The sequence below is a fragment of the Vibrio sp. 10N.222.55.B11 genome (genome assembly GCF_041473705.1).
GTDB lineage: Bacteria > Pseudomonadota > Gammaproteobacteria > Enterobacterales > Vibrionaceae > Vibrio > Vibrio crassostreae_C.
On the sequence record NZ_JBFRST010000007.1, the window covers coordinates 1 to 57,671 of the forward strand.

55 protein-coding genes, 1 pseudogene and 1 riboswitch (1 of these 57 running past the window's edge) are annotated in these 57,671 nt (G+C 44.9%); of the genes and pseudogenes, 28 read left to right on the forward strand and 28 right to left on the reverse strand.

Features of this window, described 5'->3' with window-relative positions; translation table 11 throughout:
* Positions 1–600 precede the first annotated feature (600 nt).
* Positions 601–1,125: a DUF3087 family protein gene (locus tag AB4503_RS03825; RefSeq protein WP_065584102.1), complete on the reverse strand. Its 525-nt coding sequence runs from the start codon at positions 1,123–1,125 to the stop codon at positions 601–603.
* A 256-nt stretch (positions 1,126–1,381) separates the two neighbouring features.
* Here AB4503_RS03825 and trmY point away from each other — a divergent pair, with 256 nt between their 5' ends.
* Positions 1,382–1,981: a tRNA (pseudouridine(54)-N(1))-methyltransferase TrmY gene (gene trmY / locus AB4503_RS03830; protein WP_017061702.1), complete on the forward strand. Its 600-nt coding sequence runs from the start codon at positions 1,382–1,384 to the stop codon at positions 1,979–1,981.
* Positions 1,982–2,083: 102 nt separating this feature from the next.
* On the opposite strand, the gene AB4503_RS03835 is transcribed toward trmY, so the two are convergent.
* A complete protein-coding gene (locus AB4503_RS03835; protein ID WP_017070391.1) occupies positions 2,084–3,184 on the reverse strand; it encodes a permease in 1,101 nt (366 codons plus the stop codon).
* A gap of 233 nt (positions 3,185–3,417) precedes the next feature.
* Here AB4503_RS03835 and AB4503_RS03840 point away from each other — a divergent pair, with 233 nt between their 5' ends.
* Together AB4503_RS03840 and sigZ are read left to right on the forward strand one after the other, a co-directional pair.
* Positions 3,418–3,714 (forward strand): helix-turn-helix transcriptional regulator, encoded by a 297-nt coding sequence (locus AB4503_RS03840; RefSeq protein WP_004733042.1) that lies wholly within the window; start codon positions 3,418–3,420, stop codon positions 3,712–3,714.
* On the forward strand, positions 3,698–4,282 hold the full coding sequence (gene sigZ, locus AB4503_RS03845) for an RNA polymerase sigma factor SigZ (RefSeq protein ID WP_372113710.1): 585 nt from the start codon (positions 3,698–3,700) through the stop codon (positions 4,280–4,282). The genes AB4503_RS03840 and sigZ overlap by 17 nt, the downstream gene beginning before the upstream one ends.
* A 120-nt stretch (positions 4,283–4,402) precedes the next feature.
* Here sigZ and AB4503_RS03850 read toward each other — a convergent pair whose 3' ends face one another.
* A complete protein-coding gene (locus AB4503_RS03850) occupies positions 4,403–5,017 on the reverse strand; it encodes a YitT family protein (RefSeq protein ID WP_017065874.1) in 615 nt (204 codons plus the stop codon).
* A gap of 460 nt (positions 5,018–5,477) precedes the next feature.
* Entirely contained in the window at positions 5,478–5,627 is a 150-nt protein-coding gene (locus AB4503_RS03855; RefSeq protein ID WP_017061698.1) for a hypothetical protein, read from the reverse strand.
* 29 nt (positions 5,628–5,656) lie between these two features.
* Here AB4503_RS03855 and AB4503_RS03860 point away from each other — a divergent pair, with 29 nt between their 5' ends.
* The 3 genes from AB4503_RS03860 (at position 5,657) to AB4503_RS03870 (ending at position 8,256) form a co-directional block, all read left to right on the forward strand.
* The gene (locus AB4503_RS03860) at positions 5,657–6,868 is read left to right on the forward strand and encodes an MFS transporter (protein WP_017061697.1); all 1,212 of its coding nucleotides are present in this window, start codon (positions 5,657–5,659) and stop codon (positions 6,866–6,868) included.
* Positions 6,869–7,089: 221 nt separating this feature from the next.
* Positions 7,090–7,815: a sulfite exporter TauE/SafE family protein gene (locus tag AB4503_RS03865; protein ID WP_170962367.1), complete on the forward strand. Its 726-nt coding sequence runs from the start codon at positions 7,090–7,092 to the stop codon at positions 7,813–7,815.
* Between the two features lie 78 nt (positions 7,816–7,893).
* Positions 7,894–8,256, forward strand: a complete 363-nt coding sequence (locus AB4503_RS03870) for an MmcQ/YjbR family DNA-binding protein (protein ID WP_017061695.1) — start codon at positions 7,894–7,896, stop codon at positions 8,254–8,256.
* 53 nt (positions 8,257–8,309) lie between these two features.
* Here the strand turns inward: AB4503_RS03870 and AB4503_RS03875 are convergent, their stop codons facing one another.
* On the reverse strand, positions 8,310–9,056 hold the full coding sequence (locus AB4503_RS03875; protein ID WP_017064917.1) for a phosphatase PAP2 family protein: 747 nt from the start codon (positions 9,054–9,056) through the stop codon (positions 8,310–8,312).
* A gap of 386 nt (positions 9,057–9,442) precedes the next feature.
* A riboswitch (FMN riboswitch) is annotated at positions 9,443–9,593 on the forward strand.
* Positions 9,594–9,781: 188 nt separating this feature from the next.
* On the opposite strand from AB4503_RS03875, the gene ribB reads away from it, so the two are divergent.
* Positions 9,782–10,438, forward strand: coding sequence for a 3,4-dihydroxy-2-butanone-4-phosphate synthase (ribB, locus tag AB4503_RS03880; RefSeq protein WP_136981188.1), 657 nt, complete (start codon positions 9,782–9,784; stop codon positions 10,436–10,438).
* A gap of 338 nt (positions 10,439–10,776) precedes the next feature.
* Positions 10,777–11,625 carry a hypothetical protein gene (locus AB4503_RS03885; protein WP_102332193.1) on the forward strand — a complete coding sequence of 283 codons (849 nt, stop codon included), beginning with the start codon at positions 10,777–10,779 and terminating at the stop codon, positions 11,623–11,625.
* 106 nt (positions 11,626–11,731) lie between these two features.
* On the opposite strand, the gene AB4503_RS03890 is transcribed toward AB4503_RS03885, so the two are convergent.
* Positions 11,732–12,652, reverse strand: coding sequence for a LysR family transcriptional regulator (locus tag AB4503_RS03890; protein ID WP_372113712.1), 921 nt, complete (start codon positions 12,650–12,652; stop codon positions 11,732–11,734).
* Positions 12,653–12,806: 154 nt separating this feature from the next.
* Here AB4503_RS03890 and AB4503_RS03895 point away from each other — a divergent pair, with 154 nt between their 5' ends.
* Positions 12,807–13,445 carry an NAD(P)-dependent oxidoreductase gene (locus AB4503_RS03895; RefSeq protein ID WP_102449298.1) on the forward strand — a complete coding sequence of 213 codons (639 nt, stop codon included), beginning with the start codon at positions 12,807–12,809 and terminating at the stop codon, positions 13,443–13,445.
* Between the two features lie 77 nt (positions 13,446–13,522).
* Here the strand turns inward: AB4503_RS03895 and AB4503_RS03900 are convergent, their stop codons facing one another.
* Together AB4503_RS03900 and AB4503_RS03905 are read right to left on the reverse strand one after the other, a co-directional pair.
* Positions 13,523–14,176 (reverse strand): cupin domain-containing protein, encoded by a 654-nt coding sequence (locus AB4503_RS03900; RefSeq protein ID WP_372113713.1) that lies wholly within the window; start codon positions 14,174–14,176, stop codon positions 13,523–13,525.
* A gap of 135 nt (positions 14,177–14,311) precedes the next feature.
* Positions 14,312–15,079, reverse strand: a complete 768-nt coding sequence (locus AB4503_RS03905) for an SDR family NAD(P)-dependent oxidoreductase (protein ID WP_372113715.1) — start codon at positions 15,077–15,079, stop codon at positions 14,312–14,314.
* Positions 15,080–15,184: 105 nt separating this feature from the next.
* Between AB4503_RS03905 and AB4503_RS03910 the strand changes: the two genes are divergently transcribed.
* A complete protein-coding gene (locus AB4503_RS03910; RefSeq protein WP_004741127.1) occupies positions 15,185–15,523 on the forward strand; it encodes a helix-turn-helix domain-containing protein in 339 nt (112 codons plus the stop codon).
* Positions 15,524–15,565: 42 nt separating this feature from the next.
* Here the strand turns inward: AB4503_RS03910 and AB4503_RS03915 are convergent, their stop codons facing one another.
* A complete protein-coding gene (locus tag AB4503_RS03915; protein WP_372105181.1) occupies positions 15,566–16,471 on the reverse strand; it encodes a LysR substrate-binding domain-containing protein in 906 nt (301 codons plus the stop codon).
* A 210-nt stretch (positions 16,472–16,681) separates the two neighbouring features.
* On the opposite strand from AB4503_RS03915, the gene AB4503_RS03920 reads away from it, so the two are divergent.
* Complete coding sequence (locus tag AB4503_RS03920; RefSeq protein ID WP_004733012.1) at positions 16,682–17,401, forward strand: SDR family oxidoreductase; 720 nt, start codon at positions 16,682–16,684, stop codon at positions 17,399–17,401.
* Positions 17,402–17,508: 107 nt separating this feature from the next.
* On the opposite strand, the gene AB4503_RS03925 is transcribed toward AB4503_RS03920, so the two are convergent.
* Entirely contained in the window at positions 17,509–19,311 is a 1,803-nt protein-coding gene (locus AB4503_RS03925; protein WP_372113717.1) for a choice-of-anchor I family protein, read from the reverse strand.
* Between the two features lie 202 nt (positions 19,312–19,513).
* Entirely contained in the window at positions 19,514–20,161 is a 648-nt protein-coding gene (gene ompW, locus AB4503_RS03930) for an outer membrane protein OmpW (RefSeq protein ID WP_017064924.1), read from the reverse strand.
* Positions 20,162–20,562: 401 nt separating this feature from the next.
* On the opposite strand from ompW, the gene glgC reads away from it, so the two are divergent.
* Positions 20,563–21,783 (forward strand): glucose-1-phosphate adenylyltransferase, encoded by a 1,221-nt coding sequence (glgC, locus tag AB4503_RS03935; RefSeq protein WP_017066893.1) that lies wholly within the window; start codon positions 20,563–20,565, stop codon positions 21,781–21,783.
* 121 nt (positions 21,784–21,904) lie between these two features.
* Here glgC and AB4503_RS03940 read toward each other — a convergent pair whose 3' ends face one another.
* Positions 21,905–23,335 carry a YfcC family protein gene (locus AB4503_RS03940; protein ID WP_017066892.1) on the reverse strand — a complete coding sequence of 477 codons (1,431 nt, stop codon included), beginning with the start codon at positions 23,333–23,335 and terminating at the stop codon, positions 21,905–21,907.
* A gap of 411 nt (positions 23,336–23,746) precedes the next feature.
* Positions 23,747–23,974 (reverse strand): annotated as a pseudogene (locus AB4503_RS03945) (hypothetical protein); the annotation flags it as partial.
* A gap of 72 nt (positions 23,975–24,046) precedes the next feature.
* Here AB4503_RS03945 and AB4503_RS03950 point away from each other — a divergent pair.
* The 3 genes from AB4503_RS03950 to AB4503_RS03960 all read left to right on the forward strand — a co-directional run bounded on the left by AB4503_RS03950 (position 24,047) and on the right by AB4503_RS03960 (position 25,394).
* Positions 24,047–24,304 (forward strand): hypothetical protein, encoded by a 258-nt coding sequence (locus AB4503_RS03950; protein ID WP_229648214.1) that lies wholly within the window; start codon positions 24,047–24,049, stop codon positions 24,302–24,304.
* A 337-nt stretch (positions 24,305–24,641) separates the two neighbouring features.
* The gene (gene hpf / locus AB4503_RS03955; RefSeq protein WP_017061680.1) at positions 24,642–24,998 is read left to right on the forward strand and encodes a ribosome hibernation-promoting factor, HPF/YfiA family; all 357 of its coding nucleotides are present in this window, start codon (positions 24,642–24,644) and stop codon (positions 24,996–24,998) included.
* Between the two features lie 240 nt (positions 24,999–25,238).
* Positions 25,239–25,394 (forward strand): DUF3012 domain-containing protein, encoded by a 156-nt coding sequence (locus AB4503_RS03960; protein ID WP_017061679.1) that lies wholly within the window; start codon positions 25,239–25,241, stop codon positions 25,392–25,394.
* Between the two features lie 162 nt (positions 25,395–25,556).
* Here the strand turns inward: AB4503_RS03960 and dgcA are convergent, their stop codons facing one another.
* From dgcA to AB4503_RS03985, 5 genes are all read right to left on the reverse strand, one after another.
* Positions 25,557–26,543, reverse strand: coding sequence for an N-acetyl-D-Glu racemase DgcA (dgcA, locus tag AB4503_RS03965; RefSeq protein ID WP_017066889.1), 987 nt, complete (start codon positions 26,541–26,543; stop codon positions 25,557–25,559).
* Between the two features lie 57 nt (positions 26,544–26,600).
* A complete protein-coding gene (gene dgcN, locus AB4503_RS03970) occupies positions 26,601–27,608 on the reverse strand; it encodes an N-acetyltransferase DgcN (protein WP_017061677.1) in 1,008 nt (335 codons plus the stop codon).
* Positions 27,609–27,699: 91 nt separating this feature from the next.
* Complete coding sequence (locus tag AB4503_RS03975; protein WP_017066887.1) at positions 27,700–28,590, reverse strand: LysR family transcriptional regulator; 891 nt, start codon at positions 28,588–28,590, stop codon at positions 27,700–27,702.
* A 95-nt stretch (positions 28,591–28,685) separates the two neighbouring features.
* The gene (locus tag AB4503_RS03980; protein WP_017066886.1) at positions 28,686–29,522 is read right to left on the reverse strand and encodes an SGNH/GDSL hydrolase family protein; all 837 of its coding nucleotides are present in this window, start codon (positions 29,520–29,522) and stop codon (positions 28,686–28,688) included.
* Between the two features lie 87 nt (positions 29,523–29,609).
* A complete protein-coding gene (locus tag AB4503_RS03985; protein WP_017061674.1) occupies positions 29,610–30,122 on the reverse strand; it encodes an RNA methyltransferase in 513 nt (170 codons plus the stop codon).
* 275 nt (positions 30,123–30,397) lie between these two features.
* Here AB4503_RS03985 and AB4503_RS03990 point away from each other — a divergent pair, with 275 nt between their 5' ends.
* Positions 30,398–32,059, forward strand: a complete 1,662-nt coding sequence (locus AB4503_RS03990) for a methyl-accepting chemotaxis protein (protein ID WP_017064932.1) — start codon at positions 30,398–30,400, stop codon at positions 32,057–32,059.
* Positions 32,060–32,174: 115 nt separating this feature from the next.
* On the opposite strand, the gene AB4503_RS03995 is transcribed toward AB4503_RS03990, so the two are convergent.
* The gene (locus AB4503_RS03995; protein ID WP_017064933.1) at positions 32,175–33,044 is read right to left on the reverse strand and encodes a LysR family transcriptional regulator; all 870 of its coding nucleotides are present in this window, start codon (positions 33,042–33,044) and stop codon (positions 32,175–32,177) included.
* A 209-nt stretch (positions 33,045–33,253) separates the two neighbouring features.
* On the opposite strand from AB4503_RS03995, the gene AB4503_RS04000 reads away from it, so the two are divergent.
* Complete coding sequence (locus AB4503_RS04000; protein ID WP_017076504.1) at positions 33,254–33,601, forward strand: DUF3316 domain-containing protein; 348 nt, start codon at positions 33,254–33,256, stop codon at positions 33,599–33,601.
* A gap of 175 nt (positions 33,602–33,776) precedes the next feature.
* Here AB4503_RS04000 and AB4503_RS04005 read toward each other — a convergent pair whose 3' ends face one another.
* Positions 33,777–35,414, reverse strand: coding sequence for a methyl-accepting chemotaxis protein (locus AB4503_RS04005; protein ID WP_372113721.1), 1,638 nt, complete (start codon positions 35,412–35,414; stop codon positions 33,777–33,779).
* A gap of 259 nt (positions 35,415–35,673) precedes the next feature.
* Here AB4503_RS04005 and AB4503_RS04010 point away from each other — a divergent pair, with 259 nt between their 5' ends.
* Positions 35,674–36,099, forward strand: a complete 426-nt coding sequence (locus AB4503_RS04010; RefSeq protein WP_017061669.1) for a DUF3010 family protein — start codon at positions 35,674–35,676, stop codon at positions 36,097–36,099.
* Between the two features lie 104 nt (positions 36,100–36,203).
* On the opposite strand, the gene AB4503_RS04015 is transcribed toward AB4503_RS04010, so the two are convergent.
* The gene (locus AB4503_RS04015; RefSeq protein ID WP_371725250.1) at positions 36,204–37,103 is read right to left on the reverse strand and encodes a DMT family transporter; all 900 of its coding nucleotides are present in this window, start codon (positions 37,101–37,103) and stop codon (positions 36,204–36,206) included.
* A 124-nt stretch (positions 37,104–37,227) separates the two neighbouring features.
* Between AB4503_RS04015 and AB4503_RS04020 the strand changes: the two genes are divergently transcribed.
* Positions 37,228–38,655, forward strand: a complete 1,428-nt coding sequence (locus tag AB4503_RS04020) for an aminotransferase class I/II-fold pyridoxal phosphate-dependent enzyme (protein ID WP_171732861.1) — start codon at positions 37,228–37,230, stop codon at positions 38,653–38,655.
* A 114-nt stretch (positions 38,656–38,769) separates the two neighbouring features.
* Here AB4503_RS04020 and AB4503_RS04025 read toward each other — a convergent pair whose 3' ends face one another.
* The 3 genes from AB4503_RS04025 to AB4503_RS04035 all read right to left on the reverse strand — a co-directional run bounded on the left by AB4503_RS04025 (position 38,770) and on the right by AB4503_RS04035 (position 41,360).
* Positions 38,770–39,318 (reverse strand): carboxymuconolactone decarboxylase family protein, encoded by a 549-nt coding sequence (locus AB4503_RS04025; RefSeq protein WP_017061666.1) that lies wholly within the window; start codon positions 39,316–39,318, stop codon positions 38,770–38,772.
* Positions 39,319–39,554: 236 nt separating this feature from the next.
* Positions 39,555–40,124: a GNAT family N-acetyltransferase gene (locus tag AB4503_RS04030; protein WP_017064937.1), complete on the reverse strand. Its 570-nt coding sequence runs from the start codon at positions 40,122–40,124 to the stop codon at positions 39,555–39,557.
* On the reverse strand, positions 40,125–41,360 hold the full coding sequence (locus tag AB4503_RS04035) for a MerR family transcriptional regulator (protein ID WP_372113723.1): 1,236 nt from the start codon (positions 41,358–41,360) through the stop codon (positions 40,125–40,127). It abuts the gene before it with no gap.
* Positions 41,361–41,850: 490 nt separating this feature from the next.
* On the opposite strand from AB4503_RS04035, the gene AB4503_RS04040 reads away from it, so the two are divergent.
* Positions 41,851–43,014: an amino acid permease gene (locus tag AB4503_RS04040; protein WP_372113751.1), complete on the forward strand. Its 1,164-nt coding sequence runs from the start codon at positions 41,851–41,853 to the stop codon at positions 43,012–43,014.
* A 121-nt stretch (positions 43,015–43,135) separates the two neighbouring features.
* On the opposite strand, the gene AB4503_RS04045 is transcribed toward AB4503_RS04040, so the two are convergent.
* A complete protein-coding gene (locus AB4503_RS04045) occupies positions 43,136–45,115 on the reverse strand; it encodes a methyl-accepting chemotaxis protein (RefSeq protein WP_017064939.1) in 1,980 nt (659 codons plus the stop codon).
* Positions 45,116–45,609: 494 nt separating this feature from the next.
* Here AB4503_RS04045 and AB4503_RS04050 point away from each other — a divergent pair, with 494 nt between their 5' ends.
* Positions 45,610–45,783: a hypothetical protein gene (locus AB4503_RS04050; protein ID WP_017061661.1), complete on the forward strand. Its 174-nt coding sequence runs from the start codon at positions 45,610–45,612 to the stop codon at positions 45,781–45,783.
* A 139-nt stretch (positions 45,784–45,922) separates the two neighbouring features.
* On the forward strand, positions 45,923–46,507 hold the full coding sequence (locus AB4503_RS04055; RefSeq protein WP_372113725.1) for a TetR/AcrR family transcriptional regulator: 585 nt from the start codon (positions 45,923–45,925) through the stop codon (positions 46,505–46,507).
* A gap of 124 nt (positions 46,508–46,631) precedes the next feature.
* On the opposite strand, the gene AB4503_RS04060 is transcribed toward AB4503_RS04055, so the two are convergent.
* Positions 46,632–48,497: a fructose-specific PTS transporter subunit EIIC gene (locus AB4503_RS04060; RefSeq protein ID WP_372113727.1), complete on the reverse strand. Its 1,866-nt coding sequence runs from the start codon at positions 48,495–48,497 to the stop codon at positions 46,632–46,634.
* Positions 48,498–48,835: 338 nt separating this feature from the next.
* On the opposite strand from AB4503_RS04060, the gene AB4503_RS04065 reads away from it, so the two are divergent.
* Both AB4503_RS04065 and AB4503_RS04070 read left to right on the forward strand, forming a co-directional pair.
* On the forward strand, positions 48,836–49,138 hold the full coding sequence (locus tag AB4503_RS04065) for a PTS fructose transporter subunit IIB (RefSeq protein WP_017064942.1): 303 nt from the start codon (positions 48,836–48,838) through the stop codon (positions 49,136–49,138).
* A gap of 7 nt (positions 49,139–49,145) precedes the next feature.
* Complete coding sequence (locus AB4503_RS04070; RefSeq protein WP_017064943.1) at positions 49,146–49,919, forward strand: PTS sugar transporter subunit IIA; 774 nt, start codon at positions 49,146–49,148, stop codon at positions 49,917–49,919.
* Between the two features lie 17 nt (positions 49,920–49,936).
* On the opposite strand, the gene AB4503_RS04075 is transcribed toward AB4503_RS04070, so the two are convergent.
* Positions 49,937–50,776 (reverse strand): helix-turn-helix transcriptional regulator, encoded by an 840-nt coding sequence (locus tag AB4503_RS04075; protein WP_017061655.1) that lies wholly within the window; start codon positions 50,774–50,776, stop codon positions 49,937–49,939.
* 379 nt (positions 50,777–51,155) lie between these two features.
* Here AB4503_RS04075 and AB4503_RS04080 point away from each other — a divergent pair, with 379 nt between their 5' ends.
* The 4 genes from AB4503_RS04080 (at position 51,156) to AB4503_RS04095 (ending at position 56,497) form a co-directional block, all read left to right on the forward strand.
* Entirely contained in the window at positions 51,156–53,060 is a 1,905-nt protein-coding gene (locus AB4503_RS04080; protein WP_372113730.1) for a fructose-specific PTS transporter subunit EIIC, read from the forward strand.
* Positions 53,061–53,153: 93 nt separating this feature from the next.
* A complete protein-coding gene (manA, locus tag AB4503_RS04085) occupies positions 53,154–54,371 on the forward strand; it encodes a mannose-6-phosphate isomerase, class I (protein WP_372113732.1) in 1,218 nt (405 codons plus the stop codon).
* A gap of 259 nt (positions 54,372–54,630) precedes the next feature.
* Complete coding sequence (locus tag AB4503_RS04090; protein ID WP_017069783.1) at positions 54,631–55,071, forward strand: PTS sugar transporter subunit IIA; 441 nt, start codon at positions 54,631–54,633, stop codon at positions 55,069–55,071.
* A gap of 13 nt (positions 55,072–55,084) precedes the next feature.
* A complete protein-coding gene (locus AB4503_RS04095; protein WP_372113734.1) occupies positions 55,085–56,497 on the forward strand; it encodes a fructose-specific PTS transporter subunit EIIC in 1,413 nt (470 codons plus the stop codon).
* 159 nt (positions 56,498–56,656) lie between these two features.
* On the opposite strand, the gene AB4503_RS04100 is transcribed toward AB4503_RS04095, so the two are convergent.
* Positions 56,657–57,671, reverse strand: partial view of an ABC transporter ATP-binding protein gene (locus tag AB4503_RS04100; RefSeq protein ID WP_017064948.1) — the 3' portion only. 122 nt of this gene lie beyond the right edge of the window; only the last 1,015 of its 1,137 coding nucleotides appear in the window; its start codon lies beyond the right edge, outside the window; its stop codon occupies positions 56,657–56,659.

Consider the following 57,671-nt stretch of genomic DNA (forward strand, 5'->3'; position numbering starts at 1 on the left):
GATCAAACTCTTCAATTTAAAGTTTTGATTACCTAAATTAATAGGTGTGACTCAACGAATACTGACTTCAAAACTAATATTTACCGAAGTAAACATGTAATTCTAAAGCTATTACCCCTCTCTTCTTAAATAAATAGGAACAGAATGGTAATGAATTGACTGTGCCAAGTCCTAAGACTTGATTGGTCACTCTGTTCATTGAAATCAATTTGTTACCGAAGTAACTGCCATTCCTGAGAATGACGTTTTGATATTCATCAACGAGTGCCCACACAGATTGATAGGTTTAAATTGTTAAAGAGCTTTGCTTGTCGAAACTTTCTTTTTACAAAGAAACCCTTGAAAGCGGACGTGAATTCTAGCGATTTAATCTTAAGTGTCAAACACTTTTTAAAATTAATGTCTTTCGAACTTTCCGTCTTACTGATTACCGCTGAAGCCTTATGGCATCTGCCGTGTCAGTGAGGCGGCATTATAGAGATCATCGAAAACATGGCAACCCCTTTTTTGATAAAAATTCAAAAAACTTGCTTAAGTGGCTACTTTTACGTCAAAAGGCTCTTTCGTAGCTCAAAGCTCATACAATAATGGGTGTATTACTTAAAACTTTGCGATTAGATCTTTCGAAAAAGCCTCTATATCTAGCTCAATGCTCCATTTCTCACTCACTTCTAGGATGTTATCTAGCGATTGCTGAACTGTTTTTATCGTCAATGTGTTGTTGTCTAGGTCGTATACCTGTTTTTGCGTGGTGTAATAGAAATAAAGGATGGTCAGCGCGTCTCGGTCGCCTTGCTCAGCTTTGGGTTGAATACGCTTGAGCTTACGATAGATTTGATTATGGATTTGTTTAAGGTTCCATACATAAAGCGCTTCTTTGAAGTAATCATGCCCTTTCACACGGCTCGCGATAAATGCATTCAATGCGACTGATAAGATCACACCTAATACGTTCAAGTGGAAATTACCTGTCGATTCGCCTGCGATTGATTGCCCTGAACCGAATAGCTCGATCAGTATGGTTCCGAATACAATGGCGAACACTGCGAGTGACCCAACCAACGAAACCAACAGCAGGTTCATCTTCTTTCTATATTCTTCTTTATTGATCTTCTGTAACTTCATCGACTACTTCCTTATGTAAGTCACCTAATAATTTGCGCATACTATCTACGTAAACATTGGGTCGCTTCAACCCTTACCATCTTGTAATGTGGTCATTCTCTATTTAATACGCAGAGTTCTTCTGGTTGGCGCTATACGCAACTCTATTTGACTTCATTAATAGAAAAGAGTTACATACCGCCACAATTTTGGTTATTCATCAATTCATGTTGATAAAGCCTGTTTCGCTTTATCACATACTGACAAGGTACATTCCATGCGTTCATTTGTATTACGCGCTCGCGCAGCCCCTACAGAGAGCAAACTTATCTTAGAAGGTGTTGGGCAAGATGCTCATACTGAGATTCTGGCTCATACTCTGATGAACACGATCTTCGTTGCTCAATCTCACCGTGAGAATGTCACCGTACACCTTGTATTAGAAAGTACTAAAGACTTTTCACGTACGATCACTTTCGATTCAAATGAGATCACCAACATTGGTGGCTTTCATGAATCGGCATTGTTATCAGCGGTAGTAAGAGCGGTTGATGCTTCTCAAGGTATGACCAAAGAGCAGACTCGTCAGGTTGAACCGGGAATCGTCGTTCGCACTATGAGCTTTGAAAAACTAGTCAAAGAACTGGCTGAAGACCACCAGCTATACATGATGGATAAGAAAGGTGACTTTATCCGTGATGCAGAGATTGCTGAAAACCCATGTTTCCTTCTTACTGATCACATCCCTATGCCGAAGAAAAGCTACAACAGCTTAAAGCGCTTAGGGACAGAAAAAATCAGCTTAGGCCCGAACATGCTGTTTGCTTCTCAGTGCGTTGTATTGATCAATAATGAGCTGGATATTCGCGGTTTCTAGCCTCCGGACTGATAAGCTAAACAAAAAAGAGCTCAACTATGTGAGCTCTTTTTTATTATCTATCTCTTGGTATCGAGGGTGTTATCTCATAATCAAGCCTGATTAACCAAAGATGAAGCTGTATAGGAAGCCTGCACCCATCGCCATGCTTAGGATAACGAATAGGAATGCTGCAATCATTTGGTTCTTGAAGATTGATTTAAGCAGGATAACTTCCGTCAAACTTGCACCTGCACTACCAATGATCAATGCCATAACTGAACCCAGCGCCATGCCTTTCTGTACTAGAGCTGCACTTAGTGGGATTACCGCTTCAGCACGAATATACAGTGGAATACCAATCACGGCTGCTACTGGAATCGCATACCACATACCTTCACCAGCGTACTGTGCAATAAGGTCTGTAGGAATGAAGCCGTAGATGAATGAACCAATCGCGATACCCATCATTAGGTAAGGGAAAACTTGTTTAAAATCTTTCCAAGTTGAGAACCAAATTCTCATCCAACGGCTAGGTTCTTTCTTCTCTACGATTTCAGCTGTTGCGCTTCCATCCGCTGAACAGCATGAAACCGTTACTTGTGGCTCTTCTTTTTTAGAATCGCAGCAAGATGTCTCTTTCGCCATTACGGGTGCGGGTTCGCCACATGCACTTGTACCACATGAAGATTCTGCTTTAACCGGTGCTGCTTTCTTAGGAGCAGAGTCACCACAGCTAGTGCCACAGCTTGAAGCTGAACCTGTTGATTCATACGCTTCAGGTTTTACGTAACGCTCAAAGCCAAGCTTCTCAAGTGCGTAACCAGCCACTACAGACACCGTCATTGCTACAAGGAAGTAGAACACAGCAACTTGCCAACCGAAGGTAATCACAAACAAACCAATGATCACTGGGTTCAATAGTGGGCTACCAAATAGGAACACCATCATTGGACCGAAACCCGCTCTTGCACGCAGCAATCCTTTTAAGAAAGGAATGGTCGAACATGAACAGAAAGGTGTAATTGCACCCAGTAGTGCTGCTACTACATAACCCTTACCATTACGTGAGCTCAGGATAGATTGAATCTTTTCTGGTGTAAGGAACTCTTGAAGAATCCCAACAATGTAGCTGATCGCTAAGAAAAGGATAATTAGCTCTACTGCTAAGAAAGCGAACATATCAAGTGCGTCTTTCAGCATTGTTAACATTTCATTGCTCATAATTAACTCCAAACTGGATTGAAGGTCGGGCTCTATGAGAAAAGTAACCAATCCTTAATTTCGAACATTCTCGAATTATAGAAATAAACAGCTCCAGAACAAGCATTATTTCGATAAAAATCGAAATTATTTTCGAAAACACAGTTTTTCAATAACTTACATAGACACCGTTTTTAAATTTGAATTCGACATACATTTCGACTAACATCGAAATTAAATCTTGAGGAGTTAATATGAACTTAGAAGTCGTTGCGAAAGCACTTAAAGAGTTGGGGCACCCTATTCGCCTAACCATTTATAAGAGTGTCGTTAAAGCTGGCTACCAAGGCATTGCAGTTGGCGGCCTACAAGAAGAGCTAGGCATTCCCGGTTCTACCTTGTCTCACCACATATCAAGCTTGGCGTCTGCGGGCCTAATCAGCCAAAGACGAGAAGGAAGAACTCTATTCTGCGTGGCGGAGTATGAGTGCCTAGAAGGTGTGATTGATTTCTTACAAGACGAATGTTGCGTAAATGAACAGTGCAACTAATGCACCTTTGAAGCTCGAACAAGTCTGGGCCGAGTATCAGCAAGCATTAAAGTCATTCCTGCATTCAAAGGTCAACAACTCTGCGGATGTAGACGACTTGCTCCAAGATATCTTGATTAAGACCTATCAGAACTTAGATAAGGTACAAGATGCTAGCAGTGTTAAGGCTTGGCTGTTCCAGTTAGCCAACAACACCATTATCGACTTCTACCGTAAGCATGCACGCCAACAACGTGATAGCCAAATTGATGCTGAAGATCTGTGGTTTACCGATTTAGACCACGACTCTAAATTTAAGCAGAAACTTTCATTGTGTATTGAACCTTTTATTCAGGCATTGCCAGAACAAAGTTCATCGCTACTGCTTGCGGTCGACATCAAAGGCCAAAGCCAAAAAGAGATCGCAGAAGCGCAGAACGTCAGCTATTCCACGGTTAAATCCCGCGTGCAAAAAAGCCGTGCTGATCTTAAGAACCTGTTTGAAGAGTGTTGTAACTTGTCCCTTGATCAACAAGGCAATGTGATTGATTGCGAGCTTAAGCCGAACGCCAGCTGCGGCAAGTGTTAATCGTTACATCGAATCCGTTATTTCAATAGAACAAAGCCAGCAATTAATGCTGGCTTTGTTGTTTTCATAATCTGCAAATCACTCTTTACTTAAGCAAATCTAGAGCTTGAGCGAACCGAACTATGCTGCTTCCGCTTTTACCACAGGTTGATAGCGCCCCGGTTTATGATTCATTGCTAGAATCAAGTTGGTGACTATCGCACCAAGCACAGACAGAAGAACCAATGACACATCAACAATGAACAGAGAAAGCACAACAATCGTGCAGTCTAATGCCATCTGAACCTTACCTGCTCGAATTCCAAAACGTTCTTGTAAGAACAACGCCAGAATGTTGAAGCCACCTAAGCTCATCTTGTGACGGAAAATCACCAGCATGCCGGTACCAATCAAGCCACCACCAAGTAAAGCTGCATACAATGCATGAATTTCGGCAATTTGAATCACGTGATACAAGTGATCTACGGCGAACGAAACAATCGAAACCGCGATAAACGTATTGATTGTGAAGCGCCAGCCCATACGAGCAACCGACAAAATATAGAAAGGTAAGTTAAGTGCGAAGAATACTTGGCCAAAGCTCAAATCTGTTACTTTGGTAATGAAGATCGCTAGACCAGCCGTGCCCCCGGTGAGCAAACCGACTTGGTTGAAAAAGATAACGCCGAGTGAAACCAATGCGCTACCTAAGATCAGTGCCAGTAAGTTTTCGCGAAGATTATGATCTTTATCCATGTGAATGACTCTCCCTGAATCTTTTAACATCGCGTTTCAGTAGTCTTGAAACGATTTATGCCCAAATTTACGATGTTTGACAGATAAGTCGAGTGAACGAGCAATGTTGCTTAGTGATTAGTTTGTATATTAGTTTTTACAGCTTTGTGAAACTTTAAATTAAACAGCTAGTTATAAGCCTTAATTTAGACTTTCATTCTTAATTAGATACTTGTTTCTATTAACTAACGAGCTTCAAGTTTTCTTATTTATTGAGCGCGTTTTATACCAATTCCAATCAAGCGACAATCTATGCATAAAACGCATAGACTACATCACAAATGGTCATTTGATACATACCCGACTCATCACTATGATGCGCGACTTCTTACAACATTGAGCGCATGTCAACACCGTATGTTTTCACAATCTCTTTTTGCCCAACTTGCCAGAGTGACGTTATTCCTCGTCATTAGTTTGGTTATTGTGCATCACAGTCAGCCATTGATTGATCTCTTGGCTCAGCATGCCGTAAGCAGTGGTTGCCACCAGCAGTCAGGGCATGATCATTCTGGGCACGAACATCACCATGAGATGACTGACCAACACATGTCAGCGCAAGACCACTCACATCACCACCATTAATTTAAGAGTATTAGAATGAGCATTTTCCGTTTTCCTTTACTGGTATGGCTAGGGATAGGCACACTTATTATCAGTCTAGGGATCAGACAATCATTCGGCATTTTCATGATGCCAATTTCAGAGCATTTCGGCACGGGTCGAGAGTTTTTCAGCTTCTCTATTGCTCTACAAAACTTATTGTTCGGTGTGTTCCAACCTTTTGTTGGTATGGCCGCTGACAAATGGGGAGCAAGACGCATCATTATTGCTGGCGCATGTGCTTACGGTTTGGGTTTACTTCTTACCTCAATTTCTACCGAATCGAGCATGCTTTACGTTTCGTTAGGCGCACTGGTTGGTCTTGGCTTGAGTGCGACAAGTTACGTGATCGTGCTTGGCGCAGTAGCGAAAGTTGTACCAGCAGAGCACGCGGCTAAGGCGTTTGGCTTAACCACGGCTGCAGGTTCATTTGGTATGTTCGCGGTAATTCCGGGCGCACAATACATGCTGAATGAATTTGACTGGCAGAGTGCGATGCAAGTGTTTGGCGTACTGTGTTGTTTGATGATCTCTTTTGCGCTGTTCATGCGAGCGCCTAAAGCAGCCTCAAACAAACAAGCGCAAGCTGAAGAGAACCAAACACTCAAAGAAGCGTTGTCTGAAGCGTTTGCTCACAAAGGTTACTGGTTGATTCACGCGGGCTTCTTCGTGTGCGGTTTCCACGTAATGTTTATCGCAACGCACTTACCGAGCTATTTAGCAGATAAAGACCTACCCGCGAGCAGCGCTGCGATGGCACTGGCTTACGTTGGCATCTTCAACATCTTTGGGTCTTACTTCTGGGGTGTAATGGGCGACAAGTTCAGCAAACGCCACGTTATGTCTGCACTGTACTTAGTGCGTACTGTGGTTATCGGTGCGTTTGTGACTCTGCCTGTGACTGAATCAACCGCGGCTATCTTCGGTGCGGCCATTGGATTCTGTTGGTTGGGTACAGTTCCGCTAACGTCTGGCTTAGTTCGTCAGATCTTCGGTGCCCGTTACCTATCAACGTTGTACGGCTTGGTATTCTTTACTCACCAAGTGGGTAGCTTCTTAGGCGCTTGGGTGGGTGGTCGTATTTACGATTACTACGGTTCTTACGAGCCAATCTGGTGGTCAACGGTGGTGCTGGCATTTGCAGCAGCACTTATCCATTTACCAATCAATGACAAGCCCATTGAGCGACTGAAATTGGCAATGGCTTAACGTTTTATGCTGACTCCCCCACTAGCGTAAACAAGTCGTTCCAATAAAGCGAGTGAGTATTGAAAGGAAGCATCCTGAGATACTCACTCGCTTTTTTGTTGGTCGTTATAGTAGAAATTATAACTAGCGAAACTGGCATAAAGCTCACTGAATAATAAGACTATTATTTTAGTTTTCATTTATAGTATCCACCCGCTCCTTTAAAACTAATCCGCAGGCTTATGGAATACATAGATCAGACTGTCCTTATCGCAATGACACTCATTTTTGTCGGCTCGTTTGTGCAAACCGCAATCGGCTTTGGTTTGGCCATTGTTGCAGCCCCACTGCTGTTTTTGGTCTCTCCAGATTATGTGCCTGCGCCTATCTGTTTGATCGGTCTGTTTATCTCATTATTCAACGCTTTTAAACATAGAGCAAATATCTCTATTGGCGGATTAAAAATCGCATTGCTGGGCCGTATTCCTGGGTCACTGGCAGGTGGTGCTTTGTTGGTGATGGTTTCAACGAGCGTGTTATCACTATGGTTGGGCTTATTGGTAGTATTTGCCGTGATTGTTAGCCTACTGCCCTTTAGACTCGAACCAACCCCAACTAAGATGGGTATTGCGGGGTTCTTCTCTGGGTTCTTTGGCACCAGTTCTGGTATTGGTGGTCCACCGATGGCACTGCTACTCCAACACCAAGATGCCAATCAGCTTCGTGGTAACCTTTCTGCGTTTTTCGTGTTTAGTTCGATCATTTCGTTGGTTGTACAGATCCCAATTGGCTTCTTCACGCTACACCACTTGATCATCACTATACCTTTGCTGCCTGCTGCTTGGTTGGGTTACAAAGTGGCGTTAATGACGACACAAAGCATCCCTAAAGAGAAGATACGCATTGGTTCATTACTGCTATGTTCTCTCAGTGGCTTTACGGCAATCTGGCAGGGTTTAGCTGGCTAGTTATTGGCGATAAAGACAAGAAGAAGAAAGACATCTTAGAAAACCAACACAAACACCCAATAGTTAAAAGGACGCTCTATGACTTACGACGAATTCAACGCATTCTGCGAGTCACTGCCTGCAACCAGTTATGTGATGCAGTGGAATAACTCGCACGTTTGGAAAGTGGGTGGCAAGGTGTTTGCGATTGGTGGTTGGGGACCGAAAGATGAGCCTGCGTTTATCTTCAAGGCGTCCGATCAGAATTTCGACTTTCTCAAAGAAGAGCCGGGCTATAAACCCGCACCCTACTTTGCTTCACGCGGTATGAAATGGATTCAGCTGTTTGAAAGCACGCCACAAAGGGATGAGGAGCTGAGATACTATCTCATTGAGTCACACCGAATTGTGTCCTTAGGTCTAACCAAAAAGAAGCAAGCAGAGCTAGGGCTCAATCAGTAGCGTTTATTACGTACTGCTAATCTGAGCCCTTCTTTTGCAGTGAGGACGGATCCCTAAGAAGTCTGTTTCAAAAATGCAGGTAAATAGCGTTCTATTTTTTGCTCTGAGATAAGCGGCACCAATAAATAGATCAAACCCGCAAAGGCAATAGATCCGGCTAAGTCTTCTGGTCGATGCATGCCAAGCCAAACACGGCTATAGGCGACACCACCAGCCCAAACCAGTAAACCGCCGACTAGATAAAAGCGTTTCGCCTCTAGGAGAAGACCACCAAAGAACGCCAAACACACACCGACGAAAATCATATGTCCAGATGGAAAAGAGTAGTCAGTTTCACCCAACCAGTGACGCGTTCGCCACTCGCTCACCTTATCTTGTACAGACTCAATCGCAGCATTCTTTTCAACCAATGGTAATTCGTAAAACACTTCCGGCATATCAACCACTTCCTGCGTCACCAAATACTCAGAATAAGGACGAGGGCTCTCAGTGGAATGCTTTAAGAAGGTTTTCGCTGCAAAGCTAAGCACCAACAACAAGCCGAGCTGCAGACAAAGACTGACTAACTTCGCTTTGGAAAACTTCATCGTGAACAATACTAAAGACAAAATCGCTAGTGTTACCAAGAACCCTTGATTGCCCGCAGAGTAAGTCACAAACGTTATGAAGGCGCCATAGAAAGGCAAAACAGCACTTCCAAGGTCGAAGTCAGATCCAAAGATCAAAAAGGGTATGAGGGAATACAAACTTAGAACGAGCAGTAATAAGCCTTTGGATTTGTTAGAGAACAGAGAAGTCATGGCTAAGATCTTTTAGATAAAGTGGTCGGATGCTATCGCAGCTTAGCATCGTCAATATCAATTTTATGTCAAAACGGTCAGTCAGCCGTCATGGTATAACAATATTCGATTAATGGACCTCTTGAGTATTGATTCGGTGAACAGCCACGCCAGCACCAATAATGTTCAACATCCATTTATGTTCATATAGATAGCAAAAACCACTGAAACCAGACGAGACAAAGGCATCATCCCATTAATAGACTACCGGACGCGTTCTGCTGATAAAGTGAACACTTACCGGATTATAAGGCCAGAATCTTAAAAACTTTGCTGTCAGTCCTTTAAATCCACTATTGAAAGGATTAACATCTGGTCTGCTTTCAAAAGCAAAACAGATTATTAATTTTTATTCTCAGGGCGGGGCGAAATTCCCCACCGGCGGTATGTCCTTAGCAAAATCTAAAGATAAGCCCGCGAGCGCTCGATTCGTCGAGGTCAGCAGATCTGGTGAGATGCCAGAGCCGACGGTTATAGTCCGGATGAGAGAGAATGAAAACACACTCGTTTAAGTTGGAAAGGCGTACCCGCGTGAGTTGGGTTCGTACCTCCAACTTAGGCGGGTGCATTTCGTTTTGGATAAAACCATAATGAGCTAAAGTTGACTTGTAATGAGTAGGCTTTGTTGTGCTCGGTTGAGATCCCTCATACAGCCCTGATTCTGGTGATATTTTAGGAGTTTAACCATGAATCAGTCTTCACTACTTGCCGAATTTGGCGAACCAATCACTCGCGTTGAAAATGCACTGCAAGCTCTACGCGAAGGTCGTGGCGTACTTCTACTTGACGATGAAGATCGTGAGAACGAAGGCGACATCATCTACTCAGTAGAACACCTGACGAATGCTCAAATGGCGCTTATGATCCGCGAATGCAGCGGCATTGTGTGTCTGTGTCTAACTGACGAGCAAGCGAACCAACTTGAACTTCCACCTATGGTTGTTGATAACAACAGCGCAAACCAAACTGCGTTTACCGTCACTATCGAAGCGAAAGTTGGTGTAACAACAGGTGTTTCTGCCGCTGACCGTGTAACAACGATCAAGACAGCTGCAAATCCAACGGCTAAGCCTTCAGATCTAGCTCGCCCTGGCCACGTATTCCCGTTACGCGCGCGTAAAGGTGGCGTACTTGCTCGCCGTGGTCACACAGAAGGTACTGTGGATCTTATGCAAATGGCTGGTCTTCAATCGGCTGGCGTACTATGTGAAGTAACCAACCCAGACGGCACAATGGCAAAAGCGCCAGAGATCGTTGCTTTCGGTAAACTACACAACATGCCAGTACTGACCATTGAAGATATGGTGATGTACCGCACTGAGTTCGACCTTAAGCTTGCGTAACGTTTAGTGCTAAACGCTTAGCTCTTAAGCTAACGAAACTCAGAAATGAACATTGAAAGGTCTCACTCTTACTGCTTTTTCTAGTTAAAAGTATATAAAGGGTGAGGCTTTCTTCATTTCCTACACTGAAATCTAAGTTCCATCTCATCGCCCACGACTAACCTCTCAAAAAATCCTGCAAAATATGAGAAACATTCACTAGAATGGTGAAGTCATGCACCATCATTGATCATCCATAATTACAGGGAAATCATAAGCAACTGAAATATAACACTTATTTATTTTGGCATGGTGTCTGCACTACCACTAAGTAGGTATACAAATATTAGGAGTTGAATATGTTTGTAGTTATTTCAGTGGGTTTATCCCTATTAGTACTTGCAGCCCTGTTTCATTTCTCAAGGAAGAGACAAACAGCGCTATCACACAGGTTTGAAACCTTAGTTCTGCTTAGAGAGTTATTGTTGTTATCACGCAAACACCGCGCGGCAACGCATTACGCTCTGGCGTATAAATTGTCTAGCGACTCGATTCGTAAAGTGAACGAGATTTACGACAACATACTTGAGGTATCTGAGCTGCTTCAATCCCATGTGTCGTTTGACAGCCGCCCTATGTATCGCATCTATCACCTCAAGCTCATCGCTATGCACAGCGACTGGCAAAACCGTAGCTTGGTGCGTAACCAATCGATTCATGGCAAAACAATTCGCCATAGCATGTTCTTGATGGATGAAGTAATGATCATCTGGCTAATTCAGTCTGAGCGTGAAGACATGAGCCGTGAGTACCACATGAATTGGCAACAGATCTTAGATTGCATGGAGATCCTGACCAAATTACGAATGTGTATCCCTGATATGGAGAAGCCTGAGGAGTATTTGAGATTCAAATTCTACGCCTCTCAGACACACAGAAAACTCAACCAGTTATCGATTATCTGCCCTCTTAGTAGTGGGTCACCGGTTTGTACGCGAGCGATGCATGCACTCTCAGAGATCGCATCAAGTAACGAAGCGACCCAACCGGCAGATAGCATGTACGAATTAACCAGTGATATCTCTAGCGTCGTGTCGCAAGTTTACGACCAAGTATTATCCGACATTACGAGAAGCTTGTATCAGCCTTTACCAGACATCAACGAAAAGGTGATAAATACCCGATTATCCGTACACCATTACATGTAAAGACTTCGTGAGAGGAGAGCGTGCTGGAACTCTGAATTATTGAGTTCAAATCCGATATCACCATTGATATCGGATTTTTGTATTTATGGGCTTTTAATTTTTGTCGCTATGTATCATTGCCTATGAAGTTTCTAACATCATTAGACCTGATATCGCTAGCCCAAGCTTGTGCCGCAAAATCAATAAACTGACGAACAACCGGAAGCTGATAGCTGCGAGACAGATACACCGCCCAAAGCACGCTGCTTGGCGAAACAAACTCATCTAATATTCGTATCAATTTGCCATTCGCAATCAGTGGGTTGGCTAAGTCACAGGGCAATCGAACAACCCCTTTACCATGCTGTGCAGCGCGGGTTAATACCCCAACATCATTAGCTTTGATAGTGCCAGACACCTCAACCGAAAAATGCTGATTATCCTTAACGAAATCCCACTTAGAAACACTCAAATGGCGAAAACAATTGTGCTGTCGAAGCTCGTCGACTGTTTTAGGTTGACCATGTTTGTCTAAATAAGCTTGCGATGCACACACCACCGAATCAATTTCCATTAGCTTACGAGCAATCAAGCTATCGTCAGGTTGGTCGGTATAACGCAGCGCAATATCGATTCTGTCATCCACCAGCTGAGCAAAACGGTCAGAAGCAAAAAGTTCTACCGTGATATTGGGGTGAAGCTCTGTGAACTGCTCAACCACATCCAACAACATGTGCTGAGTTAAACCAATCGGAGCAGCAATTCGAATGGTTCCAGAAAGATCATCGGTTTGATTGAGTGAAGTAACTTCTAGCTCAGCGGTCTCATGGAGGATCTTCTCACAGCGCTGCAGAGCGATTTCCCCTGCCGCGGTTAAGCTCACCTTTCGAGTCGTCCTATGTAATAGCCTCTGCTTCAGCCACCCTTCTATCTCTTGAACATGACGTGAAACCTGCAACCGACTCATGTCCAAATGCTCTGCTGCTTGAGTAAAACTGGCGCAATTTGCGACTTCAACAAAGCTACGCATCGCCGTCAACCTGTCCATCACACTCTCCCTTACCGACTTAACCAAGCCTATTAGATAACTGTATAGATACAATCTACATCATTTCACGATATTTATCGCAATCTAGTGAGCTATTAGACTGCAATGGCTGTCGAGAAACAGACTCAATAAATTAGATAATTGGAGAGACATTATGAAAATTGCAGTATTAGGCGCATCAGGTTGGATTGGTAGTCACATAGCTCAAGAAGCTCAATCTCGCGGACACGAAGTTGTTGCTGTTGTAAGAGATGCAAGCCGCGTAGAAATCAGCGATGTTGAAGTTCGTTCATTTGATTTACAAGATGAAGCGGCAAGTCTAGCGACCGCTTTCTCAGGCGTTGATGCGGTAATTGCTTCGATTGGTGGACGCGCTCTAGGCAATCACGACATCGTAAAAAACACAGCAGTTAAGTTGCTTGATACATTGCCAAGCATTGGCATCGAACGTCTACTTTGGGTAGGAGGTGCAGGCTCATTAGAAGTGGCGCCAAACGTACCGTTAGTTACCGTTCCTGACTTCCCTGCGGACTACAAAAACGAAGCGCTAGCACAGGGTGAAGCGCTTGAAGTGTTCAAACAATCTAATGACAAGGTTAACTGGACATTCGTTAGCCCTGCTGCGGAAATCTTCCCGGGCGATAAGCTATCAACCTACCGCACAGGTGGTGATCAACTGCTCACTGACGAAGATGGCAACAGCAAAATATCCGTCAGCGACTACGCTATCGCGATGATTGATGAACTAGAAGCTGGCAAGTTCCCACGCCAACGTATTGGTGTCGCGTACTAGTCAGCTCATATATAAAAACTAAAAAAGCCGCTTGTTCAAAACAATGCGGCTTTCTCATCTTTATATTGAGCATTCCTTTAATCCAATGGCAGGTGCCCCGTTTTCACTAGGATAACCGTCTCTTCTTCCACATAAGGGAAATGCTCGCTCATATGAGGGCTACGCATCCATGTGTGTTTTGGATACTCGCCATGTTCATCTTTAAAAGTGCCTGACAACACAAAAATCTCTTCACCACCAAAGTGACGGTGCGGCTGAAAACGTTCGCCAACCGGCCACTTCACTAAAGCGACATGCTCGTGCTCAAACTCATGTAATGGCATGACTTGTAACCCGCCAATACCAGGTAGCCATTCCGTTTCGAGCGTATTGACTCGAACTTGCGTTAAGTCTCTCGCATCAAACTGATTAAGCTTAACTAAGATCGTGCAGCCCTCTTTACTCGATGGGGAATGCGCGCTGCCTGGAGGATTACGGATATAAGTGCCAGCGGGGAAATCGCCAGTTTCATCTGAGAACACACCGTCTAATACGAAGATCTCTTCTCCTTGCGGATGTGGGTGTTCGGAGAATGAAGATTCAGGATCGTACTTCACAACACTGGTTGTGTGGCCCGATTCTTTCTCTTCTCTTTCAAGCGGCTTACGCCATACCCCTTTGGCAGGGCTCGCGATCCAATCTAATGCCTCGGTTTCTATAACCAGTCTCTTTGAAAAGTCCATATTGAACATAATGGCGACCTTACTCTTGTTATCGTTTTAATTATTATTGTTGTCTTTCTAGTTTCTATTCTACGCGAATACTCATCAAGGAGGCCATCTCGCTGCTATTTTGCCTACGCGACAGCCACCTAAAAAGAATCCTAATTAATTACGACCAGCAATCACACCGCCATCAACATCCCAGATTGCACCCGTTACCCAATCTGCACTGTCTGACAGTAAGAAAGAAATGCTATTAGCGATGTCTTTCGGCAAACCAACTCGACCAATAGGATGGAACGCGTTGAAGCCTTCTAGCGCTTGATCCACTTCTTCCGGTTTGATGAAAGATTCGTAAATCGGCGTTTTAACCACAGCCGGAGACACCGCATTTACACGAATGTTATGTTCAGCCAGTTCCATTGCCATGTGTTGTGTTAATGCGTGCAGGCCAGCTTTAGCCATTGAATAAGCAGAAGATGGCGTCGCTTTGATTGCTTGCTTGCCCCACATAGAACCAACGTTAACCACACTGCCGCCGCCATTCTTGATCATCAATTTACTTATCGCTTGAGTGATGAAGAAGGTTGCTTTATTAAGCTGCATGTATTGCTCGTAATCAGATTCTTGGTGCTCAATAAACGCTTTAGGGTTGAAGTAACCTGCAGCATTTACAAGGTAACCAATACCTTCATCTAACGATTCAAGGTGTTCGATAAGGCGAGACACACTCGCATCATCATAAAGGTTAGCTTGCCAACCTGAAGCGTGACCTAACGATTGCAATTCTGACACCGCTTTATCTAACTTAGTTGGGTTATTGCCGACAACCAACACATGGACGTTTTGAGCGACTAACTGCTTCGCTGTTTCAAAGCCCATACCACTTGTGCCACCGATTACTACTACAATACCAATTTTTGTGAAGTTCATTTTGTTATCTCCTAAGTCATGTGAACGTGGTAATCTTAGGCTTTGAACTAACACTATGAATAGTAAGTACAAATCAGTTAGGTAGGTACTTATTGGTACATCTTTATGAAAAATCAGGAAAACTTTTTTTCAAGAAAATCAGCACCAGAGCGCTCAGCTCGCATGGTCGAAACCATCTACGGCTGTAAATGGTCGCTAACGGTTTACCAATTACTGGCAAATGGCATTAATCGCCCCGGTGAAATGGTACGCTCGGTCGAAGGGTTATCGACCAAGGTCTTGAATGAATGTTTAAAGCGAAATGTAGAATTTGGGATTTTAGATAAGCAAATGTTCAACGAACTGCCACCAAGAGTGGAATACCAAGTCACTCCATTTGGTGAGAAGTTCTTACTGATTCTGGATCAACTAGAAAGCCTACAAAACGAAATCGACGAAATGTAAGCTCAAGCCGGTCACACTATTAGCAAAATACAGAAAGCACGATTAGCTCACTGGCATTTGTTCAAAGCGACTTTTCACAAAATCAATAAAGGTTCTAATCCGGCTTGGTTGATAGCGGTCTCGATGATAGATCGCTGAAAAGTCCACTTTCGGCACTATCCACTCATTAAACACCTGCTCCAATTGCCCATCATTGATCTCTTGCAAGCAATAGATGGTTGGTACACGAATAATTCCGTTGCCCGATTTCGCGCCCTGTACTAACACTCGCCCATTCTTACATTGCAGCCTACCCGTGACATGAACATCGACTGTTTTCTTGGTGTCATCCAAAGCTTGAAAGCTCCACTTACGCACAGACCCCGTTAAGCAGTCATGGTGAATGAGATCTTTAGGATGGTTTGGCTTTCCTTTGCGAGCAAAATATTCAGGGCTTGCGAGCGTTCCCATCTCGATGTCCAAAAGCTTTCTCGCGATAAAGCCCGCATCTTCAAGGCTTCCCATACGAAATGCGATATCGAACGCGTCTTCAATCAAGTCGACTCGGTTACTACTGAAATCAAGGCTGATGCTGATGTCTGGGTAGAGTTGCATGAACTCATTGACCAGATCCGCGATGATCACCTCGCCCAGATAACCGCCAACACAGTTTACTTTTATGTCGCCACGTACTTCTTCGACGTCATCCACAGCAGCAATCAAGGCTTGGTCTATATTATCTAAGGCTTGTTCACATCTCGCGTACAGATCTTGCCCTGCGTGAGTCAACCTTAAGGTTCGAGTGGTGCGGATAAACAGTGTCACACCCATCTGCTTTTCTAGGCTGCTCACTTGGCGTGATACGTGGGAACGAGACACATCCAACTCCTCCGCCGCTTTGGTGAAATTACCTAAACGAGCGATCAGCACGAAAGAACGAATATCAGACAGGTTAATTTGATTGAGCATGGCCGCCAGCTTACTAGTGAGGTTATGAGATAGACACTTTTATTGTTGCACCACAGCAACAGTGTTTCAAGTAAAGCGCTATATATCAACAATTCTATTTTCCTTAATATACCTCCATCGCAACGAAGCAAGGCAACAAGCACTTGATTCGAATGCACTTAAACAACCCGTCGTAGCCAACCGACGCAATAAAAGTACAGAGGAAATAAAATGAAAAAACTAATCGTAATTACAGGTGCAAGCTCTGGTATTGGTGAAGCAATCGCTCGTCGTCTAAGCGATGAAGGTCACCCTCTGCTACTTTTAGCTCGTCGTGTTGATCGCCTTGAAGCGCTGAACCTACCAAACTCTCTATCTGTGAAAGTAGACGTAACAGACAAAGCGTCTTTTGATGCAGCTATCGCACAAGGTGAAGAGAAGTTTGGTCCTGTAGATGCGCTTATCAACAACGCTGGCGCAATGCTTCTTGGTCAAATCGATACTCAAGACGCACAAGAGTGGAAGACAATGTTCGACGTGAACGTAATTGGTCTTCTAAACGGCATGCAATCTGTACTTGCTCCGATGATGGAACGCAACACGGGTACTATCATCAACATCAGCTCTATCGCGGGTAAGAAAACATTCCCAAGCCACGCAGCTTACTGTGGTACTAAATTCGCGGTACACGCTATTTCTGAGAACGTTCGTGAAGAAGTGGCGGCTTCAAATGTTCGTGTTACCACTATCGCACCGGGTGCTGTAGAAACTGAGCTTCTGTCTCACACAACATCTCAAGAGATCAAAGACGGTTACGATTCTTGGAAAGAAGACATGGGTGGCGTATTGGCAGCTGACGATATCGCTCGCGCTGTATCATTCGCTTACCAACAACCACAGAATGTATGTATCCGTGAGATTGCTCTAGCACCAACTAAGCAACAGCCATAGGCCTTTGCCATCGCTAATAAATAAGCGATGAACTAAAAAAGCGCCACGACTTAACAAGTCGTGGCGCTTTTGTTTTGATTCAATCTAATTGCTAGTAAGAAGCGTGATTAAAACTCAACGCGGTAAACTGACGTGCTACCACTCACTTCGTTGCCAACCGCAATAAAGTGGTTACCAGAACGAGTGAAATACTTGATTGATTCTGGACCTAAATCACCCGCTTTAGCGTTGTAAGTCTCGTTGTCGCAATCACCGTCTTCATCAACCTTAGTGCACACTGGCTGAGTAAAGTCGCGATTGTTCAAGTAGCTGATGAAACTTGCGTTTTTAGGCTGTGTTACGTCGTAAACCATGATGCCACCTTGGCGCTCAAGTCCAATAAAGGCATAGTGCTTGCCGTTGATCTCCGCCACTTCGATCGCTTCAGGTTCTACGCCTTTATCATCACTACGATCGTCACCGCTTTGGTTGTTATCATTGGTGCTGTTGAAGTTTGCAGGATCTTGCTCAAGTACGATTCGAGCAAAATCATCGCCGCTATCAAACACTAGCTCGCCTGACTCATCCCAGATAGAGAACGAGCGGCTGCCGAATGCTTGAACCTTTTGGTCAGCAGCGAGTGTCCCTTGTGGCTTAATCACTTTAAGACGTGCAAGTTGCTTGTTGTCTTTCAATGCGCCATCTAATGGGTGGTTAGCGTCAATATCTAACTTCTTGCCGCGTACTTCATCGACATAAGCGATACAAAAGTCTTTTTCTGTGGTGTAGTTTTCGGTGCCTTGATAATCGTCACCGTCCCACTCAAAACCTTTCTCATCACACATTTCTTGCGTAGTCTTGATGCCATATTCACGACCATCACCTTCGTTCGCAGTCACGATGTAGGTGTTGCCATCAACACTGTAGCTAGTGATGCTATCTGGCATGTAGAGGCCTTCTAACATCGCGTAGCTTTGCAGATTACCGATATTTTTGTCTTTGTTTGACGCATCTAGCTTAGCGCTATCCCAAGGCTTTCCGCCTAGTCCAAGAATCGCATCCACATGTGCACTCGCCACATCAATCGCTGCCAGCGCGTTGTTCTCTTGGAGGGCAACGTAGAGTTTTCCGTTATCCGCAAATGTTAGGTATTCCGGTTCAAGATCTTGAGCAACCGTTGCATTCGGCGCAGAAATTCGAACCTTGTCGGTCAGTTCTGTATGGCGAGACTGACCTTGATTGAATACCTTGAAATCAATCTGCGTGACTTTCGCTTGCATCGGCCCATTCGCTAAATCGACCAGCGTCACAGAGCCTTCAGGGTCAATGCTGTAATCTGCATTCGGCTCACCTTCATTTGCGGATGCAATGTAACGGCCATCTTTCGAAAAGCTAACCATATCTGGCAATGCGCCAGCAGCATAAGTGGTGATCAACTCTAGCGTGTCTGAGCGATACAGAGCAATAATGCCATTCTGTTGTTTGTCGGCGTTTTCAATCGCGACAGCAACTAAACCCTGATGAGTAGACACACTGTTCGCTGCACCAATATCAATACCAGAAGCTAAAGCTGCAGATTGAAGATCAATAGAGCCTTCCGAATTTGGCGAGCTATCGGTATTCATCGATAGCACATCAATTTTCTTTGCTTGAGCGTTCACAACATAAAGCTTATCGGTACATGAATCGTAGCTGACAATTTCTGCTGCGGAAGTTGCAAAAGGGGCATCGGCAATAGAGCGACCAACTAGACTGATTCCGGTTACCTCAGCATCGGAAGCGCTTGGCTGCTTGATGGATTGGCATTGAAGGCTAAATGCATCAAGTGACGTTTGGGATGGCGTAGCAGTCGTTGATTGAGAACACCCTACTAGAGCAGAACTTACCGCGATAGGTAGTAATAGTGTCAGCTTATTAAATTTGCGATTCATATATCCTCCATAATTTGAATCGCGATCATAGTGGGCTGTTATGACACTTATCTTTCCCTTTCATTAACAATAAATGACGACAATAGGTTTTTCTTACCCATAACAATAGAAAGCTAAGGCGAGCAATCCATTAACAAGTAAGCAAAGAAAAGCGCCCAAGCTGACTGATGCTTGAGCGCCTTTAGTAAATTGAATAGGGAGATTAGAAGTTGTAACCACCACCAATCATGAATACCCATGGGTCGATATCAACGTCTGTTGAGTACTGAACACCACCCGCTTTGTATTTAGCTGTAGTGTCGATATCTGCGTACCAAACCGATGCGTTCAAGAACCAATCTTCATTGATCATGTAGTCCATACCGATGTTTGCAGCAAGACCCCAAGAGTCATCAAGAGACAAGTCGCTCAAACCAGCATCTTTGCCCGTACCATTAAGTTCTTCATCGAAAAATACGGTGTAGTTGATACCCGCGCCTACGTAAGGACGGAATTTGCTGTTTGCTTCACCGAAGTAGTACTGCACCATCAGCGTAGGTGGTAGGTGTTTTGTGTCAGCGATATCGCCTAGACCACCATGATTTGTAGAGATTGTATGAGAGAATGGCGTTGCTGCAAGAATTTCAAGACTGATGTTATCTGTAAACATATAGCCAAATGTCAAACCAAGTTGGGTGTTTGAATCCACACCAAATTTTGACCCCGATGTCTCCAGAACATCTCCACTGCTATCGTTAGGAGATACCATTGCTGCACCTGCACGGATGATGAAATCACCTTCTTTATGAGCAAGAACGTTGGTTGACATAAGAGCCGCAATAACCGCAATACCACATACTGTTTTTTTCATTATAATTTCCTTTTGGGGGCTTAATCTTTGTTGGTGAATGAGTAATCATTTCTTATTTTGCGTGCAAGGTATCATAGAATAACCCTACTTTATTGATGGAAATCAATTTGTGAAAACTTGTGATTATTTATGTAAATTTATATCGACCCGATCACTTTATCTCTTCATTTTATTGACAGTTTTGTAATGCAACTTTTCCGTGCGTCATTTTGTTAATCCAATCAATTCACTCTATTCGGATCTTTTTTGGATCAAAATAGAGCAAGCCAATATCTCACGTGCATCATTTTGGTGCAGAACAACAAGAATCAATCTCGCCTCGTATAATATTCAATGAGTTACATTTGGCTTAGTGCTTGCAAGTCTATGTTCATAATCATAAATACATTGAGGTTCTGACTATGCAAGACACTCTAACAATCGTTCTGGCCGGCGGTGTTGGCTCTCGGCTTTCTCCCCTAACCGATAACCGCGCAAAGCCTGCGGTGCCTTTTGGTGGCAAATATCGAATCATCGATTTCACGCTCGCGAACTGCTTACACTCTGGGCTACGCCAAATTCTGGTGCTGACTCAGTACAAGTCTCACTCTTTGCAAAAACATTTGAGAGATGGTTGGTCGGTGCTTAACCCCGAGCTCGGCGAATACATCACCAATGTTCCCCCACAAATGCGAACCGGTGATAGCTGGTACAGCGGCACTGCCGATGCGATTTATCAAAACTTGTATTTGCTTTCTCGCAGTGAAGCCAAGCATGTGGTGGTGTTATCCGGTGACCATATCTATCGCATGGACTACGCTCCAATGCTCAAGCAGCACAAAAAGAACGAGGCCGACCTAACTGTGGCGTGCATGGAGGTTTCGATTGACGAAGCTAAAGAGTTTGGTGTGATGGAGATAGACGAGTCTCTAGAGATCAATAACTTTACCGAGAAGCCACGTTACCCTACATGTGTACCTGGTAGGCCAACTCGAAGCATGGCTTCAATGGGTATTTACGTCTTTGATAAAGAAGTGCTTACACAAGCGCTACTGGCGGACGCCGAAGATCCGAACTCAAGCCACGATTTTGGTAAAGACATTATTCCTAAGTTGGTCGGCAACAACAGTGTTTACGCATACAAGTTTGGGGATGAAGAAGGCCGAGTGACCCAAGATGCGTACTGGAGAGATGTGGGTACGATCGACTCTTATTACCAATCGAATATGGACCTGTTAAAGCCAGCTTCGCCTATCGATTTATATCAACCTGATTGGGCGATTCGTACTTACGAACCGCAGCTGCCACCCGCACGAACCATTGCTTCAGTTGAAGGTAATCAAGGAATATTCATCAACTCGATGATAGCGAATGGCGTTGTAATTGAAGGCGGCTCGGCGCAAAACTCAATCTTCTTCCCGAAAGTGAAAGTCAGCAATGCCGCGATTGTGATTGATAGTATTCTGTTTGAAGATGTTGAGATTGGAAAAAATTGCCACATACAAAACTGCATCATCGACAAGAACGTTAAGGTGCCTGACGGAACCCAGATCGGTCTTGATGGCCTTGCCGATGCGAAACGCTTCCACATATCAAAACAAGGCGTGATTGTGGTGCCCTCTTCTTACCAATTTGAAGAGTAACCTTTAACGTTGGAATAGCTTTTCTTTAAACGAAAAAAGGCAGCGAATTCGCTGCCTTCTTATTTACTCACACAGCTTCAGTTAAGCCTTAACTGTCCATGTATTCGATTAAACAGAAACCTTAGAAAGGCCCTAACTCAATCATTTGAGCAATCACAACAGAAACCAAAGCGCCTACCGACCAGAACAAGAACAGTGGTAAGAAGAAACGAACCCACTTGGTGTAAGGTACTTTTGCTATAGCCAATACCGCCAACAAGCCACCATTGGTTGGGTAAATATAGTTAGAAATACCATCACCCAATTGAGAAGCCAGTGCCGCCACTTGACGAGTCACTTCACCAATATCTGCCAACGGAATAATGATTGGCATGGTGATCACCGCTTGGCCACTGCCCGATGGAATGAACAGGTTGATCGCAGCCTGCGAGAAGTAGATCCCTGCTGCTGCCACAAGTTTAGAGCTACCAGAAATGATCTGTGCAAGATAGAAGATAATAGAATCAACAATCTTCGCGTCTTCCATAATGGTTAGCACTGAACGAGCAAAAAAGATGATCAGTACCGCGATCAATACGTCGCTAACACCTTTGGTCCAATACTCACAGATCTTGTTCGGAGATAAACCCGCCACCAAACCCGGAATAATAGCCATCGCCACGAATGCACCCGCAATCTCGGTGAAGCCGAACCCCATCGTCAACGTGCCGAAGATCATGTATGCGAATACGCCCAAGAACGCGATGCCCGCAAGCTTTTCACGTGTGGTCAGTGTTTTCGCTTCAACATTTGATTCATAGTGGTAACCCGTGCCGTGTAACAAGCCTTTGGTCGGATCTTGCTTAACTTTGCGCGCGTAGTTAAGCACATACCATGCACCCGTTAACAACATGAACATACCAACAATAAAGCGGTACCACATGCCTGAATACATAGGCAGTTCAGCGATAGTGTGTGCAATACCCGTAAAGAATGGGTTAGCCAAAGCGGCCGCGAAACCGGCACAACTTGCCAGTAAAACAACGCCAAGTGCCGTAATCGCGTCATAGCCAAGCTTGATACAGATCGGGATCATCAAAGAGATGAAAATGACATCAAGTTCACGCATACCGGTGAAGGTAACGTTGAAGAAGATCGCCGTCATGATCACAGGCGCAATCACGTATAAGCCTTGCTTCTTTAGCTTAGTAGTTAGTGCAACAACGGATGCGTCTAACAGACCCATGTGTTTGATAATGCCAAAAGCACCACCCACAAATACCACAACGCCCATCACGCCAGAAGCGGATTTGAAGCCTTTAAAAAATGATTCGAAAAAAGAGGCTAATGTTGTTGGGTTGCTGGTCAATTGTGTGTAGCTGTCTGGGTCGATAACCGTGCGGCCATTCATGACCACTCGCTCGAATTCACCAGCAGGGATGAAGTAAGTTGCAATTGCAGCAACGATCACCATGATAACCAAAGAGAGAAACGGGTGGTTTACTTCTTTCTCTGTGGGCGCTGCGTTAGCAGCTTGAGATGTAGGTACGGATGTAGATACCGTAGTCGTCATATAGACTCCTTATTTGTCAGCAACTAAGGTTCACTTAGCCGCCGGAGGGATTTTTGGAAAAACGAAACCCTTCACGCTGAACTAAGTTCGCGCTAATTTAGGTTGTTTCAAAAAGGCCTTTGATAGATGGTGCTCTCAAATGTACATAGTGAAGTAGTGAGTATTACTCTTTGCGTCCGAGCAAAATGCAGATGTTCAGCCAAGTCAGGCCAAACTGAATGAGGTCATTACAAGCAGGTAAACAGAAAAGTCTGTTTTGGTAATGCGTTTTTTATCAATTACAAAGACAAGCGGCGCATACTAGCACAACGAGTCATTAATTGTCAGAAAAGTGTGAGTTTCGTCATGCTTTGGTGAGCAAAAGAAAAGCGCCCACTAATAAGTAAGGCGCTTTTCTGCAATCGAATCGAGTTACTTAGGTGCTAATTCGTAGTTTTCTTGCATCTCATGAGGGGCAATCCCGTACTCATAATCCGCTAAGTAGCCATCCTTATAGACCTTCATTCCCTTCTCATCCCAGCTCACTTTGATCATCGCCGTGTTGCCATCTTCACTGCCTAACAGCTCAAGCATTTCTGCATCAATCTTAATGGCTTTGATGGTTTTAATACGCTTAAACGGCTTAAATTCAGTGGCCGAGAATACGATGGCCGAGAATACGATGGCCGAGCGATAACGCTTAAGCTTGAGTCCAATCGCAAAGATTCTCGATTGTTGCTCAAACTGCAACATATTGATCTAGGCTCAATTGATGAGTCTCGCATTTCAGAACTTGTGCGATTCAAAGTCGAAACGCCGGTTCGCTATGAAGGTGACATTAATTATTGGCGTCAGGGCGTCGAATTTCCTGTCGATCAACTGGCATCCAATAAAGAAGTCGATATTCGAGCACGCATTACCATACCCGAGTCTCAACTCACAGCAGGAGAGTTTCACTTCAATATGGAGTGGGCAGTTGAGTGTCTATAAATTAGTAACTTAAGCTGAGTTTTTAATCAAAGAAGAAAAAGTGAGTGAGCTGGAAAGAAAATCAATGGAGTGACAAGTTCGGAATTATAAAACCGATAAAGAGAGATTCACTGGGAATTCGCTGTAGGTTAGCGCAAATTATCAAGGATGGAGTTTTTTTGAACATGTCTTTAAAACACGAAACATAATATGCGATCAGTTCATCGGACTTTCAAGGGAGTAACAAGAGAATATTTGATAACACTGAAGTCAATCACACATGTGCTAATTCTCAGTTGGTTAATCTATGCGATGTTTGCTACGTTTAAATGACACAGTCATTGGAAAGGTATGATTTATGAAAATAAATGTTCAAACACATCATGTATCAATTAACGACGAGTCACGCAAAGACATCGAAGGTAAATTCGAGAAGATATCTAACCATTTCCCATCACTGATCAGTTGCGACATCATCATTACTAAAGAACACGGTCAACATCAGGTTGAAGTATTCACCAACTACGAAGGTGTACGAGTAACAGCAAAATCGACAGACGATGTTATGTACCCAGCTATCGCTGCAGCACTTAAGAAACTTGAAGCGGGCCTAAGTAACCGTAAGGGACAATTGAAAGCCGACCTACACGAGAAACCAACAAGCACGAAGCCAGAGATTGCTTCGGACATCATCCAAGAGATGAAATTGGTATAAATCGATAAGTAGTTAATGCGAAATAACGAATAGAAACTTATTAAGAATTTCAAAGCCAGCACATGTTGCTGGCTTTTTCGATCTTAAAGCCAAGCAAACCTTCGCTTCTTTACCGTCCCTCGAATTCAGCTCAACCCCACATCATTATTAACTCCCTTAAGTTCTTAGCAGCTATAACAATCACTTGTGGGATTTGATACAGTTATAAGCAGAAATTTAGACCACAACGGAATGTTTATTATGAAGAAAATCGCGTTGATACTTTTCCTTGCTACTCAATTAATGGCTTGTACCGAGGTTGGCAGTGAAGCTTGGTGTGCGGATATGAAAGAAAAGCCTAAAGGTGACTGGACGGCTAATGAAGCGGGTGATTTTGCTAAACACTGTATTTTCTAGGTGGGTTGTATTTAGCAGTTCAGTACACCCCACTCAATGAAGCAAGTGAGTAGTTGCAGTATGGTTTACTTATCTCTGTAAAACGGTACAAACAAAAAATCGCATAAGTTAACGCTTATGCGATTTTTGTATGGAGAGATTCCTAGCTAATTTGTTAGGAACTTAAAGAATAATCATCCCATCTCGATAAGTCAGTGATGGTGCTACATCTTGACCAAGTAAGACTGGGCCATCGAGGTCGACGATTTCAGATTGAACGGCGATAGGCAGAGCTGCACGCATCGCCAGCGATGTACCGAGCATACAACCCGACATCAGCGTAAATCCTAGCCTTTGAGCTTCTTCAGCAAGTACCAATGCTTCGGTCAAACCACCTGTTTTATCGAGCTTGATGTTGACCATTTCATATTTGCCTAACAAAGATGAAAGTTGCGAAGTGGTATGACAGCTTTCATCAGCACACAGTGGTATCGGGTGCTTGATGTGCGCCAATGAGGCATCGTGCTGTTGGGGTAACGGCTGCTCGATCATCGCAATATCAAATTCTACCAGTTGATTGAACAACTCTTCGAGATTCAATCCTGTCCACGCTTCATTCGCATCCAATACAATTTGAACATCTGCCGCAGCTTCTCGTACCGCGCGAACACGCTCTACCACCTGCTCGCCGTCAAGCTTCACTTTCAGAAGTTTCGCACCATTCGCGACATAGTCTCGAGCCTGAGTCGCCATGGCTTCTGGCGTGCCAATCGAGACTGTCATTGCAGTCACGATTTGAGCAGGCAACTCAAACAAGCTATTCGGAAACGTCTGGTCGTTCTGCTGAGCTTCAAAATCCCAAAGCGCACAATCGACCGCATTGCGCGCTGCCCCTCCGGTCAATAAAGACTGAAGATGATCTCTTAGCTCTGCCGGATCAGTAACGCCTCGTTCAAACATAGCTTCAAGTGCGCTAGACGCTTGTTGGATTTGCGCTAGCACAGACTCCGATGACTCGCCGTATCGTGGGTAAGGCGTGCATTCGCCCTGAGCTCGTTTGCCACCATGTTCAATGTAAACACGAACAACGTGACACTCAGTTCGACTGCCACGAGAGATGCGAAAAGGCGTTTGCATCGCGATAATAATGGGTTCAGCTGTAATCTTCATAATTTCACTCGGTTGATGTTCACTTTAACAAATGGAAACGTAGAAATGATGAAGTCGTTAAAGTGAATGTCGCAAATGATCAGTAATGTGTTGTACACCAAAGCGCACTGGGTCCGTCACTGGCACTTGATAGAGTGTGGTCCATTCTTGGCACAATGTCTCAGCCTCTTCAATGCTAATCGCCGACGTGTTCAAGCAGATACCCACCAGCTTCGCGTCTGGATTAGTCAGTCGCGCCGCTTGCAAGTTGGCTTCAATCGTCTGTTCTATGCTTGGTAATTTAGCATGAGGAAGGTTACGAATATGTGGTCGCCCAACTTCATGACACAGCACTAAGGCATCAGCTTGTGCGCCATGTAAAAGACCCAAACTCACGCCTGCAAACGAAGGGTTGAACAAAGAGCCTTGCCCTTCAATGATGTCCCAATCGTGGTCGGTAAAATCAGGGCTAATCGCTTCAACTGCGCCAGAAATAAAATCCGCAACCACCGCATCAATCGAAATACCGCTGCCTTCAATCAAAATACCTGTCTGCCCTGTCGCTTTAAACTGAGCGGATGTTCCCGCTTGTTTAAGCGACTTTTCAATCGCTAATGCCGAGAACATTTTGCCTACTGAGCAATCAGTTCCGACAGTAAGCAGGCGCTTACCTTGACGAAGCTTACCGTTACCAACATTAAGAACACCGTCAAAATGGCGTACATCATGAAGCTTAGTCAATCCTTGTTGCTGCATGTCAGCAAGCGGTGAAAATTCACTCAATCGTTGGTGCATGCCAGATGCAATCTCATATCCCATTTCTGCAGCGGCCATAATGGTTGACTGCCAAGAATCAGGAATAACACCACCCGGATTTGCGGTACCAATCACTAGCGTCTTCGCGCCCTGCGCTTGCGCCTCTTGCAGGGTCATATCCGTTAAGCCCAGTGAAACGGTATCACCCGTTAAACGCAGTTGACCTAGGCAGATTTCTGGTCGCCATTGATGAATACCGCGAGCTGTTTTTGCAGCGAGTGGGTCAGTAACATCCCCAAGAAAAAGAAGGTAAGGTTGAGCGATCGACATGAGTATTCCTAATTAATAAGCCCTTGTATGGGTTTACTTTAATTAAGAACTTCGAAGCTGCCGAATGCCTATTTATGGCGAGCCTATAACCTTAAGTTATAGGGTGAGTATGGATTTTCAATGAAGCGATAAATTGCTTAACGGAAATCGACTGAGGGGTGTGCTCTGCGCAAAGCATCGATACCGAAAATTGGATGTCTGGTTGAAGCGGCAACACACAGACCGCATCGTCATTTTGATATTGCTCTGCCGTCCACGGATCAACAATCGCAAACCCCGCTTGGTGCTTGACCAGTTCCGCAGCAGCGCTATACCCACGTACAGATATCGGGTGGTGATAATGCTGCTCACGTGCAATAAGGCGTTGATGTAACAGGAGGCCTAATGGATCGCGGCTATCGAGCCCGATGATTGGCAGCGGATAATTGATCAGATCATCTAACGTTAATTCCGCGGGGAAATGATCAACCGTATTGGAAGGAACCAAAACCTTTAGTGATTCGGTTAATAGCGTTTCACTTAATATCGCAGGCGGTGCTTCATCGCCAAACGCGATAGCAATATCAAGCTCATGCTTTAATAACCCAGCACACAGCTCATCACGGTTTGCAGTCAGCAACTCAAAAGAGAGCTCTTGTTCCCGAGACATTTGGGCTATTACCTGAGTTAGTAATTTAGTCGCCAGTATCGGCGGCGCACCAATGCGTAAATGCTGATGGCCTTGCTTCACTTTGTTGGTCAGAGATCGAAATTGCCCCAATTGCTGATACACCTTTTCCGCTTCTGGCAGTAAGGTTTTTGCCTCAACCGTTGGCACCAACCGCCCTTTAACTCGTTCGAATAAGCCAAACCCAAGTTGTTGCTCCGTGTGCGCCAAAATACGGGTCACGTTTGGTTGCGACACATGCAAGCTGCGCGCGGCTCCAGATACGGTTCCGGTCTGCATAATGGCGTAAAAGACTTCCAATTGTCTTAGGTTCACATTGATGTCCTTATGGTTCGCGAAACAAATCTAGGGTTTGGCTTTTCTTGTATTAGCTAAGCTGTTTATCGGTCTAGCTAGCGTTTTGCGTGAGTCTATTTTAGTAGCTCAGCTATCGTAGGTTGAAGTATCTCAGCCCAAGTTTGATAAGCCTTCGCATTCAAATGCAGATCATCACACGAGTACTTGTTCGACAACAGCTTATTAGGCGACAATACTGAATTCACATCTAAGAACGCAATGCCTTGCTGTGTACAGTACTCGCTTAGCTTGCTATTGAGCAGTTCAACCGACGGATTTAAACCTTGCAGTTTAGAGCCAACATAAAGCGTTGATTGCACCAATATGCGAATCTCATTTTCTTGCCACACCTTAAGCATATCAATGTAGTTCTGGTAGATATGGTCGACATCATAACCCTGAGCTAAATCGTTTATCCCTGCCATAAAGCACACCAGCTTTGGCTTCACATTCAACGTGGTATCAATACGGCGCAACATGCCTGTTGTGGTATCGCCCGCCAAGCCGCGATTGACCATCGAGACATCGCGGAAAATATCTGCCCAAGGTGCCCACTCGGTGATCGAATCACCAAACATCACTAAGTCTGCATTTGGAGAAAAATGGCGATGATTATCTGATGTCATGATGTAACGACTCATGCTGTGGCCTCGTTGCTGAATCTCAGACTGAAGAGCGACTGCCTTGAGGATCTCGCTATCTGGTGTAGTACTATCGAATTGAGCCAACAACCCTTCGATATGAGGTTTAAAAGGGCTAAGACGAGTACTCAGTTGATGATGTTCTTTAAGGAAAGATAACCTTTCTAGTAATGCATACAGAGAGCGGTTTTGACCAACTTCTTGGAATAACTGATACAGATCGAGGACAGAGTGTTGCTGTAGCGCGGCAAGTAATTGCTTGTCTTCCATAGTGTTATCTAACCCTTCAATTATCTAATGATGAACCAAAGATAATATCCGATTGCGTACGGGATAGATAACACTAGAAGCAGAGAATTACTTTTCTTTGATTAGCAGATGGTTACGGTTATCACGGCTTTTCTTAATCAGTTCGTTGCTCTCATCCATTTCATCAGATTTAGCAAGACGATCGTAAAGCAGCACATTCACTGTCGCTGCCAAGTTCATGCAGCCAACTGTTGGTACGTACACAACATGATCGGCTCTGTCGGCGACATCTTGAGAAATAGAGCCGTCTTCAGGGCCAAAGATATAAATGGCATTTTCTGGGTGTTTAAAACGCGGTAGTGGTGTTGCACCTTCTGCGAGTTCTACGCAAACGATCTTAGTTTCTGGATCAAGATTGTCTAAAAACGACTCAACACCAGTCAACGGGATAGTACGCGCAGCACTCTTAGTATCGGTGTGGAATTTTGCGGCTTTTTCGTAGCGTTGCCCTGTGTATTTAACTTCGTCGACTTGGTAACAACCAGCCGCACGCATAACAGCACCAACGTTTGTCGGGCTCTTTGGGTTAGTTAAACCAATAGTCACATGGCTTTTGTTCATGAATCTTTCTCACTTAACGAATAGACATAGCGGGGTGCTACAAAGCGTCGCATTCTAACAAAGCAGCGTCGAATTCAAAAGCATCGATACAAACTCACTTTTTCGCGCTTAAGCCTCTAGTTGCAAGGCTTCTCACCCCAAAAACCTAACCGTCATCATATTTATAAAACAAAAACACTCTAGGATAACAATTAAACAACAAGCCCATTTACATTTTGAAACCACATTAATAATGTGTTGAAAATTGCATGAGACAATCACACAGGAAGCGTGACATGACCCTAACCATCAAAAACCGCCTTTATATTCTATCTTTCATTCCGTTGCTACTAATGGCAATTGGCATGATGAGCGTGACGTATATGAAGAGCACCGAGCTAACCGCACAACAAGTAGAATCGACGCGTAGCAATATGATGGCGATGAAAGAAAAGGAACTTAAAGCGTATCTGCAAATGGCTCAATCTTCTATTAGCCCGTTCTTGGAAAGAGGTGCAACATTAGAAGAAGCCTTACCGACATTAAGAACTCTCGAATATGGCGAGTCTGGCTACATCTTTGGCTACGACTCTAAAGGCGTTCGAGTAGTTGTTGGGCAAAATAACGATGGCATTGGTAAAAACTACTACGACCTGCAAGACAAAAAAGGCAACTACCTGATTCGTGACTTGATCAAGAACTCAAAGCTTGGTGAGTTCACCACCTACTACTTTCCAAAACTTGGTCAATCAGAAGCTCTACCGAAACTGAGCTACTCGATATTCGTTCCCCAGTGGGACTTGATGCTAGGCACAGGTTTTTATACTGACGACATCGATGCTGTAATCGCAGAGATGAAAGAGAGCTCGAATGTCGCGTTACAAAGCTCATTGACGGCGATCGCTATATTCTGTGGTTTGATTGCCCTAGTAGTTGCTGCGTTTGCCGTTGCCGTCAACCGCACAATCATGCGACCACTCGAGCAGTTTGATCGTTCAATCAGCGCATTCGCAAGTGGCGAAGCCGATTTAACCGCTCGAATGGAAACATTTAAAGCGCCTGAGTTCACTAAGCTCAGCGAGAACTTCAACGCCTTCGTGGCAAGCCTTCAAACCATCATTCGCAGCGTAAGCGATGTCGGTCAGCAAGTCGTAGCCGAGACATCTAGCATGTCTTCTCGCGCTGCGCAGGTCGACGAGATTGCTACTGGGCAACGTGAAGAGACTGAACAAGTTGCAACGGCGATGACTGAAATGACCACAACGGCGCAAGAGATCTCGAGCAACGCTAGCCAAGCGGCGGATTCCGCTAAACTTGCAGAGGGCAATGCCAAAGAAGCGCAACAGATAGTAAACGCCGCTGCAGATTCGGTAGCAGGCCTAGCGAGCGAAGTATCAGAAGCCAACACTGTCGTGTCTCGTTTAGAAGGTGATGTGCAGAATATCTCCTCTTCGTTGGCGGTCATCCAAGACATTGCCGAGCAAACTAACCTACTCGCGTTGAATGCCGCGATTGAAGCTGCACGTGCAGGCGAACAAGGTCGTGGGTTTGCTGTGGTTGCCGATGAGGTTCGTAAACTGGCAAGCCGCACTCAAGAAAGCACTGGCGACATTCACAAGATGATTGAGCAACTTAAAGCTGCCTCAGATGCTGCTGTGAAAGCGATGGATTCAAGTCAAAACCGAAGTGCGCAAACCGTGGAAGAAGCGAATGCCGCAGCCAAAGCACTGGCGAAGATCCAAGCGTCGATTGATACCATCATGGACATGAACTCGCTTATTGCGACAGCCACTGAACAGCAAAATATTGTAGGACAAGAAATATCTCAACGCATCGTGGTGATTTCTGACCAAAGCTCACAATCGGCAGAACTCGCGAATCAAAACCGTACAGGTAGCCAAAACCTCAACAGTCGTGCAAATGAGCTGTATCACTTGGTGGATCGCTTCACCGTCTAATACATTTTCGGTCTAGTTAAGCCGTAATCAAACGATAATTAATCCTAAAACACGTCGGGCTTCAGAATCTCTATTCTGAAGCCCGTTTTTATCGGTGGAGGTTTTAAGCCATACACTAATCCAATTGCTCAGAAAGGAAGTCCACCAGCAGGCGAACCTTTGAAGATAAGTTGCGGTTCTGAGGATAAAGCGCCCAGATCCCTTCTTTGTCATCTCGATAATCGGACAGCACCTCAACCAACTCACCAGAATCAAGGTCTTCACTCACATAGTATTCCGGCAACTGCACCAAGCCAATGCTCTGCTTAGCTGCGTCTAACAAGGCTAAACCACTGTTGCACTTAATGCGTCCGTTAACACGAACTGAGCGAGGGCGTCTATTTTCTTTGAAACGCCAATGTTCAAATCCACCGACTAAACATTGGTGATTATTTAATTCTGATAATGTATGCGGCTCGCCATAACGTTCAATATATTCAGGGCTTGCACATACATAAAGTTGGCGTTGAGACAGCCTCTTTGCCACAAGGCTTGAGTCTTCCAAGCGGCCAAGACGAATCGCAACATCAACACCCGAATCGATAAGATCGAGCTTTTGATTGGTCAGCATCAGCTCAAGCTCTACTTGCGGGTGAAGCTTTAAGAATTGATGCAGTATTGGGGCGAGTTGGCGCTCACCATAAGTCACAGGCGCGGTGACTTTCAGTAAGCCTTTGGGTGTGGATTGCATCTGCGTGACCGCAAGCTCAGCAATTTCTAAACCTTCGACCAACAACTTACATTGTTGGTAATAGAGTTGCCCAGCCTCTGTAAGAGACACCTTTCGAGTCGTTCGATTGAGCAGTTTCACTGCGAGTCGTTCTTCGAGGTTTGCTACTCTACGACTGATTTGAGCCACCGACGTAGCGAGCTTCTGCGCCGCACCAGTAAAGCTTTCACGCTCTGCCACTGCAACAAACTCACTTACCCCTTCCCAATTGGCCATGCCTTTACCTTATGCTGAACTTTGGTTACCCATACAGTGTATTGAAGTTAGATATCAGTGTCACCTTGCTTGATATACGCTGTGCATTAATCTTCGGCACCTATAGTCATTCCCTTACAGAACCATATTTTTGTCCTAACATTAACCTCATCCCCTATTGCTAGGGTGAGAATCTCTAAAACACTGGTACAACAAAGTAAGGTATCCCTTTGAAGAAGTTAATCATACTTGCATCAACTCTTGTACTCAGCACCACTGCGTTTGCAGCAACTAAAACAACAATTCAAGAAACAACGCTAAAATCTGATACATTTGTTACTGAAGCGGAAGCATACGATGCAGGCACCAACCTTATGGATGAGTTAAGCGCAAAAACACCTTTTGAGCTTTCAAGAGAACTGCCACAGTTCCAACAGACAACCAAATACGATTCGTTCAAGATTGATGACGCGAATATGGAAGTGAAGAAAATCACTAACATGAGCGGTGACATTCATTACCAAGCGAACGTAAAAGTGGACTACCGTTACACATACAAAGACGGTCGCAGCAGCTAACACCGAATGATTGATCAGGTCTAAAAACTGATCACCTAGTCAAAAGACTGATCACCTAGTCAAAAAGAAAGCCCGCACTCATAGAGTGCGGGCTTTTTTGTCGTTCACCGCTGATTAATGGGACTCAATACGAGCAACCATTATCAGCTCATATTCGTCTGTCTAATTTTGAAAATTACACTTCAAACTGAGACACAAGGCTATCTAGCGCTTCACACTGTTCAGCCAATGCCATACATGCATTTTCTGCGCTGCTTGCCATCTCAACCATTTGCATGGTGCTTTCAGCGATGCGTTGAACATTCTTATTCACTTCTTCAGACACTTGAGACTGTTGCGAAGCCGCCGTAGCAATTTGTGTGTTCATGTCATTCATCTTGCCAATTGAGTTACGAATCTCACTCAATGAAGATGCTGCAGTTCCTGCTTGAACAATGGTTTTCTCGCCACTCACTTTGCTTTCAGTCATCACACCAACCGCGTGTTTAGCACCCACTTCTAAGCGTTCAATCATTGATTGGATTTCGCCAGTGCTGTCTTGAGTTTTACTCGCAAGCGCTCGAACTTCATCAGCCACAACCGCAAAGCCACGGCCTTGTTCACCCGCTCGTGCCGCTTCAATAGCCGCATTCAAAGCAAGTAGGTTGGTTTGCTCTGCAATGCCTTTGATCACACCAAGGATTGAGGCAATGTTCTTCACGTCTGTGTCCAGCTCTTGAACAACACCGCCCGCGTTCTCGATATCTTGCGCAAGGCGTTCAATCGAAGTCACGGTCAAGCCAAGCGTGGTGTCTGCCGATTCCACTTCATGATTGGCAACATTACTGGCGGTTGCCGCATCTAATGCATTACCACTCACCACTTCACTGGTTGCTTGCATCTCATGAACCGCCGCCGCGACTACTTCACTTTCACGCTGTTGGTTCGATGAAAATTCAGCAACACTTTGCGTTAACGATTTAATGTTTTCCATCTCAGCGCGTACCGCATTCGATGTAAAAATAACTTGTTCGACGGTGACATGGATCTTGCCAACAAACTGGTTGAAAGCAGAACTTAAACGAGCGATCTCATCATTACCTTCGACCTTCATACGTTGAGACAAGTTACCGTCACCCGATGCGATCTCATTCATCGCTTTCTCTACGTTCTGGATTGGCTGAACGATAAACCGATTGGATAACCACATAGCGAAAAGTGCAGCGAAAACAGCAACGGCCATACCCACTTCAATGATCAACTTACTCGATTCAATAGAGTCATCGGCTTGCTGGCGAAGCTCTTTCTGTTTCAATTCGATCAGAGTTCGGATATCGCGCAGTTGAGTACGAATGATCGCAAACTCTGCGTCAAGCGCTGGCGAGTAATCAATATTGTATTGGTCTGCGTTTGCTGGATCAGCGAACATTGGCTCGTGCAGTGCCACCCACTTGCTCATCGCGTTAACAAGCTTTGATAACTCGCCACGTGAAGATGGATCCAACACGCCCGCTTGATACAAGGTTTCGACACTTTCAAAACGAGGAACCGCTTTGTAAGCGTTGTCTTTAAATTCAAATTTTTGGTACTCAATCGCCGCTTGGTCTTTCGAGAGTAATAGACCTTGAGCAGAAGCGATAACTTGATAAATGTCACGATACCCATCTTCCAAATTGTCTAACACGGGCTGAACCACATTATTGAGCTCATTATTAATCGCAGCTTGAGCATTTGATCTGATAACGTTGAGCACAGTAACGGTAGAAAAAACAATCACAATCACCAACAGCGGGATCGCGATTTTACTCTTAATCGAAAGATTATTGATATTCATTGGGATTAATAACCACACTTCAAATAGGGATGCGCGCGCAATATACAGCACACATATAAAATCCCGCTAAGCTTTTGTGAGCTTCATCTCATAGAAAACGATACCGTAAATTCGTGTGATGTTTTTTCAATCAAAGGTTAACTTTCGGCGACTAAAATACTCTCTGATTTAGACTTATTTGCTGCTGATACGCGCAAATACTGGAGAAGTGTTAGAAATAACACCATAATGTAGGGCTCTAAAATAAGTAGGTAAGAACATGAAAATTTGTGGTGTTGAAATCAAAGGTAACGATGCAGTCATCTGTCTTCTTTCTCTGTCAGACGGCGTATTTAACATTCCTGATTGCCGAGTTTCTAAGGTTGCGATTAGCGACGCAAACGACACACAGAATATGAAAGACTTTCAATTCTCTTTTGCAAAGTTAATGGAAGATTACCAAGTAGAAAAAGTTGTAATTCGCCAACGTCAGACTAAAGGCAAATTTGCTGGCGGTGGTTTCGGCTTCAAACTTGAAGCAGCAATTCAGCTAATCGACGGCCTAGATGTAACCGTTGTGTCTCCAGCTGAAATCAAAGAAAGCCTTAAGCGCAACCCTCTTATGATGAAGTTCAAAGAGACCGGCCTTAAGCAATACCAAGAAGCACCGTTTACAACGGCTTACGCTTGTTTGATGAAACGCTAATCAAAAGTCGCTAGCCAATATTTTATATAGAAAGAGCCTGAATATTCAGGCTCTTTTTTGTTTCTAGTCATCGATTTTTAGTAGGATGAGTTTTGGTATACAAACTACCGCTCTAACACTGTTCGACTGCGAGCCTTAATCCATTCTGGCTTCCTCACCACCAAATAAACCGCCGCAGCAGACAACGCAAAGCCCATTGCACCATAGATATCGAATGATTCACCGAAAATAAGCCACGCTTGGATTGCTGTCGTCGGTGGCACCAAGTAAAAGACCGAAGCCACACTTGAAGATGCACCGTGCTCTACCATGTAAAGCAACAATAGGATGGCAACACAAGACAGAACGACCACCAGCCAAATTAGAGTCAACGTGAATTCTATCGTCCAGTTTACTTGCATAGTTTCGTAACGCATTGCGAACGGCAGAAACAACGCGGCAGAAGCCAAATATTGCACCATCGCACCGCCGACCATATCTGTCCCCTGACAGAAGCGCTTCTGATACAAAGTGCCGCAGGTAATACCCACCAAAGAAACCAAACACAATAACGTTGCCAAGCCTTTTTGGTCGTCTGACTGCCATTCAATATTGCCCATCAACACCAAACTAATACCCGCAAAACCAAGCGCTAACCCCAACCACTGTGCAAAATTAAAACGCTGAGAAGTACAGCTGATCATAATCAATGCGGTAAGAATCGGTTGTAAGCCAACAAGTAGAGAACTCAACCCGGCGGGCATACCTATATCAATCGCCAGATAGGTGCCACCAAGGTAGAAACCATGAATCAAGATGCCAACCACACTTGCGTGGAAGAATGCTCGACCACGAGGAATACGACGCTTAAGGATTGCAATCAAAACCAAGAACAGCGCCACGTTGGCTACCATCCTCAATGAAAGTAATGTTGCGGGTTCCGCGTATTCCACACCAAGACGTGCGCCGACAAAACCTGACGACCACAATATTACAAACACAAACGGAATCATTTTAATCAGCATTACAAACCTCTGGTCAACTCTTCATCAATGCTGTTACCTTAGTTGGGTACAGATAACTAATAAAGATACAGATATAACACTTTGAATGGTTACAGATTGAGAGTGAGCAACGAGGGAGAAAAACGTGGAAGCAGAACTCAGCGGCAATAAATACCTTGCTACCGAACAACATATTAAGGCTCAGATCGATAAGGGGCTCTTTCATCCAGACGATCGCCTTCCCTCGATCCGCCAGTTAAGCGAACAGCTTGGCGTAAGCAAAAATACCGTAATTCGCGCCTATCAAGAACTGGAAGCCACAGGCTGGGTTTATTCAGTACCTAAATCTGGCTATCGCGTGAAAGCACCGAACACCACCAGCTGGGATGCATCAAGCCAACCTCAAAAAGTCGATCTGTTGTCTGTCACCAAATCGGTACTCTCTCGTCCAAAAGGTCGCCTGAAACTGTTGGCAGGCTCCGCGCACCCGAACATCAACAATCCTGCGATTCGTAGCTTGTATGCCGAGATTGGCCGTCACAGTCGATTACAAACTCAGCTTCCCGGTTATTACCAATTACCCCCCGGCGACGAGCAATTAGTAAAGCAATTGTTAAAGATCACTCATGATCTTGGTGTGCCTGCGGGATCGAAAGAGATTGCAATTACTCACGGTGCTCAACAGGCGATCAGTCTAGCTTTGCGTGCGCTCACCAAGCCCGGCGACATCGTGGCGGTCGAGTCGCCCTGTTATTTCGGTAATCTACTTTTACTTGAATCACTTGGATTGCAAGCCCTTGAAATCCCAAGCAGCGTTAGCCACGGTATTGATATACCATCCCTACAGAGTGCGTTGGACAAATGGGAAGTGAAAACCTTACTGCTAACGCCAAACTTTACTAACCCAACCGGCTCAAGAATGCCATTGGCGAATCGAAAAGCATTACTGGAGATCACCGGATCTTTACCAATTATCGAAGACGATGTGTTCGGTAGCTTGGCGTTCGATACACCAATCGCTAGCCTCAAAGAGCTTGATGACCAAGATAGAGTCATCTACGTCAACTCACTGTCTAAAACCTTAGACTCACGCTTGCGAATCGGTTGGTTATTGTCGGGGCGCTACCAACCTTTAGTCGAAAAGTACCTTTTATGCGACAACATGGGCAGCTCAAACCTGATGCAATCCGCGGTAGGGCAATTCCTCACTACCGGTAAATATCGCAGCCACTTATCCAAAATGAAACGGCTCTACCAAACCAACCAAAAGCAATTCCAAAGCCTGTTAATACAAGCACTAGATAGCCACCCACACCTTGTCGGGCAATACCACCTATCAAAACCGGAAGGCTCTTTTTTAAACTGGATAACACTGCCTGAATCGGTCGATAGCTACGCAGTCTATCAAGACTGTTTAAAGCATAAGTTGGGGATTTTACCCGGAACAGTATTTGGCACCAACGACCAATATAAACACTGCTTGCGCTTTACTGTTGCCAACATTGAAGAGAGCAAAGAGTGGAAAGAAGGGGTTGTGACACTAGCGAAAATAATCGCTAAGCACGTGCGTTAGGTTACCTTTCTAATTACCATTTAGACCAAAACAACAAAGCCCCATTCAACTGAGTGGGGCTTCCATCATTATCATATCTTGAGTTGCTTAAATACGATGGTTAGTTAAATACGATTACCCTTGCCAAGCGAACTGTTCAAAAACTTTGTCGACTGGCGTTTTAGCAACGTGGTTTACGTAATTACTGATCACTTTCTGAGACAGGCCAAGAATCACTTCTAGCACTTGTTGCTGACCGTAGCCCGCTTCGAAAAATGCTGCCATTTCACTTTCAGGCACATTGCCGCGGTTACGTACCATGCTCAGCGTAAAATCATGCAGGGCTTGCAGCTTTTCAGTGGGTAAAGCTGTGCGATTACGCAGTGCTTCGGTGATTGCAGGATCAACCTTCATTGAATGTGCAATGCCAGTGTGTGCAGGAACGCAGTAGTGGCATTCGTGTTCAACGTTGATGGTTTGCCAAACAACCGTTAGCTCTTCAGCATCGAAAGATGAGTCACTAAACGCCTGATGAAGCTGAGTGTAAGCCTTAAGTGTGTTTGGAGATTCAGCCAACACACCAAACAAGCCCGGCACTCTGCCCATCTGCTTTTTAGCGCCCTCAAGAATAGGTTGGCTTTGCTCTGGCGCGGATTCTACTGAGTGAATTTTGAAGTTGCTCATTGCTCTATCCCTATCAATTTTCGGTTCTAAAGTTATTCAATCACGGAGCAATTAATGAATGTTCTCCGTTGGTGTAAAAACAATATAGATCAAACAAGAACGATCGTTCAAGTGTTATTTTGAACAGTTGTTCAATTTATACATTGAAGCCAGAAGAATGTCTTCGTTCATAACAAGAAAGCCCAACAGGCAACACCTGATGGGCTTTCTCTTTTTCTCAATTTTTTTGCAAGCGGCTACCAATATTCTGCGTGGGCCAAGCCTTTAACACAGCTCGACTTGCCACTTGTTACTTTAATTTCACCACCAGTCAACGATTGAGCCAACCAACCGTGAGAGAAACTCAATTCAAAGGGCGCAGGGACTTGCTCAACGGTAATTTGCTCAAAGCCCACTTTTGAATAGTAGTTAGGATCACCGTACGTCACTGCAAGCTCAATACCCTGCTCTTTTAGGAGCTGCAAACCGGAGTTAATCAGGCGCTGACCAATACCACGCTTTTGCACCTGAGTGCTCACCGCGACTGGCGAAAGCAAATATGCCTTGGTTTCATCGTCAAATGAAAGCGACGTAAAGATAATCGAGCCTACAATCGTACTATCCGCATCCGACTCACTAGAATCATCTTCAACAACAAAGCAAAATAGCTCTGTCGGAGCTGTGGTCGTTAAAAGATCGTTGGCAAGCTCACCCAAAGTTTTACCTTCGTTCTCACCTTCTGAATCCGTAAAGGTTTGAGTGAAAACTTGAGTGATCGTTTCGATTTCATTTGAATTATATTGCCTAAATTTCATGGTGTTACTCATTTACTTTAATTTCTTGAGCACAAAGAACTGATAATCAAAATCACGTTGTTCAGAACCTTTCGAAGGCTCTTGACCCAAACCGTTCTTTGATGTGCTGCTATCGAAAAATTGTTTAACTTCATTGTCGCAATCGACGAGCGCTTTTGAGTTCGGCATCGTTGCTTTAAGCGCTTCTATTCGCTTTTGAAAGGGCTGGTAATACGCAAGCCAACCAGCGTCATTCATTGCAAAGTGATCCAAAACTTCATAACCCGCTGCTTTTGCCTGTTTAATACGCTCGGAAACCGTCGTCATGTCCGGGTACTCTTTCTGCCAGAACGCTTTGCTCGATTCGTTAGGTTGTTCGGTATTCCACACCAAATCATTAACGACCAATATGCCGTCATCACTGAGTAAATTTCGCCACTGCTTTAGCGCCTTTTCAACACCCATGATGTAAGCGCTGCCTTCCGACCAAATTAGGTCAAACGACTTAGCTTCAAACGGCAGATCCATCATGCTCGCGCATACGGTTTTGACGTTGCTTTCTAAGCCAAGAACCTGTGCTTGCTGAGTCAGAACATCTAAACTCGGTTGATCATTATCTACCGCCGTTATTTGCACATCCACTTGATGTTCTACTAAGGCTTTCGCTAACACCGAGGTGGCAATACCTTTACCACAACCGATCTCAAGCACACGTTTAGGAGAAACCGAAACGTGTACCAACGCCGCTAAAGTATCTTCCGCTGTTCCTGGCCCTAAACGCTGTAAACCCTCAAAGATCACCTCAAAATCCGCCATGTACTGGTCATGATCGTTCATGTCTTTTGAAAGCCATTTCAGTCGCAGTGCTTGCTTCTCATCAAAGCCTTGCTTAATGAGCCAATCGAGATGCGCATCAGGCGCCACCTTGTCCATCGATTCATGCCAATCTTGCAAACCACTCTCGCCTAACAAGGCCGATAAAAGATCTCTCGAACGCTGTTTCTGAGCGATCTCTTCGTCCAATTGTTCGAGTCGGTTTTGTAACAAGGAGCGGTCAACCTTGGCATCCAAACACGCCTGACACTCTTTCAACGTCAGTCCACCCGCTTGTAACTGCTGCAACAATTTCACACGCTGCAAGTCGCGTTCGGAATAACTTCGATAACCATTATTGGTGCGTTGAGCTTCTATCAAACCCAACTTTCCATAGTACAAAAGCGTTGAACGGCTCAGGCCAACGAGCTCCGCTAATTCAGATATGCGATACATCCACTTCTCCCTCATTTCAGTAGTAAAGATAAACTATGAAGTTGTAGTCAGGTCAACAGAATTTTCGACACTTTTCTCGTTCTTTACCTATTTACCTTCAAATTGATAAAGCGATCTGAGCGTGTCTTTTACCCATAGAACGGTTAGTCATCGACATTGCCTGAACGGGATTCAGGAAAGGAGAAGTATTAAACTTGATGAATTGAAAACAATTAGCTCATAAACATACTTCTTTTTAACTGAATTTTGCCAATTTCTAAATCATTCAATAATGGACGAACGTTAACTAAACGATAAATAAACTCACCGAGTGAATACTTAAATCAACCACACATATACACCAGAAATTCCTGCTTAAATTTTTTAGAAAAATTCAAAATTTATTAGAAATTAACCCCTAACTTTACTGAGTATTTTGTTAGTCTTGGAAACAATTATTTACAATCCAAACAAAATTTAATTGGATCGCTTGAGGTTGTTTTTCTTGAATATGAAATTATTCGGCAGTTCTTTGATTCTGTCAGGAACTGCATTAGGGGCTGGCATGCTTGCTATTCCCATGGTGTTGGCCCAATTTGGCTTCATGATCAGCTCAGTGCTGATGCTACTTATCTTTATCGGCACCACATACTCTGCACTCCTCCTGGCAGAAGCATGCACTAAAACTAAAGACAACAGTGGCATGAGCAGTGTTGCTTACCTCACTCTGGGCAGCAAAGGTAAACACTTTATCAATGCACTCTTTTACCTGTTGCTAGTATGCATGTTGATCGCTTATATCTTGGGTGTCAGTGACATCATTCATAAGCTACTGCTCGACGTTGGTGTCGATGTATCAGCATCCGTTGCGTATACCATTTTCAGCCTATTGATGGGTGCTATCGTCGTCTCGGGCAAGTCTTATATCGACAAACTGAATCGCGGGCTATTCATCTTGATGGTCGTGATGCTGTTTATCGTTATCGCGTCATTATTTAGCAACATTCGCCTTGATTACCTAACTCAAACCAGCCAATACACGGCCAACGACGTGGTGCAATACAGCGCAGTTATCTTTACCAGCTTTGCCTCTATGGTGGTGATCCCATCACTGGTGATCTACAACCGTGAAGCAACTCAAAAGCAGATCCGCAATATGATTCTGCTAGGCTCAGTGATTCCATTAATTTGCTACCTAACTTGGTTATTCGCGATTATCGGCAACCTTGGCACAGACGCGATAAGCCAGTTCCACAATATCTCTGAGTTGATCTCTGCGTTCAGCGGCCAATCTGCTTGGTTGAAAGTGGTGATCGCTCTGTTCTCTGCTCTGGCCTTGGTGACTTCTTTCCTCGGCGTGTCGATGGCGCTTTACGACCAAAACAAAGATGCGGTGACCAACAACAAAGCGTTGGCTTATGCGCTAACCTTCATCTTACCTTTGGTATTAGCTGAGCTGTTCGCTAGCCAGTTTGTAAGCATGCTGGACTATGCAGGTATGGTGCTGGTGTTCCTAGCTATCTGGGGCCCACTCGCAATGGTAGTTAAGGTTCGCAGACCTGACTTCCCTCACCTACAAACCGAAGGCAGCTACACAGCAGCCGGTGGCGACACGGCATTAATGGCGACATTTGGTTTTGGTGCGTTGATTTTCGTGTCTTGGTTTATGGGGTAGATCCCCATTGAATGGACTATCTGTTGCCATTTAGAAGACAGCAGATACAAATAGCCCGTTAGTCCTGCTATTAAAAGTAGAGACTAACGGGCATTTTACTTCTTATTGGAGTGCTTGCTAGTTAGCTCTTAAACGTACTCGCAATATCTTTCAATGAAGCTGCTAACTGAGCTTGTTCTTTGGCTGTTGCAGCTATTTGCGTTGCACCTGTCGTAGACTCGGTCGACTTCTGCTCAACCGCCATCACGTTCTGGGCGATGTCTTGAGTCACTACCGCTTGCTCTTCGGTAGCGGTTGCGATCTGCTCAGTCATGCTAAAGATCTCGCTCACCGATGCTGAGATACCTTGTAAGGTGTGTTCCACCTCTTTTGAATCCTCAACCGCTTTAGACGACATCTTCTGACTGTTATCAATCACATTAAACGCGGTTTGCACATCAGACTGTAACGAGCTGATGAAACCTTCAATTTCAGCTGTCGACTGCTGAGTACGCTGTGCTAACGTGCGAACTTCATCAGCCACTACCGCAAATCCACGACCTTGCTCACCCGCTCTTGCCGCTTCAATTGCCGCGTTCAATGCTAACAAGTTAGTCTGTTCAGCGACGGACTTAATCACATCAATCACACTGTTGATGTTATTACTGCTCTCGTGTAAGTGCGTGATCTTTTCCGCTAGATCATTAATTTCAGATGCCAGTTTTTCGATAGAGTGGTAAGAGTTTTGAACCGTACTCAAACCTTCTTGAGACTGCTCATCGACCAGTTTAGCGGAACTTGCTGTCTGCTGAGTTTTAGCCGCCACCTCATTTACCGTTGCTGATAACTCTTCTGTCGCCGTCGCAACCAAGCCAATTTGGTCTTGTTGTTGCACTAGCGTGTTCGAATTGTAGTGACAGGTTTGTGAGGTTTCTTCAGCGGCTGAAGCTAAGGTCAGACTCGACTGAGACAGGTTGTCGATAACGTTTGAAAACTTCTCTAGCGTTTCGTTGAGTGCCGAAGAGATCTGTCCAAGCTCGCTGTTGCCAACGAACTTAGCGCGAACTGTTAAGTCGTTGTCATTACGAACCTTAGACAACATCACTGTAAGATCTTTTACTCTCATCGTCAGGTCGCTGATCGCCTTATAGCTCACGAAGGTCGCGAACAAGGTTATCAAAGCAAACAGACCAATACTCATCATCATCGCAGACTGCGCCTCTGACATTTTTTTCTCTGTCAGTGCGATAAGCGACTCTGCTAGGCGGTTTTCTGTTTTCTTTAGCTGAACAATACGAGCGGTAGATTGCGAGAACCAGTACACAGGATCAACATCAAAACCGCTCATCTTAGATTCAGCCAAACCACGAAGCTTTTCTACTTCTGCCACCGAACGATCATTCAATTGCTGTTCAAAGAAACGAACGTTAGCTGGGTTACTCAATACCTCAAAGTTTGAGAAATAGGTATTTTGCTCAGTCACCAAAGAGATGAATTTAACCAACATGCCTGGGCCAAATTCATTTTTAGAGAAGGTATTATTTAGGACAGCACGCTCGATACCCGCTCGCTCTTTACCTTGTAAAAAGTTGTAGTAAGCGATGGTTTCAGTGGTGATGGCAGCATCAGAGCTAAGCTCAGCAATTAACGCCGATACGCTCAGCAGCTTTGCATTCAGTTTAGTGTAGTAACCCAAAGCTTCAGACAGAGGAATCGATTGAGAATCCACTCGATTTCGAATAGAAGTAATTTGATTTAGGCTTTGGCTTATTTCAGTGTTCAGCCGAGTGATCTGCGGTAAATCGATTTCAGCAGATTGCCAGTATTCGGTTTTCAGATTACGTCTATTATCTGCACTGGCTCTTTGTGCACGTAGTTCACTGACAAACTTAGTGCCCTGTGAGCCGATAAACCCAGCCGTCATTCCACGCTCTTTTTGTAACTCATGCACAAGTTCACTGTACACAACCGACAAACGGGTAAGTTGGTTTAATGAAGACAATTCACTGGTGGTTTCTACGCCTTTTGAAATAGCAGAAACGCTAAGCCATAGAAATCCCAAGATCGGTAAAATAAGCAAAGCGATGATTTTTTGCTTAAAAGACATATCGGTTAATTTCATTATCATTTCCCTAGCAGCTAACAAATCTTTTCAGTCATCTAACTCGCACACCCTTATAAGATGCGCCTCAATTGTGACTGTATAATTATTCAACTTGATCAATGTGCATCAATTACCGTGCCACACAGATCGCGATGCGATGAAGGTAACATTTAACCTTACAAAATTCATTGATTTACCGATAAAACTGTTAGCTAAGCGACCTAACGATACCCAAAACACATGCGACAACATTTTATTGACGTAAGCGACTGAAATCTGACACACTTTAACTACCCAAAAGGGGTAGGCCTGCACCAATTATGTGCTCAGAGAAAACGATATATTCAGAACTAACTATAGATTCAACGCTCACCAGCGATTGATTCACAACTAATCAACTCCCTATTCTGCGCTGATTAACTGTCTATTCCTCGTTAACTAAATATGTATAATGCCGAATTATCAAAGTAGAGATTCGCAATAAATATGCGACAACAACTGAGAGATATTGTATGGATTGTCCCGCTTGCGAAGAACATATCGGTTGGGAATGGGTAGAAGAAGCGGCTATTGAACCCAATGAGGAATTCGATTGTCCAGAGTGCGAAGCAACATTGATGTACACCATCGATGAAGGCACCTACTACGGCGCTCAGCACAAGACCGTAGAAGTTATTGATGATTAAGATTATTTCCTGATGATCTGGATGTTTTATTAACTCTTTGATGTTCTAAGCCTGCGCAAAGCAGCTAAACACACCTTTACTAGAACGGGCGTTCAGCATAAAATATTGAACATATGTTCAGATTAATGAAGTAGATGTTATGGCTAAGACCGCTAAGTTCGATAGACAAGACGTAGTAGATAAAGCAACGAACCTGTATTGGGAAAAGGGCTTTCATGCGACTTCTATGCGTAACCTGCAAGACGTGATTGATATGCGTCCGGGCAGCATCTACGCGACGTTTGGCAGCAAAGAAGGTTTGTTTAAAGAGACGCTTGCTCGCTATACCGAACTTGGCATCCTTAATCTGAACTGCTTCCGCAGTGAAACCGAATCGCCTATCAAAGCGCTGGAAAACTTCGTAAAACGCGCCGTTGTCGAATCGAAACAGAGCGCGCCAAATGGCATGTGTATGCTGGCTAAAACGGTCGCTGAACTGACTGATGAACACGCAGAATTGTTAGCAGAAGCGAAGAGGTCACTTAAGATAATGGAAGGCGAGTTCGCCAAGCTGATTGCAGAATCACAAGAATTGGGTGAGATCAGCAAAGAGCGCGAGCCGACTCAACTTGCTCGTCATGTTCAGGTCCAAATCGCAGGCCTGCGTACCTACGCCAAAACCTGTGACGATATTGATTTACTCAACTCAATGGTTGAAGACGTATTTAAGTACCACCCTTTTTAGCGTCTGACCTGACTGATTGGGCACAATACAAAAAGACTACACTTTCACCTTAACCGGCCTGAGCGGAGTCTTTTTAGCTTTGATCTAGTTAACTTTATAGATGATAAATTTTGCGGTTTAAGGGTTACACCTTTCTCATGATCAACGCCTGAGCATTAAGCATCGCCTCTTTGGTACTAACATCCAAGGTTTTCACGTTCGCAAAGCGCTCTACTTCTTTAATCGCCACATCGTGAGCAAAGATCACCAACCTCGCCCTTTCAATATCTTTCTGTGTAATTCGATTGCCTATCCCGTTGGCACCTTGTGTCTCGACTTTAATCCGAACCCCGAGATGATGCGCCGCCTTTTCTAACGATTTCGCAGCCAAGAAAGTATGGGCAACACCAGACGGACAAGAAGTAATCGCCAATACATCCGCTTGCCCCTCTTCCGTTACCGAACCACCGGTAAACTGATTGGAATTCACTTCGCCTTCGACCACGTTCTTCTTCAGAAGAATCACGATAAAAGCTGTCGTTAGAGCCCCCGCAAGTGTGCCAATAATGTAGCCAAGTTTGCCATCAACCACAGGCAGAACAATCCAACCGCCCCATGGTGCATGGTTTACCACATGGAACATAAAACCAACCACATTACCGACAATGCCACCAGCCACAACCGCAGGCAGAACGCGCGCAGGATCGGCGGCAGCAAAAGGAATCGCGCCTTCACTGATGCCAATCATGCCCATGATGCCCGCCGCTTTACCTGCTTCACGTTCGTCTCTTTTGAATTTCTTTGGCGATAAGAAAGTCGCCAGTGCCATGCCTAGTGGTGGTGTACAAATCGCTATCCCGACACCGCCCATCAACCATGGTTGAGTATTCACCTGAGTTTGGGCAAACAGCGTTGCTACTTTATTGATCGGGCCGCCCATATCAAAGGCCGTCATTGCACCTAAAATACTGCCCAATACCACTTTTCCTGAGCCTGCCATGCCAGTCAGCATTTGGTTCATCTCAAGCATTACTTGAGCTATCGGAGAGCCAATCACCCACATCACCGCACCACAGGTCACGAAGGTGCCGACTAATGGATAGATGAAGATAGAGCTCAGCGAGATCATGCTGTCTGGCAGTTTGATCTTCTTAAGTAGATTCACCACAAAACCAGCGAAGAAACCGACCACAATTGCACCGAGAAAGCCGGTATTGTATTGATTCACCGCAACCCAAGAACCAATCATACCGGGCGCTAAACCCGGTTTGTCGGCCATTGAATACGCGATGTAACCACCGAGCACCGCTGTAAACAGGGTTAACCCCGCGATGCCCATCTGTGCGATATCTGCTAACACACCGCTTTCAGGTACTGCACCATGACCCGACATCATCACCGACAAAGACAAAAGCACACCACCTGCAACCACGAAAGGAATCATGTGTGAGGTGCCGTATAATAAGTGTTCTTTGAGGCGATTAAGAGATTGTGCCCAAGGGCTTAGTGGTTCGACATACACTTCATGATGGCTAGATGCGTAGCTATCGAACGATTCTGAATTGGCTTCAAGAAACAGCTCTTGAGCTTCCTCGACAGACTCCACCGCCTTTAATTTTGTAACAAAGCCATCTTCGATAAGCCTGGTCGAAATCTGAGCCAGTACCTCGATATGGTGGTCGTCGTTGTTGTCTGGTGAAGCGAGCATAAAGAACACATCCGACAGCTCGCCGCCGTCTGCGCCATAATCGATACCAGAGCGGCTGATACCCACAGCAACGGCAGGCTTTGCAACGGCAGTACTTTTCGCATGTGGAATCGCAATACCATCATCAAAGCCCGTATTACCAATGGCTTCACGCTTCCAGATATCATCAAGGAATACACTTTTATTAGAGAGCTTACCGGCACGATCGAGCAGTTCAACAAGCTCTTCAAATACCGCCTGTTTAGAGTCTGCTTGTAGTTCCAAGCAGATAATCTCGGGCTCGATAATATTGGTGATATCCATATGTTGCTCTGCCTCGCCTGCATTCAGACTGAAGTAATTAGTGTCTGTTAACCTAGGAATAAGGTTAATAAGATGAAAAGATTAACGGTGTGAAGGCACTCAATATATAGGACGAAAGGTGCATTAACTGGATTATTGTAACCAAGAGCTCAGAGTGTGACTTTCACCTTGGAATAAAAAACGCCAATCCATAAAATCCCCAGAACCCATAAACATATCGTCCCTCCTCTATGCGAGCTTTCTATACTGAAGTTCCCATACAAGATAGCTTTTGCAAGGTAGCTTGTGAAAGGTAGCTTATGTAACGTAACAGAGACGAGATTAAGCCGAGAATAATAATGAGAATTGTAGCGGTAACTGCGTGCCCTACAGGCATTGCGCACACCTATATGGCAGCTGATGCTCTAAATAAAACAGCCCCTAAGTTCAACGTTTCAATCAAGGTTGAGACGCAAGGCGCTATGGGTATTGAAAACTTACTGACCGCCCAAGATATTACCCTCGCAGACAAAGTGTTGATCGTCTCTGATATCGACATCGAACAACCAAACCGATTTGACCCAGCTAAAACCTTATTCATTCCCATGGAAGAGGTATTGTTGAGTATCGATAAAGTCTTTATTAAGCATTGTCGAACTTAAACTTTTCATGAACGAATACCAGATCACCTTCTTCGTTAACGATCCTGCCGCGAACTCACATGTCGCGCAGCCGCTGACTCGCTTAGCGAAGAAATTCAAAAGCAACATCCGCATTATCAACATCACTCAAAATCGAACCGCTGATCTCTCCAAATCCGTCGCGATGCTGCAAGTAGGTTTACTTCGTGGTGATTTGTGCCAGATAACCGCGGTCGGTATTGATGCGGAGCTTGCCTGTTTCGTTCTCAAAGACATAATTGCAGAGCATTACGACATGGTTGGCTCACAGGTGAGCCATGAGTTCTCTAGCGATCTAATTCAGCGAATGCCACAAATATGCCCACCTTGTGATATCAAATGGCACCACGCTAAGGCGCAAACCCAACTGACCAAATTTGAGTGCTTGAAAGGGCTCGCTCACCTTGTTTACCCAGAAGACCCAGATGAATTGATTCTGGCATTTATTAAGCGAGAAGAACGCTCTTCAACCTGCGTGTCACCGGGTATTGCACTGCCGCATGTAATGTTTGAATCGACTCAAGATCTCTCGATTGCGGTTATCGTCAGTGACGACCCAATTGACTGGGCATCACGTATCGGCGAAGTGCATGTGGCCATTGCTCTTGTTCTGCCAACCAAGCCACAGCGTGAGCACATTGTCGCGGCGACCAACCTAACTCGAAACCTGCTTCACGATCAGGTCAATGAACGTCTGCAAAAGACTCGAAGCAGTGTCGACCTGCAAGCTCTGCTGATGTACATCTCGTCACGCCTGATTTGATTACCAGCTCGTTAGTTCTAGATGGATCCTCGATATTCAGTCGGGGTTCTTCCGGTGCGGTTTTTGAATACTCGGCAGAAGTAATTCACATCCTTAAAGCCACAACGTACCGACACTTCATTGAGCTTGAAATTGTATTTCTTGAGCATGAACTTGGCGCGGTCGATTCGCACACGTGTAATGTATTCAGCCAGCGTCATGTGGCCTTGTTGACGAAACATTCGCGACAAATGGTTGGATGAAATACTAAAGCGCAAAGCGATGCTGTCTCGCGTGATCTGGCGGTGGAAGTTCTCTTGGATATAGATACAGATCCCTTGATACACATCCTGTACGCGGCTGTGAGACTTCTCGACAGGCGCATCCAGCATCGTCTTGCTGTATTGAAGCAACGCTTGCAGCAATAATTCATCCATCGGCTGCTTGTTGCTCTCGCGCGCTAACGAGCTGAGCGCCTCCAAAATATTATCAATCGCAAAGCCAGAGCGAGTCTGAATACTATGCTTTTGGATATCGTAGAAGCTCTCTTCCCCTTTGCGCTTGCTCACCAAGCTTAAACCAAGCTGACGACGCCCAAACAACATACTCAGTACCGAACAATCAGTATCCCAGTTCGGCTTGTTCCAACAGTTAGGCGGGATGAAAATCGCATCCCCTGCTTTCGCAACAACATTGGTGATCTTGCGATCATGACTCTCCATTTCATTAATATACTCACCGTCGAGCACCAGCTCTAAACGCGGAAAGTTCACCTGATAACTGAATGCTGAAGGCGTGTGAAAATCTCCCGCAAACCAGATGTTATGAAACGGTTCTCGCTCGTTTAATACCGACGAGATTAGGTCATGAAATATCATTGTTTCGAACTCTTATAAGCAGCAATAAGGCTACGGGAATAGATATACTCCTTAGTGAAACATAGCGCTATTGAACAAAATCACAATTTGAGATCTAGGTTACAAAAATCCAGTAGTGGAAATAAATCTCCAGTCTAAGGCCAGATTTAGAACACTGTTATCATGATAGAAAAATCAATCTAAGCCCTTATCAATAAAAGCGTTATAACTTCATAAAAGCTGTCAACACTCCCCCAAACAGGCACTCCTAACCGATCAAAATCACACTCCATTTATAAGGCAACAATCATCCAGTAAATGCATTTTTTCTTCACTACAGAAGGCAAGCCGTAGATTCCAGAATACCCCTAACAAAATAAAAACAGAGTAGGGGTTCATTATGATCACGACATTGATCAACCAAAATTTGATTAAGCTTTCGCTTAGCGCTAATTCAAAAGAAGACGTATTTAAAGAGCTGATCGAGGTGCTGTACGCACAAGGTCGAATTTCAGACAAAGCACAGTTCCTTACCGACATTAAAGCTCGTGAAGAACAAGGTAATACCGGATTTGAAGAAGGTATTGCTCTGCCACACGCGAAAAGCGCTGCGGTCATCAAACCCGCGGTTGTTATCGGTGTCCATCAACAGGGTATCGAGTACGGCGCCGATGACGGCCAGCCATCAAAACTGTTCTTCATGATTGCCTCTCCTGATGGCGGCGATAATCACCACATCGAAGTACTGGCAGAGCTTTCTTCAAAATTGATTGAAGAAGGTTTCATTGAAAACTTCATGAATGCTCAATCTGAACAAGCGGCATTAGAGCTACTGCTTACCAAACCTGAACCTGCTGAGACAGAAACCAATGTTGAGAAGCAAGGCTTCATCATTGGTGTGACAGGCTGCCCAGCTGGCGTCGCACACACATATTTAGCAGCCGAAGCACTAGAAAAAGGCGCGGCGGCTCTTGGCTACGACATCAAGGTCGAAACCAACGGTTCTATTGGCGTTAAGAACAGCCCAACTCGAGAAGAGATCGAACGCGCAGATGCGATTGTGGTGGCTTGTGACAAACAGGTCGACATGGCTCGCTTTGCCGGAAAATGCGTTATCAAAACCAACGTAAAAGCGCCAATCAAAGACGCGCAAGGCTTGATTAAGCAAGCACTCAACGCGCCAAGCTACCAAGCAGAACAAACGCCGACCAACCAATCTGTTGTAGAAAAAGCCTCACAAGCACGTTCAGACCTTTACCGTTACTTGATGAATGGCGTATCTCACATGATCCCATTCGTCGTGACTGGTGGCCTATTGATAGCCCTTGCACTGGCGATTGGCGGCGAGCCAAGTGAATCTGGCATGGCGATTCCTGCTGGCAGCATGTGGAACCAAATCCTAGAAGTGGGCGTGGTTGCCTTCACATTGATGATCCCAATCTTGGCTGGCTACATTGCTTACGCGATTGCTGACCGCCCTGCCCTAACCCCTGGCTTAATTGGCGGCTGGATTGCCAACAACGGTTCTTTCTATGGCGCTGACGCTGGTACTGGCTTCATTGGCGCAATCATCGCAGGCTTATTAGTGGGTTACTTCGTTAAATGGATCACCTCGTTTAACTACCACAAATTCGTTCAACCGCTTGTGCCTATCATGATCGCTCCGATCACTGGCTCTTTGTTCATCGCAGGTCTGTTCATTTTTGTTATCGGCGCACCTATCGCTGGGCTGATGGATGCTCTTACTGCACTACTAACGAGCATGAGCACAGGCAACGTGGTTCTGCTTGGCATCGTCCTTGGTGGCATGGCCGGTTTCGATATGGGCGGTCCGTTCAACAAAGTAGCGTTCCTTTTCTCGGTCGGCATGATTGCCAGCGGTCAAACTCAATTCATGGGTGCGATGGCGTGCGCAATCCCTGTCGCTCCATTAGGCATGGCTATCGCAACCAGATTGGGCCGCAAGTTCGACCTGTTTGAATCTTCTGAAATTGAAGCAGGCAAAGCAGCAGGTGCGATGGGCTTAGTAGGTATCTCTGAGGGTGCGATTCCTTTCGCAGCGCAAGATCCAATGTCGGTTATCCCTGCCAACGTGCTTGGCTCAATGACTGCAGCTGTTATGGCGTTCTCATTTGGTATCACCAACAGCGTTGCTCACGGTGGCCCTGTTGTGGCTCTGCTCGGCGCAATGAACTACCCAATGCTGGCACTGCTGTGCATGGCATCAGGTGCAGGTGTGACTGCGGTTACTTGTATCGCGCTTAAAAATCTACGCAAAGCCAAGCTAGCAACAGCAGCGGCTTAAGCCATTTCAACTCCAATGGCTTGAGTCCCTCTACTCTCGTATTTTAGTAAATCGAGTAGAGCTCAAGCCATGTTTCCCTTCATGGTGATCTCGATGTCTGATTTTTCTTTAGCGAACGACTCGTTCGTACAACGCTTTTTCTACCCTATGACCAACGTGATTCAAAACTACGCATGGGGTAGCCCGTCTTCGTTTAGCCAACTGTTTGGTATTGATAACCAATCTGGTGAGCCACAAGCGGAGATTTGGATGGGCGCACACCCCAATGGTTGCTCAATGGTGACTGATAACGGGCAACAGACCACATTGTCGAGCTTGATTTCTAAGAACCTAAACTTGTTTCTAAGCGAGAAAGTGGCGAGTCGCTTTGGCGAGTTACCTTATCTTTTCAAGGTATTAGCGGCTGAGAAAGCGCTGTCTGTTCAAGTACATCCAAACAAACAGCAAGCGGAATCTGGCTATGCTCTTGAAGAGCAGCAAGGCATTCCAATGACAGCTGGCAATCGTAACTACAAGGATCCTAATCATAAGCCAGAACTGGTGTATGCCCTAACGGACTACACGGCGATGAATGGCTTTAGGTCGATCAGCGAGATCCTTGAGCACTTCCATTACCTCGATATTCCTGAGCTGCACTCGATGGTTAACGACCTCGCGGGCGATCAAACGCCTAATGGATTAGCGAGCTTCTTCGCGAGTTTATTGTCTTTGCAAGGTGAACAAAAAGGCATGGCGCTGACCATGTTGCTGATGAAGGCGAAGCTTTCAGATACACCTGTGTTCCAGTTGATTTCAGAACTGGAAGAGCAATATCCTGGTGATGTCGGGTTGTTTGCTCCACTGCTATTGAACGTGATCACCCTAAAGCCGGGGCAAGCCATGTATCTGGATGCCGAGACACCGCACGCTTACATTAAAGGTACGGGCTTAGAAGTTATGGCGAATTCAGACAATGTACTCCGCGCAGGCTTGACGCCTAAGTACATGGATATCAATGAATTAGTCTCTTGTACTCAATTCAATGAAAAGCCTGCGGATAGATTACTGCTCAGCCCGATAGAGCAAGGTGACGTGATGGAATACCAAATTCCAGTCGAGGATTTTAAGTTCTCTATCGTGCAAAACTCACATCAGAGGAAGATCACTACCGAAGGTGCCGAGATCCTACTGCCACTCGACGAATCCATGGTGCTCACTCACCAATGCGGCGAAACCTGCGTGATAGAGAAAGGCCAGTCGGTATTCGTTCCGGCTTATGCTGAGAGTTACAAACTGGATTGCGCTGGACGCGTAGCGCGCGCTTACAGCTAACTCCCTCAGAACTCAGTACACACTGTTCATGCCCTGCTTTTGCGGGGCATTTTTGTTTGTGACGAAGGCTATTAGCGTGTCAAAAACCTAATCCAAAACGCCATCAAATATGACCCATCTCACACTGGATGAATGATGCAAATCACACTTAATTTTGCTGGATACAAATGTACAGTGAAGGGCTTTTATTTGCTATTTCGCGAATCGGGTTAATCCATTAATTTTAATTCAAGAACTTCAAGAGTGAATGAGTTAATAAATGATCACACAGCTAACTAACGTCAACTTAATTAATAACAACCTTAAAGCGAATAATAAAAAAGAACTGTTTGAAGAATTGGCAAGCATGTTATTTGAGAACAACCGAATCAGCAGTAAAGAAGCCTTCTTGGCAGACATTGAAATTCGTGAATCTCAAAGCATCACCTCAATGGACGGCATCGCTTACCCACACTCAAAAAGCAAGGCTGTAACTGAGCCTGCCATTGCTGTCGGTGTTAAGCGTCAAGGTATCGAGTATGGCGATGAAGACGGCATCAATCCAACCGTATTTTTTATGATTGCCTCTCCGGATAACGGTGCTGACCATCATATTTATGTACTACAAGAACTATTTGGAAAATTCAGCGATGAATTTATTCAAGATATCCATAACGCAAAAGACGAACAACAGATCCTTAATATTTTAATTAATTCATAAGGCGTAGAAAATTATGAGCACCCTAACAACTCAAGCTACGAATACCAATAATAAAAACAGTAGTAGCGACTTTAAAAAAATCCTTAGTACCATGAAAGGCCACCTGCTTTTCGGAACCTCACACATGCTGCCTTTCATCGTAGCTGGCGGTGTTCTATTGGCGTTAGCGGTAATGGCATCAGGCAAAGGTGCAGTACCAGCAGAAGGTTTGCTGGCAGACATCTCTAATATCGGTATCAAGGGCCTTGTTCTTTTCCCAATCATTCTTGGCGGCTTTATTGGTTACTCAATTGCAGACAAACCCGCACTAGCTCCTGCGATGATCTCTTCTGGCATCATGGCTGACATGGGCGGCGGCTTCCTTGGTTGTATCGTGGCAGGCTTTATCGCCGGTGGCGTGGTGTTCCAACTTAAGAAGATCCCGCTTTCTGCGAACATGACGGCACTAGGTGCGTACTTCATCTACCCGCTTCTAGGTACGTTAATCTCTGCAGGTATCGTACTATGGGGCATCGGTGAGCCAATTAAACTGTTCATGTCTTCAATGAACGAGTTCCTAGCTTCAATGGCTGGTGCATCTAAGATGGTTCTGGGCACAATCCTTGGCGGTATGACGGCGTTTGATATGGGCGGCCCTATCAACAAAGTCGCGACCCTATTTGCCCAAACTCAAGTAGACACACAACCTTGGCTAATGGGCGGCGTTGGCATCGCGATTTGTACTCCACCTCTAGGTATGGCTCTGGCGACTTTCCTATTCAAAAACAAGTTCTCTAAACAAGAGCAAGAAGCAGGTAAAGCGGCAGCAATCATGGGTTCTATCGGTATCTCTGAAGGTGCTATCCCGTTCGCAGCAAATGACCCAATGCGCGTACTTCCTTCAATCGTTGCCGGTGGTATCGTGGGCTGTGTATTCGGCTTCATGACAGACGTTCTACTGCACGCACCGTGGGGCGGCCTAATCACTGCGCCAGTATCAAGCAACATTCCAATGTACGTCGTCGGTATTGCGCTTGGCTCGCTAACCACAGCCGTTATCGTAGGCTTCTGGAAACCGGTAGCGGTAGAAACAGAAGAAGACATGGTTGAAGCGCCAGTACAAGCTCAAGCCGCTCCTGCAGCAGGCGAAGGCGAGTACGACATCGTAGCTGTAACATGTTGCCCTTCTGGTGTTGCACACACCTTCATGGCGGCGAAAGCACTAGAAAAAGCAGGTGCGGCAGCGGGTCTGAAAATCAAAGTAGAAACTCAAGGTCAAAACGGTATTCAGAACCGCATCACCGACCTAGATGTGGCGAACGCGAAGCTGGTTATCTTGGCTCACGATATTCAAGTGAAAGACGCTCACCGCTTTGCTAACGCGAACGTGATTGAGTGTTCAACCAAGGAAGCAATGAAGAAAGCCGCGACTATGGTGGCTATCTAAAACCTAAGATTATTTAAAACCAAAGGTTATCTAAATAATCAATAAATTAGTGAATGTTCACTATTGATAAAGTAACTACCCCTAGTAACTAAAATCCCCATTCGTCTAGTCAACGAATGGGGATTTCTTTTTACAAAACAACTCGTAGGATCAACAGAATCAGCTCTTAGGATCGAGCGTCTCTTCGGTTTCTAAATCGAACAGGTGACATTGGCTGGTGTTGAAATGCAGCACCGTTTCTTCACCACTGTTTGCCGTGCGATCCGCATCAAAAGGCACGCGAGCCACCAGCTTATCTGCACCGAGTTTAAAGTAGAGATACAGCTCATTACCCATCGACTCAACCACATCAAGCCTGTGCGTTTGAGTATTCACTTCCGCCAGCGGCGCATCGTGATTAGCCAGTTGAATGTGCTCTGGACGAACACCAAACCATACCCACTCACCCATCTTTTCACGAGCGATAATCTGCTTGTCTTGTGGCAGTGTCCAACGAGTCCCACTTTCAGAGACCACGTTCATCACGCCATCAATCTCATCCAATCTCACCTTGAGAAGATTCATCGCTGGCGAACCAATAAAGCCTGCGACAAACTTGTTTGCTGGGTACTGATAAAGGTTCATTGGCGTATCGACTTGCATAATCTCACCTTGATTCAACACACAGATGCGATCGCCAAGGGTCATGGCTTCCACCTGATCGTGTGTCACATAGATCATGGTGGCGTTCTGCCCTTCTTGCTTCAGGTTATTGTGCAGCTGTGCAATGCTGACACGAGTCGAAACACGCAGCTTTGCATCCAAGTTAGACAAGGGCTCGTCAAACAAAAACACATCTGGCTTACGCACCATCGCACGGCCAAGCGCCACACGCTGCCTTTGACCACCCGACATTTCACCCGGCTTATTATTTAGCAGATGTTCAATATCCAGAGTCTTGGCTGCATCTTCAATTCGCTCATTGATTTCATGCTTTGGCAGCTTCTGTTGCTTCAGGCCAAAAGCCATGTTTTCGTACACCGACATGTGCGGATAAAGCGCGTAGTTCTGAAACACCATCGAGATACCACGATCTTTAGGTGGCAATTCGTTTACACGCTTATCGCCAATGTAGACATCACCTTCTGAGATATCTTCAAGGCCTGCGATCATGCGAAGTGTCGTGGATTTTGCG

Bases quoted from the DNA above. Each gene is read 5' to 3' on its own strand.
- AB4503_RS04045 (WP_017064939.1), bottom strand. From the start codon at position 45,115: ATGAAATTAACCGATATGTCTTTTAAGCAAAAAATCATCGCTTTGCTT.
- AB4503_RS03960 (WP_017061679.1), top strand. From the start codon at position 25,239: ATGAAGAAAATCGCGTTGATACTTTTCCTTGCTACTCAATTAATGGCT.
- hpf (WP_017061680.1), top strand. From the start codon at position 24,642: ATGAAAATAAATGTTCAAACACATCATGTATCAATTAACGACGAGTCA.
- AB4503_RS04025 (WP_017061666.1), bottom strand. From the start codon at position 39,318: ATGAGCAACTTCAAAATTCACTCAGTAGAATCCGCGCCAGAGCAAAGC.
- AB4503_RS03835 (WP_017070391.1), bottom strand. From the start codon at position 3,184: ATGAGCAATGAAATGTTAACAATGCTGAAAGACGCACTTGATATGTTC.
- AB4503_RS04060 (WP_372113727.1), bottom strand. From the start codon at position 48,497: ATGGATATCACCAATATTATCGAGCCCGAGATTATCTGCTTGGAACTA.
- AB4503_RS03870 (WP_017061695.1), top strand. From the start codon at position 7,894: ATGACTTACGACGAATTCAACGCATTCTGCGAGTCACTGCCTGCAACC.
- AB4503_RS04015 (WP_371725250.1), bottom strand. From the start codon at position 37,103: ATGCTGATTAAAATGATTCCGTTTGTGTTTGTAATATTGTGGTCGTCA.
- dgcA (WP_017066889.1), bottom strand. From the start codon at position 26,543: ATGAAGATTACAGCTGAACCCATTATTATCGCGATGCAAACGCCTTTT.
- AB4503_RS03990 (WP_017064932.1), top strand. From the start codon at position 30,398: ATGACCCTAACCATCAAAAACCGCCTTTATATTCTATCTTTCATTCCG.
- AB4503_RS03900 (WP_372113713.1), bottom strand. From the start codon at position 14,176: ATGTTCAATATGGACTTTTCAAAGAGACTGGTTATAGAAACCGAGGCA.
- AB4503_RS04030 (WP_017064937.1), bottom strand. From the start codon at position 40,124: ATGAGTAACACCATGAAATTTAGGCAATATAATTCAAATGAAATCGAA.
- AB4503_RS04080 (WP_372113730.1), top strand. From the start codon at position 51,156: ATGATCACGACATTGATCAACCAAAATTTGATTAAGCTTTCGCTTAGC.
- AB4503_RS03905 (WP_372113715.1), bottom strand. From the start codon at position 15,079: ATGAACTTCACAAAAATTGGTATTGTAGTAGTAATCGGTGGCACAAGT.
- AB4503_RS04090 (WP_017069783.1), top strand. From the start codon at position 54,631: ATGATCACACAGCTAACTAACGTCAACTTAATTAATAACAACCTTAAA.
- AB4503_RS04005 (WP_372113721.1), bottom strand. From the start codon at position 35,414: ATGAATATCAATAATCTTTCGATTAAGAGTAAAATCGCGATCCCGCTG.
- AB4503_RS04035 (WP_372113723.1), bottom strand. From the start codon at position 41,360: ATGTATCGCATATCTGAATTAGCGGAGCTCGTTGGCCTGAGCCGTTCA.
- AB4503_RS04055 (WP_372113725.1), top strand. From the start codon at position 45,923: ATGGCTAAGACCGCTAAGTTCGATAGACAAGACGTAGTAGATAAAGCA.
- AB4503_RS03940 (WP_017066892.1), bottom strand. From the start codon at position 23,335: ATGACGACTACGGTATCTACATCCGTACCTACATCTCAAGCTGCTAAC.
- AB4503_RS04050 (WP_017061661.1), top strand. From the start codon at position 45,610: ATGGATTGTCCCGCTTGCGAAGAACATATCGGTTGGGAATGGGTAGAA.
- AB4503_RS03995 (WP_017064933.1), bottom strand. From the start codon at position 33,044: ATGGCCAATTGGGAAGGGGTAAGTGAGTTTGTTGCAGTGGCAGAGCGT.
- AB4503_RS03980 (WP_017066886.1), bottom strand. From the start codon at position 29,522: ATGGAAGACAAGCAATTACTTGCCGCGCTACAGCAACACTCTGTCCTC.
- AB4503_RS03840 (WP_004733042.1), top strand. From the start codon at position 3,418: ATGAACTTAGAAGTCGTTGCGAAAGCACTTAAAGAGTTGGGGCACCCT.
- AB4503_RS03895 (WP_102449298.1), top strand. From the start codon at position 12,807: ATGAAAATTGCAGTATTAGGCGCATCAGGTTGGATTGGTAGTCACATA.
- AB4503_RS03910 (WP_004741127.1), top strand. From the start codon at position 15,185: ATGAAAAATCAGGAAAACTTTTTTTCAAGAAAATCAGCACCAGAGCGC.
- AB4503_RS03915 (WP_372105181.1), bottom strand. From the start codon at position 16,471: ATGCTCAATCAAATTAACCTGTCTGATATTCGTTCTTTCGTGCTGATC.
- AB4503_RS04065 (WP_017064942.1), top strand. From the start codon at position 48,836: ATGAGAATTGTAGCGGTAACTGCGTGCCCTACAGGCATTGCGCACACC.
- AB4503_RS03885 (WP_102332193.1), top strand. From the start codon at position 10,777: ATGTTTGTAGTTATTTCAGTGGGTTTATCCCTATTAGTACTTGCAGCC.
- AB4503_RS03865 (WP_170962367.1), top strand. From the start codon at position 7,090: ATGGAATACATAGATCAGACTGTCCTTATCGCAATGACACTCATTTTT.
- sigZ (WP_372113710.1), top strand. From the start codon at position 3,698: ATGAACAGTGCAACTAATGCACCTTTGAAGCTCGAACAAGTCTGGGCC.
- trmY (WP_017061702.1), top strand. From the start codon at position 1,382: ATGCGTTCATTTGTATTACGCGCTCGCGCAGCCCCTACAGAGAGCAAA.
- AB4503_RS03920 (WP_004733012.1), top strand. From the start codon at position 16,682: ATGAAAAAACTAATCGTAATTACAGGTGCAAGCTCTGGTATTGGTGAA.
- manA (WP_372113732.1), top strand. From the start codon at position 53,154: ATGTCTGATTTTTCTTTAGCGAACGACTCGTTCGTACAACGCTTTTTC.
- AB4503_RS04075 (WP_017061655.1), bottom strand. From the start codon at position 50,776: ATGATATTTCATGACCTAATCTCGTCGGTATTAAACGAGCGAGAACCG.
- AB4503_RS04040 (WP_372113751.1), top strand. From the start codon at position 41,851: ATGAAATTATTCGGCAGTTCTTTGATTCTGTCAGGAACTGCATTAGGG.
- AB4503_RS03890 (WP_372113712.1), bottom strand. From the start codon at position 12,652: ATGGACAGGTTGACGGCGATGCGTAGCTTTGTTGAAGTCGCAAATTGC.
- AB4503_RS03875 (WP_017064917.1), bottom strand. From the start codon at position 9,056: ATGACTTCTCTGTTCTCTAACAAATCCAAAGGCTTATTACTGCTCGTT.
- AB4503_RS04070 (WP_017064943.1), top strand. From the start codon at position 49,146: ATGAACGAATACCAGATCACCTTCTTCGTTAACGATCCTGCCGCGAAC.
- ribB (WP_136981188.1), top strand. From the start codon at position 9,782: ATGAATCAGTCTTCACTACTTGCCGAATTTGGCGAACCAATCACTCGC.
- AB4503_RS03860 (WP_017061697.1), top strand. From the start codon at position 5,657: ATGAGCATTTTCCGTTTTCCTTTACTGGTATGGCTAGGGATAGGCACA.
- AB4503_RS04095 (WP_372113734.1), top strand. From the start codon at position 55,085: ATGAGCACCCTAACAACTCAAGCTACGAATACCAATAATAAAAACAGT.
- AB4503_RS03825 (WP_065584102.1), bottom strand. From the start codon at position 1,125: ATGAAGTTACAGAAGATCAATAAAGAAGAATATAGAAAGAAGATGAAC.
- glgC (WP_017066893.1), top strand. From the start codon at position 20,563: ATGCAAGACACTCTAACAATCGTTCTGGCCGGCGGTGTTGGCTCTCGG.
- AB4503_RS03985 (WP_017061674.1), bottom strand. From the start codon at position 30,122: ATGAACAAAAGCCATGTGACTATTGGTTTAACTAACCCAAAGAGCCCG.
- AB4503_RS04010 (WP_017061669.1), top strand. From the start codon at position 35,674: ATGAAAATTTGTGGTGTTGAAATCAAAGGTAACGATGCAGTCATCTGT.
- AB4503_RS03925 (WP_372113717.1), bottom strand. From the start codon at position 19,311: ATGAATCGCAAATTTAATAAGCTGACACTATTACTACCTATCGCGGTA.
- AB4503_RS03850 (WP_017065874.1), bottom strand. From the start codon at position 5,017: ATGGATAAAGATCATAATCTTCGCGAAAACTTACTGGCACTGATCTTA.
- dgcN (WP_017061677.1), bottom strand. From the start codon at position 27,608: ATGTCGATCGCTCAACCTTACCTTCTTTTTCTTGGGGATGTTACTGAC.
- ompW (WP_017064924.1), bottom strand. From the start codon at position 20,161: ATGAAAAAAACAGTATGTGGTATTGCGGTTATTGCGGCTCTTATGTCA.